This is a genomic window from Caballeronia grimmiae (assembly GCF_000698555.1).
In the GTDB taxonomy this organism is placed as follows: domain Bacteria; phylum Pseudomonadota; class Gammaproteobacteria; order Burkholderiales; family Burkholderiaceae; genus Caballeronia; species Caballeronia grimmiae.
Genome location: NZ_JFHE01000020.1, coordinates 1 through 57671, shown reverse-complemented (window position 1 = coordinate 57671; position 57671 = coordinate 1). Strand labels below are relative to the sequence as shown.

Here is a 57671-nt window from a genome sequence, read left to right as displayed (position 1 = left end):
AAGTCCTGACCGGGGCGCTTCAGATACGGTCCGGACGATCCGTAACCGGTGCATGAACAGTAGACGAGTCGCGGATTGACTTCGTGCACCTGCGCATAACCGAAGCCCATCTTGTCCAGCACGCCGGGACGATAGTTCTCGACGATCACATCGGCTTCGCGAATCAGACGCCACACGATCTCGCGCGCCGCTTCTTCGCGCAGATCGAGTGAGATGCTGCGCTGGTTGCGGTTGCCGAGCAGAAAGAAGACGCTTACGCCTTCGATAAACGCGTCCGCGCCGGTCCAGCTGCGTTCGAATGCACCGCCCGGAGGTTCGATCTTGATGACGTCCGCACCGACATCGGCGAGCATCTGAACGGCGGCGGGGCCTTGCAAAAAGTGGGTGAAACTCAGTACCTTGATGCCTTCCAGCATATCCATTCCCCCTCGGTTGCAGCGATCGTTCACGCCAGCAGCGTGCGCGCGATGATCATGCGTTGTATTTCCGATGTGCCTTCGACGATCTCCAGCACCTTCGCATCGCCGAACGCGCGGGCGACTGCGAACTCGGCCATCACGCCGTAGCCGCCATGAATCTGCACTGCCTGATGCGCGGCCTTCATCGCGTGTTCGCTCGCAAATAGCTTGGCTTGCGACGCCGCTGCGTCGAAGGGCGAGCCGGCATCCTTGAGCGCGGCGGCGTCGTAGAGCATGAGGCGCGCGGCATGGGCATCGGTCGCCATGTCGGCGATCTTGAACTGAAGGCCCTGAAACTCTGCGATCGCGCGCCCGAACGCGCGGCGCTCCTTCATGTATGCGATGGAACGATCCAGTGATCCCTGCAGAATCCCGAGCGCGAGCGCACCAATGAGAATGCGCCCCGTGCTGATCTGCGCGAGCGTCTGGCGCAGTCCCGCGCCGCGTTCGCCGAGCAGGTGGTCCGCAGGAATCGCGCATCGCTCGAAGAACAGTTCGTGCGTGATCGACGCGCGCCAGCCGATCTTGCGCAGCTTGCGGCCTTTGCTGAAGCCAGGTACGCCCTGCGGCACGATGAAGCTGGAGATCTCCTTGCGGCCGTCGGGTCGCGTGCCCGTCACCGCCGCGATCACCGTTGGCCCGCCGATTTCGGTGCCCGAGTTACTGATGAACGTCTTTGCGCCATCGATGATCCATCGGTCGCCATCGAAGGTCGCGCGTGTGCCGATGTTCGCGGCGTCCGATCCGGCGTCGGGCTCGGACAGTCCGATCGAGCCGATCTGCGAGCCATCCAGGATAGGCCGCAGGAAGCGCTCCTTCTGCTCGGTCGTGCCGTAGTTGCTGAGCAGGCTCGCCACCGTTGAATTGGCCATCAGCGCATTGGCGACGGCGCAATCCACGCGTGCAAGCTCTTCCAGCACGATCACGAAGGATAGCCAGTCGCCACCGCCGCCGCCGAACCGTTCGGAGTAGGGCAGACCAGTGAAGCCGAGCTCGCACGCCTGTCGCCAGAGCGTGTACGGAAAGGCTTCCTGTTCCCAGAGCGTCTCCGATTGCGGTGCGATTTCCTTTTCCGCGAAGCGTCGGACGGCTTCGCGGATCATCGTGTGCTGTTCGCCAAGCCAGTGCGGTTGATTGATCGAGTTCGTCATGGCGTGACCGGTGCAGGTTGAATTTGAGCAGCGTGCCGCGCGCCTCTTCGTTCGATGAATTGCCTGAGCCCGGCGCGCGCGCCTTCGCTCGCAAAATTCACGGTGTAATGCGCGGCTTCGAAATCGAGCCCTGCGGACAGGGGCAATTCATTTGCACGGTTCAACGCGCGCTTGGCCATCTCGACCGCGAAGGGATCGTATGAAGCGAGTGTTTTTGCAAGCGACTGGACGGCATCGAACAGGGCTTCGGGCGCAGCGAACTCATGAATGAAGCCGAACGGCTCGCATTCCTGCGCGGAGAAGCGCCGGCCGCTCAACACAAAGCGCTTTGCGCATGCAAGTCCCATCTTGGCGACGGCGAGTTGCGTGCCGCCCCAGCCGGGCATCGTGTTGAGCGTGATCTCCGGGAATGCGAAGCTCGCATTCGTCGACGCCAAGATGAAATCGCATGCGAGCGCCAGTTCGAAGCCGCCGCCGAGCGCATAGCCGTTGACCATCGCGATGGTCGGCTTCGCACACTCGTGCAGGCGCAGCAGCGCGCGCTGTCCGGCCACCATGTCGCGATAGGCAGCGACGCCATCCATCGAGACGAGCCGTTCGATATCGTTGCCGGCTGCGAACGCCTTCGGACCGCTGCCGGTGATCGCAATGACGCGCGTCGAATCGTCGGCAAGCGCGTCTTCGATGCCTTTGTCGAGCGAGGCCAGCATTTCGGGTGTGAATGCGTTGAGCTTGTCGGCGCGATTGAGCGTCAAAAGACGCAACGGGCCGTGCTGAGTGACGAGAACGGGAGGGGAAGATGTCTGCATAGCGTCACAGCACTTTCAGATAGGTGTTGCCCGACGCCACGACGACGCCATCCTGGCGTGTCACATCGGCGGTGAACACGCACACGTTGCGTTCTTCGTCCTTCTCCGCAAGCGTCAGACGCGCAGTCACGGTATCGCCGATGAACACCGGCGCATTGAACGTGATGTCGTAGCGATACGAGACCGCGCCCGGACTCGGCGCCTTCTGCGCCATATAGCCCATGACCGTGGACAGGAAGCCGACCGACAAGCAGCCTTGCGCAATGCGCTTCTCGAAGCGCGTGCCTTTCGCGTATTCCTCGTTGAGATGCACGGCGTAAAAGTCGCCGACGATGCCGGCGAAACCATAGATGTCGTATTCGGATACGGTCTTGGCGAAGTCGGCGGTGTCGCCGATTGCATAGCAATCCATATGAGGACGTTTGGCCATGTCGTGAATTGTCGTGGTGAGTTGAGTCGATACGGCGGGATGCGTTCTCACACCGGGCCGTCAGCGTGAAGTCACTTTAAAGAGAGGCCCCATTCAACGGGTAGGACGGTTCGCGCGATCTTTTGGACTTTTTTGCAGCGCGTCGCGGGACTCGCATTCGCGCCGTTAAAAAGTCCAAGAAATCCGAAGGGCGGTCCTAACGCACCTTTCACGCGATCACAAATACTGGCGTCAACCCGCTGGCCTGCAATTGGAAATGTCCAGACGAGCCATGCGCGGGCCGGTGTCCATATCGAGCAAGGAGACAATATGAGTTCGCTTTCCAAAGCGCAGAGCATGCTGCGCGTGGCGATGAGCGCGGCGCTCGCCGTGATGTCCATCAGTGCATCGTCCGGCGTGATGGCGCAAGACAAGGTCGTGATGAAGCTCGGCCACACGCTGGCTCCCGATAACCACTATCAACTCACCGCGCAGGTGTTCGCCAAGGAAGTGGCGGCGCGAACGCATGGCCATGTCGAGATTCAGCTCTTTCCGCAATCGCAGCTCGGCGGCGAAGTGCAGATGGCGCAGGCATTGCGAACGGGCACGCAGGAATTGATGATTTCGGCGCAGGCGCCCATCGACAATACGATCAAGCAGTGGCAGATCTTCGACATGCCGTATCTGTTCTCCAGCATGGACCAGGCGAACGGCGTGCTGCAAGGTCCGGTCGGCCGCAAGTATCTCGACATGATGAAGCCCGTCAACATGATCGGCCTCACGTGGCTCGCAGTGGGCGAACGCAACCTCTTCACGACCAAGCGCCCCGTGACATCCCTCGCGGACATGAAGGACCTCAAGGTGCGTGTGATGCAAAGCCCCGGCTACATCGCGGGCTACAAGGCGCTAGGCGCGAATCCGACGCCGCTCGCGTACAACCAGTTGTTTCTCGCGCTCTCGCAAGGTCTCGTGGATGGCGCGGACACGTCGCCGGAACAGTTCGTTCAGGACAAGTTTTCCGATGTCGCCAAGCATTTCTACGTGACGCACGTGAACTACCTGCCGGTCGTGCTGGCGATGAGCAAGGCGTCGTGGGACAAGCTCTCGCCTGCTGATCAGAAGGCGTTTCAGGAGTCCGCGAAGATTGCAGCGGACTACGACCTGAAGGAATACAAGCATGAGTACGACGCTGCCATCACCGCGATGAAATCGAAGGGCATTCAGGTGACGATGGTCGATACCGCGCCGTGGGAGCAAGCCACCAAGGCCGCGCGCGATGAACTGATCGCGAAGATTCCCGACGGCCCGGCGCTCTATCAGGAGATCAACGCGGCCAAGCAAGCGTCGGCGGTGGCATCCAAATGACGGATGCGAACGACGGCCGTGGTTCCCACCTGGCATCGGAGATGACACGCATGGAAAAGCTCGCGCGCGGCTTGATGTTGGTCGACGACATCGTGCTGAAGATCAATCTGTTCATCTGTAGTTGCCTGCTGCTCGGGGCGGTGATCGTGGCCGGTCTCGGCGTGGTCTTCCGCTTCGTGTTGCACGATTCTCTGTCGTGGTCCGATGAAGTCTCGGCCTATCTGTTCGTGTGGCTCACGTGCCTGGGCGCGGCAGCCGGCGTGAAGCTGCGCGCGCATCCGGAAGTGCGCGTGCTGGCTGATCGCGTGCCCGCTGCGTTCGCGCCGTTGCTCCAGGACTTCACCGACTGCGCGATTCTTGCGCTCGGCGCGGTGTTCGTGCTGTACGGCGCCGACATGCTTGCGCTGATGGGCACCGAGACGGCCGCATCGATTCCGATCTCGATGGTCTATCCGTATCTATCGATTCCCGTGTGCGGCGCGCTGCTCGCGTTTCACTCGCTGGTGCGCATCGTCGTATCGCATCTCGCACCGCAGGCACAGAGCAACGCCACGCTGGTCGAAGGCGTATCCGAACATCTCTAGGATAAATATCATGTGGGCAATCGCTTTTGGCGCAGGACTGCTCGGGTTGGGCGTGCCCGTTGCGATCTGCATCGGCATCGCAGCCACGCTCGCGCTGTCGCTGAACGGCACGCCGCTGCTGGTGATTCCTCAGCAGCTCTTCTCGAATCTGAACAACGTCGGCTTGCTCGCCATTCCGTTCTTCATGCTGACGGGCGCGATCATGGATTCGGGCGGCGTATCGAAGCGCATCATCGAGTTCTCGCAGGCGCTGGTCGGGTTCATGCGCGGCGGCATCGGTCAGGTGACGATCGTCGCGAGCATGTTCTTCGCGGACCTGTCCGGATCGGCCACGGCCGATACCGCGGCGATCGGCTCGGTGATGATTCCGGGCATGGTGAAGAAGGGATACAACCGCGCCTTCGCGGTGGCGCTGCAATCGGCGGCGGGGTCGCTCGGGCTGCTATCGCCCGTGTCGATGAGCATGCTCGTGTATGCGTACACGGCCAACGTTTCGGTCGGCACGATGTTCATCGCCGGCATCATTCCGATGCTGCTGGTGGTTGCATCGTTCATGATCGTCAACTACGTGACCGCGGTCAGGCACGACTACAGCGCAGTCGAGCCGTTCGACGGGCGCAAGCTGTGGACCACGTTTCGCGAGGCGTTCTGGGCGTTGCTCACGCCGATCATCATCCTGGGGGGCATTCTCGGCGGCATATTCACGCCGGTGGAAGCGGGCGTGGTTGCGGCGGTCTATGTGACGCTGGTGAGCGCGTTCATCTTCCGCACGCTGAAGCTCTCGCATTTCAAGGATATTCTGGTCCGCACTGCGGTGAACACGACGCGCGTGTCCTTCCTGCTTGGGCTCGCGTTCGTGCTCGGCCGTTATCTGATCGAAGCGCAGATTCCGCTTCACGTGGCGAACAGCTTCCTCGCCGTTACGACGAGCGCCATCGTGCTGCTGATCCTGATCAACCTGTTCTTGATCGTCGCGCACACCGTGCTCGAAACGATCTCCAGCATCGCCGTGGTCATTCCCGTGTTTCTGCCGCTGGTCGTGCAGATGCATATCGACCCGGTCGTGTTTGGCGTGATCGTGCTGATCAACTCGGCGATCGGCATCAACCTGCCGCCGATCGGCTTCTGTCTGTTCACGGCGGCGTCGATTGGCGGGGTATCGGTGGAGAAGGCGACACGCGCGATCATGCCATTCATCCTCGCGCTGGTGATCGACCTGCTGCTGATCATTTTCTTCCCGCATATTCCGCAGTTTCTGCCGCACTTGCTGGGGGCGAAGTGAGGGGTTGAGTTTCTGGAAACGCGCGGGCTGGGCAGTGACTCGCGCCTGGCTCGCGTGATTTCGGCTTATACGTGCGATGGCCGGGTGCGAGGCCCATCTCATACGCTTGCGACGGCTGAAGGTTCAGCCGTCGCTTTTTTTGTTCTTTAGCCCACGCGTGGACAACGGATGGGGCGATCACTCGCTCAGCAATTCCATTAAGTACCTCTCGCCGATATTCGGCGGCTTCCGGGTCTCGGCACAGTTCAGCCCCGGAGGCGTCGCCGGTGATTTATCGAACCGCAAGAAAGAATCCGTCGGACTGAGCTACGCGAACAATTCGTTCAGCGCCGCTGCGGTGTTCTCTCGCATCAACAACCCTGCGACCTCGATTTACGACGAAACCGCCAGCCCGGTTGCCGGAGGCACGTGCAACAACCCCAGCGGCTACGCTTCTGCGGGTGTCAATCACCGGTTCGGCCCGGCGCTCTTCGGCTTCACCTACACGAACACGCGCTTTCAGGACGTAGTACGGAGATCATCGATTCCGCTCTCGGGAACCGCGGCCTTCAACAATTAAGAGGCGCTCGCGACCTATAACGTCAGCCCGTCGCCGCTGCTCGGCGCGTCCTTTGACTAGACGAAGGCGGAAACGGCGAAGTATTTGCAATTGAACGTCGGCACGCAGTACAACCTGTCGAAGCGCACGCTTCTCTACGCAACGACGTCATGGGAACGCGCCCTGAGTACGGATTCCACCGGCAAGCCGACTGTCGCTGCGCTGTCATTCCTTACGCCATCGTCGACTGGGAATCAGGTAGCCGTCCGCGCCGGTATCCGGCACTCGTTCCAAGCCAGGTCCCCCACGAATCCATAGCCACACTGCGCCGCCCTGCGCGTCGCCTGAGAAAGCCGTCAGCGCAAATCCGCACTTGACGCTGGATTTTGGATACAGGATATTGTTGGCATAGGCCGCGTTCTTCGCGGCACCCTCAGGGAGTTCCGTATGTCTCCAATTGCAGCGCGGCTCGAGCGTCTCCCGTTCAGCCGCTTTCACTTCAAGCTACTCATCATGGGCGGCCTGGGGTTCATGTTCGAGGCCATCGACGCCGCGATCATTGCCTTCATTCTTCCTGTCGTCCGGACGAAGTGGCATCTGACGAGCTTCGAAACGGGCATCCTTGGAAGCAGCACTTATGTGGGCTTTCTTGTCGGTGCACTGTTCGCAGGCTTGCTTGGGGACCGATTCGGCCGACGCGTCGTGATGATGTGGGCCCTGACGTTCTTCTGCGTCATGACCTTCGCCAACGCCTTCGTCAACGACTGGCATACGTTCGCGGCGTTGCGGGCGATCGCGGGCATCGGCATGGGCGCGGAAGGCGCGATCATCGCTCCGTTCCTAGTCGAATTCGTGAGCAATCGCTATCGCGGCGCATTCACCGGCGCGCTGGCTGGCTTTTTCTCTTTCGGTTTCGTCGCAGCGGCCTTGATCGGCTACTTCGTGATTCCTCTCGGTCCGGAAGGATGGCGTTACGCCCTCGTCCTCGTGTCGCTGCCTGTCATCGTGCTTTTGTGGTGGCGTCGCTCGCTGCATGAATCGCCGCGTTGGCTCGAAATTCGCGGGCGGCACGCTGAAGCGGAAGCGGTCGTAGCGGACATCGAGCGGCAGGTCGAAAGCACGGGCGTCAAGCTCGCGCCGGTTGCGGCAGTCAGCGGCAATGTGGCTGCGACCTACGAACGCACGGGCTCGTTCTTCGGCAACCTAAAGCTGCTCTGGAAGCCGCCGATGGCGAAGACGACGCTGATGAGCTGGTGTCTGTGGTTGTCGGTCACGTTCTGCTCGTATGCGTTCTTCGTGTGGATTCCGGGCCTGCTCATGCAGCGCGGCATGACGATTACGAAGAGCTTCTCGGTGTCCATCCTTATTTATCTGGCGCAGATCCCGGGCTATTACTCGTCGGCTTATTTCTGCGAAAAGCTCGGACGCAAGGCAACCATCGTCACCTATATGGGACTCGCGTGCATCGCCGGTATCTGGCTCGCGAACGCCGGTAGCGATACATCGGTTGTCATGGCGTCCATCTTCATGTCGTTCGCGATGAATGGCGTCAATGCAGGCGAATACGCCTACACCCCGGAAGTTTTTCCGACGCACCTCCGTGCAACCGGCATGGGTACGGCGTCGGCATTCGGTCGAATCGGGGCAATCTGTTCGCCGATGCTCGTCGGGTACGTCTATCCGATCTGGGGCTTTGCAGGCGTGTTCGGCATGACGACCGCCATTCTTATGCTCGGGGCGCTTGCGGTCATCTTCCTCGGCGTCTCGACGAGCGGCAAGACGCTCGAAGAAATCACGGCTGAAGAGTACGGCGACGGTAGCTCCGGTGCGACTGCCGCCAATCTGAAAACGGCAAAGTAAGGGGAACGTATGAAGCCAGAGCAGGGATTGGTGGAACTGTCAGCGATCAAGCGCGTTGCTGGAGCACTGCAGACGGGTCGCTCAAATCAGGCGTTCTGGAGCGAACTCGAACGATCTCTGACTGAAGTATTCGGTCAAAGACTCTTCACGGTGCTGGCCTACGACGCTGATTCGAGTCGACTCTGCCGGCTGTATAGCAATCGGCTGGACATCAATCCAATAGGCGGCATCAAACGCGTGACTCAGAGCCGTTGGACGCAGCAGGTTCTTCAACGCGGCGAGATTTTGATTGGCTCGACGCGCGAGGACATCAAATCGGTGTTCTCGGAGTATGAGGTCTTGTGGTCCATCGGCTGCGAGAGCGTGCTGAACATTCCGGTGCGCAGGCGGGGCGTGACGGTAGGGACTCTCAATCTCCTCGATGCCGCCGGCAAGTACGACCATGCCGACCAGGAGCTCGCGCTGGTCTTTGGACAACTCGCAGCTTCGACGCTCGAAGAAGAAGCGGTCCGTCTGCGCGGCATGCCGGACCCCGAATTCATGGAGCAAGTGTGAGGGTAGGTGCTCTGCGTAGAAAAGTGGATTGACAGACGTGCTCGCCAAAACCGACATGAAGGGCGTGACGAGCGACCACTTCGCCTATGACCAGTACGGCGACCTGCGCGACGCAATCATTACCGTCTACAAGTGCGAGAACGCGCAATGGAAGCCCCAGACGGTGCTTGGCTCAAAGTAAGCATGGCAACGCCGGGCGGCGATTACGCTGCCTGGCCGGGCAATCTCAACTCACGAAATGACTCAGCAAGCTCAAAACTCACAGAAGGTTTCCGACGTGGTCGTAATCGGAAGCGGAATTGTCGGCCTATCCTGTGCATGGTCGGCGCTGCGCGATGGCGCGACCGTCACGCTAGTGGACCGCGACTTCGAAGGTGACCGCACGTCGCACGGGAACGCAGGCGGCATCGCGGTGACGGAATGCACGCCGATCGCAGTGAGCGGGATGTACGCGAAGGCTTTGAAGTGGCTCTTCGACCCCTTGGGCCCGTTGTCGCTCGACTGGAAGCACCTGCCGTCGGCGTTGCCGTGGTTCATGGCGTTTCAGCGTTGCGCGAACAAGGACCGCTTCCGGGCCATCTCGCTGGCGCTGGCGCAACTGAACAATCGCGTGTACGACGACATCGTGCCGATGTTCGAAGACATCGGAGCGATGGACAGCTTCTACCGTCGCGGTGCGATGACGGTCTATGAAACCGACGAGGCCTTCGCCGCGGATCAGCACGAGTGGGAATTCAAGCGTGAGCTGGGCGTGCGCTGGCATGCCATGTCGGAGGCAGAAATTCGCGAATGCGAACCGTCGCTTGCACCGGTGTTCCGGCACGGCGTGTTTCTCGAAGACTGGTCGCACATCGGTGATCCGAAGCGGCTCGTGACGCTGTTGCGTGACCGCGTTCGATCGCTCGGCGCCAGCTTCGTCACGGGCACGGTGAAGAACCTCGACGTGTCGGATTCGCTTGCCCCGGCCGCAGTCACGGAAGCGGGAGAGCGCATCAACGGACGTCGAATCGTAGTCGCAACGGGTGCGTGGTCCGCTGCACTGGCGGAGTCCATCGGCGACCGTGTCCTGCTGGACAGCGAGCGGGGCTATAACACGACGTTGCCCGCGCATGGGATTAGCCTGTCGCGTGAAGTCATTTTTGCGGAACGCAAGTTCGTCGCCACTCCGCTCGACATCGGCATCCGCATTGGCGGAGCTGCCGAGTTCGCGGGATTGAAAGCGCCGCCGAACTACAAGCGCAGCGATGCGCTGCTCGAACTCGGCAAGCGCTTCCTGCCCGGCATCAACGACGCAGGCGCGGTCAAGTGGATGGGTCATCGGCCAGCCACGCCCGATTCGCTTCCGGTGATCGGCCGTTCACCGCACGCGTCGTCAGTGATTTACGCGTTTGGTCACGGTCACCTTGGTCTTACGCAATCGGCAACCACGGGCGCGCTCGTCGCGGATCTGCTTGCCAACCGAACACCCGGAATCAACCTCGAGCCTTACTCGATTAGTCGCTTTCGACATTGACGGGGTCCCCGCGACCTCTATCTACCAGCGGGAATCCCGCACTACTTAATCAAGAGGTGTGTCATGGCAGTGAATTGGAAAGGCGTTTTCCCCGCAGTGACGACGAAGCTGAAAGACGATGGCTCGCTCGATCACGAAGCAATCAAGGCAGGTTTGAATCGCCTCGTTGAAAACGGCGTGAGCGGCGTCGTCATGATGGGCATGGTCGGCGAGAACGCGCAACTCACGCCCGAAGAAAAGCGAACCGTCCTGAGAATTGCCATCGAAACCATTAACGGTCGCGTGCCGGTGATCTCCGGTCTGGCGGAAACGAACACGGCAGCCGCAGTGCAGTACGCGAAAGACGCCGAAGCGCTCGGCGTGCAAGGCCTGATGGTGTTCCCGGGCCTCACGTACAAGTCGGAGAACCGTGAAACCATCGCGTTCTACAAGACCATCGCGAAGGCTTCGAAGCTTGAAATCATGCTGTACAACAACCCGCGCGGCTATGGCGTCGACCTAACGCCTGATGTCGTCGCCGAACTGCTCGAAGAGCCGACCATCACGGCCATCAAGGAAGAGTCGTACGACACGACGCGCGTGACCGACCTGCTCAGCCGCTTCGAAGGCCGCCTGAACGTGGTGTGCGGTGTGGATGACCTCGTGCTCGAGTCCGTTGCGCTCGGTGCCAAGTGCTGGGTGTCCGGCATGGCGAACGCGGTTCCGAAGGAATCGGTCGAGCTTATCGACCTGGCGGTGGCCGGAAACTACGAGCAAGCGCGCAAGCTGTATCGCGTATTGATTCACTTGTTCCATCTCGACACGCACGTCAAGCTGGTGCAGTACATCAAGCTGGCCGAGAACATTACCGCCGGTTATTCCGAGAACGTGAAGGCTCCGCGTCTGAAGCTCGAAGGTGATGAACGTCAGAAGGTCGTCGCTATCGTTGAAAAGACGATGGCCGATCTGCGCTCGCTTTCGAAGTAATCTTCAAGCCTGGCGATGTGCTTTGCATTGCCAGGCCACTATCGACAGATCCACGACGGAACCGAGTGATGAAATCGACCTTCTTCTGCATCGACGGACATACATGCGGGAATCCTGTGCGCGTCGTTGCGGGAGGCGCGCCGCAGCTCGAAGGGGCGAACATGATCGAACGGCGATCCCACTTCGAACGCGAGTTCGACTGGATTCGCACGTCCCTCATGTTCGAGCCTCGCGGTCACGATGTCATGTCGGGCAGCATTCTCTATCCGCCGACTCGCCCCGATTGCGACGTTGCGATTCTGTTCATCGAGGTGAGCGGGTGCTTGCCGATGTGCGGCCACGGCACGATCGGCACGGTGACATCGGCTATCGAGCATGGCCTCGTTCGCCCGAAAGAAGCCGGAGTGCTGAAGCTCGATACGCCAGCGGGCGTTGTCGTCGCAAGATACAAGATGGATGGTGAGCACGTCGACTCAGTGCAACTCATTAACGTTCCGTCGTTTCTTCACTCCACGAATTTGTCCGTGGAAGTGGATGGGTTGGGAGAGGTCAGGTTCGATGTCGCTTACGGCGGAAACTTCTACGCGATCATCGAACCGCAAAACAACTACGCTGTCCTTCATACGCTCAAGCCGTCGGACATACAGCGGTTAAGCCCGATTCTTCGTCAGAAGGCCAACGAGAAGTACGAGTTCGTTCACCCGGAAACCCCTGCAATCCGTGGCTTGAGCCATGTCATGTGGACCGGCGAGCCTACGGTCGCGAGCGCACACGCACGCAATGCCGTGTTCTACGGTGACAAGGCGATCGACCGTTCGCCGTGTGGGACGGGCACATCGGCGCGCATGGCTCATCTCGTCGGGAAGGGGAGACTCGCTATCGGCGAGCGCTTCGTGCACGAGAGCATCATCGGCACGCTATTCACGGGCGTTCCCGAGTCGGCGACAAAGGTCGGTACGTTCGACGCCATCGTCCCCAGTATCGAAGGCTGGGCGCGCGTAACGGGCCATAACACCATCTTCGTCGACGATCGCGATCCTTTGGCGAAGGGCTTCCTGCTCAAGTAGCGAAACGACGCGGCTTTGCCGCGCCTCCACTTTGGGGATATCACATGCTGGTCCTGAAGAACGCACGCGTACTCGACGTCAATCACGAAAACGATCACGCGCATTATTCGATCGTCGTTGACGGAGAACTCATCAAGGAAGTCACGCGCGAGCCTGTATCGATCGAAGGTGCGCAGGTCATCGATGTTGGCGGCAAGACCGTGATGCCCGGCATGATCGATTGCCACGCGCACGTCATTGCATCGGTCGCGCACCTTGGCAACAACGGCCGTTTGCCCAATACGTTTGCCGTGCTTCGCGCGGTCCCCATTCTCAGCGGCATGCTGAATCGCGGCTTCACGACGGTTCGCGATGCCGGTGGCGCCGACTACGCGCTCTCCCGCGCGATCGAAGAGGGCGTCATCGCCGGGCCACGGCTTTTCGTTGCAGGCAAGGCGCTATCGCAGACGGGCGGGCACGGAGATTTTCGGGAGCGCTTCGACAATTCGGATCCGGACCCCTGCGGATGCCATCGCAACCTCGGAGCGATTGGCCGCATCGTTGACGGCGTCGACGATGTTCGCAAGGCAGTGCGCGAAGAAATGCGGGCGGGCGCGCATCACATCAAGATCATGGCGTCGGGCGGCGTCGCATCGCCGACAGACCCGATCGGCAACCTCCAGTTCTCGGTCGATGAGGTGAAAGCAATCGTGGAGGAAGCCGCGTCGCACCAGACGTACGTGATGGCGCACGCCTACACGGGCAAAGCCATCTCTCGCGTGGTCAAGCTCGGGGTTCGCACTATCGAGCACGGCAATCTGATCGACGATGAAGCCGCCGACATCATGGCTGAACACGGCGCATTCGCGGTCCCGACGCTCGTTACTTATGACGCAATGAGCAAGGTCGGCGCGAAAGCGGGCGTCGCCGAGAGCGCCTTGGTCAAGAACGAGAACGTCCGACTGCAAGGCTTGAAGGCGCTGGAGTTATTGAAGCGGCACGGCGTCAGGATGGGACTCGGCACCGACCTGCTGGGCGACATGCATCAATATCAAAACGACGAACTCACCATTCGCGCGGAGATTCTTGGTGCGTTCGAGACGATTTGTCAGGCCACCGCCATCGGCGCTGAAATTGTCGGCCAGCCGGGCAAACTCGGCGTAGTGAGCGCTGGTGCTTACGCGGACTTGCTTGTAATCGACGGTGATCCTTTGAAGGACATTAGCGTCCTGACGGGTCAAGGCGAACGGATGTCCGGCGTGATGAAAAACGGAACGTGGGTTCGCCAAACACTGCTGTGAAAACATGGCGCTGGATCTTGTATACCGCATGCAGCACCGTGGTACGATGTTTTCTGTATACAACATTAGAACCACCATCATGCCCCCGGTTGTCACCAAACGTCGAAGCAAAGAAGCGCCCGTCGTAAGCGACGTTCTTTCAGAGGCGAGCACGCGGAAGATCGTCAGACCCACGACAGTCGAACTGGTGACCACTGCAGTGCGGCAACGCATTCTGAGCGGCGAATACGCGCCCGGGGAAGTACTGCGGCAGGAGGCACTTGCCGACGAACTCGGAGTCAGCCGTGTGCCTATTCGCGAAGCGATTACGCGACTGACTGCGGAAGGGTTGTTGACCAGCGTTCCGCATAAAGGCGCTTATGTAGCGGAACTGTCGGTCGGCGAGGTGAAGGAAACCTTCGACATCCGGCTTCGACTCGAACCGTGGATCTTCGCTGAAGCGATACCGCGAATCACCGATGCCGAGATCGGCAAAGCAGAGCGTCTCGTCAAAGAGATGGATAAAGCGGACTCGGGCGTTTGGGGGCAGCTTAACTGGCGTCTCCACGAAACGCTTTACGTGCCCGCTCAGAAAGAAATAACGCTCCAGATGCTTCGCGTGCTCCACGACCGCAGTGACCGCTATTTTCGGTTTCAAGCGGTACAGGTGCCTGTTCGGGAACAGTCGCATGACGAGCACATGGCTTTGATCAAGGCATGCAAGGCTCGCGATACGAAGCTCGGCGCCAAGCTCCTCGAAGAGCACGTCAAGACCGCATCGAAGCAGATCATGGCTGTGGTCGAATCGGTGATGTCCCGGTGATGCCGCTGCCGTTGCGATAGCTGTACATGGCCCGCTCACTGGATAAAATGAGCAGGCCGTTACTGATGTGACATTTTCTTCTCATTCGCCGCCGCCTTAAATATCTCCTCAGTAAGGCGCTTTTCGATGCGCGGCGGAATCACGACCACGCGTGCCACGTCTGCGAAGATCAGCGATTTCGCCCGTTGAAGGCAGCCGCACGGCCTCTCATTCAGCCTGCTGCACAGGCGCGCAATCGGACTCGCAAGCACAGCGATAATTCGACTGCCCCCATTTGAACAACCGCGACGTCTTCCCGATGCCCGGATTGAACGAGTTAGTCGGATCGAGTTCCTCGTAGAACTGTTTGAGCGACGCCTTCGCCTCGTACAAGTGCCCCACGTTGTGCTCGGCAGGATACTCCGCGCCGCGTGCAGCCAGCAGCGCAAGAATGTCGTCCTTGATGCGATCGCAATCGACGCCTTTCTTGACCAGATATTCCTGATGCAGCACATGGCAGAAGAAATGGCCGCAGTACATCGAAAACTCGATGTCCTTCGAAATCTCCTGCGGGAGCCGTTCGAACCAGTCGGTGGCGTTGCGCGGCAGGGCAATATCGAGCGCGACGATATCCTCGACGGTCCGGGGATGAACCGCGCGATACCGCACCATCGCGCCGCCGACGGTGAAGCGGTTGAGAAACGCCGCTTCGCCTTCCTTCGCCGTGCATTCGAAATAGTCGCCCTGTTGCGTGGGAAACCGCGCTTGCAGATAGCTTCGCGCTTCCTGCACGCCGTCGTTACCCATCTTGAGCAACAGATGATGCTCGAACCTGTCGCGGTACTCGATGAGCCGTCGCGGCAGATGTTCGGGCAAGAGCCGGCTTACTGCCTGTAACAGCCGATCGCTGATCGCGTTGCCGAGTCCGGCCTTCTCGGTAAAGCCATCGAAGCGGCTTTTTGCTGCGAACGCACGCGGCACCTTGTCGGTGCCGAAGGTGCGGATGTACACGTACATGTCCTTGCCGTAGCGGCGGCTGATATCGAACGCGCCGCGGTGCATGTACTCACCCGCGATAGGCAGGCTCCTGAAGCCGCCCAGAATGTCGCGGCGAATCGTTTCGAGCTCGGCTGGATCGTTGCTGCCGATGTAGAACACTTGCGTCCGTTCGTCGGCGGGGAAGGTATCGAGACGCAGCGCGAAGACCGCGAGATGTCCGGCCGACCCCGATGCTTCGTAAAGACGGCGCGGGTCCGCGTTGAACCGCGCGGGCGTCGATGCCGCGATGTCGCGCACATGCGTGCCGTACTCGTGATCGGACGCAAGCAGTCCGTTGGCTTCAGGGATGTTGTCCGGCAATTCGCCTGCATCGAGACGAGCGAGAATGGCTTCGGCGGAGGCGCCCAGATCGATTCCCAGATGATTGACGAGCTTCAGTTCGCCGTCGGCGGTGATGCGCGCATGTATCGAAAGCTGAGTGAACGCAGGGCCGCGGCGAATCAGCGAGCCACCCGAGTTGTTGCACACGCCACCCGTCACCGATGCGCCGATGCAACTCGAACCGATCACCGAATGCGGCTCGCGTTTGAGCGGCTTGAGGCGCTTTTCCAACTGGTCCAGCGTCACGCCCGGCTGACAGATCACCTGCTCGCCATTGCGAATGAGATCGAGCCGGCGCAAGCGCATGGTATTGATGACGATGACAGGGCGATCATAGCCCTCGGCCGCAGGCGTCGATCCACCGGTCAGTCCGGTATTCGCCGCCTGACAGATGACGATGACGTTTGCACGATGACACGCCTGCAATGCCCGCCACATTTCGACGAGCGTGCCAGGCTGAATGGCGGCGAGCACCGGTCCGCCGCCGTATCGATAGCCCTGGCGGAAGCGGCGCGTTTCAGTCGCGCCCGTAAAGACATAGGCGCTGCCAACGATGTCGCCAAGCGACTGGATCAGTTCATTCATGGTTCGACGCTTCTTTCCTAGAGAACGCTGCCAGCGAAGTCTTTCGCGTTAGCGCAATGCATCCGCACGCGCCTCGTCAGTCTGGCTCGCGCGGATATACGAGTCTTCGGTGCTTCGAATATGCGCGCGCAATGCGGTGCAGGCCTTGCGCACGTTGCCGTCGCGAATCAGTTGCATGATTTCCGAATGCGTGTCGTGGCACGAGTCCACGCGTTTGTCGTCGACGGCGAGCCGGGCACGCAACGCCTGAATCTTGTCGGCGACGAGTTGATACGCGGACTGCAGATACGTGTTGCCCGAGCACGCGAGAATCGCGCCATGAAAATGCGCGTCCTGCTGACGACGGCGCATGTCATCGTCCACGCCTTCTTCGCGGCGCATTTTTAGCGCCGCAGTGAGTTGCTTGGCGAGTTGCCCGGCATCGCGACGCATGGCCAGTTCGAGCGCCGACAATTCGATGATTTCACGAAAGCGGCAGATTTCGCGCACCTGGTCCACGGTCGGCTTGAACACCAGCGTGCCGGACTGCGGCCACACTTCCACGAGTCCTTCGAGCTTGAGTTGCAGAAGCGCCTCGCGCACCGGCGTCTTGCTGAACCCGAATTCGAGCGCAAGCGCGCTTTCCGACAGTTGGCTGCCGAAGGCCAGTTCGCCGTCGACGATCGCATTGCGAATCATGTCCTTTGCAATCGCCGTCAGTGACTTCGGACGCTCTGCAAGTTTCTCGATCTTCATGGTTATGGGGCTTCGACGATCCCTCGTATGAACAAAGGCGCGCAGTAGCGATGCGCCTTTGGTTTGCGCGAAATAGTAGCACGGGGCGGTCGTTGCCTCGAAGGTTGATATCTAAGATATCAGTTGACCGAGTGAGTGGGGTCCATGTCGCAAATCATGACGCTCGGGCGCTCTTCGCCGTCCCTCGTTCCACACACGATAACTGACCGCCTTACCGATCCTGCGCCAAAGTCTGATCGCATTGGAAACGCACTCAATTACGCGCGTAGCAACCTCAGCCGGCCGCTCACTGTCGAAGAGCTCGCGAGTGCTGCATATCTCAGACCCGTGGCAGTCTTAGTCGGGTGTTTGTGATGGAGACGGGACAGTCACCCGGAAAGGCAACTAAAAGGGCTGCGGCCCGAAGCGGCGCGTTTAACGATCGGAAAGAGCCCGCATTCGCTTAAAGATGATTGCAAACGATACGGGCTTTCGCGATCGTCGGCATATGCGCGAAGCGTTCATGCGCGGGTTGGCCGGCCACCGCAGGAGGTGCGGTGAGAAGCCCGCGCCGGCGATCGAAACGGCGCCTGGATGGTATTGCTTGCAGGCTCCCGTTCGCCGGTAACGGCTCGGGCTTCGCGCCACGCATAAAGTTTATGGAATCGCCTTTCGCTCGCGGAATTCGTCGAAGAGACGCAGGAACATGTCCGTGCTATCGACGACATCGTGAAACCCGGCCTGCCGGATCTTCGTCGTGCTGGACACCACATCCCAGTCGCAGCGAAAAATGAAGTCACCAAAGCCCCACGCCGCGACGTGCTCGTACGGAATATCGACGAGTCCGTGCTGCTTCACGATACGCTCCCACAGCGGCCCCTTGTCCGCCATGTACTCGCGCAGGTTGATGGTCTGTGGTTCGGCGAGCGGCATGTCGAAGTGATCGGCGATGGCGGGCCAGAGCTGGTCCCAACGGAACACGTCGCCGTTCGTCAGGTTGTAGCTCTCGCCGCCCGGCGCTTCGGTCGCGGCCCAGACGGAACCTCGCGCCAACTGCGCCGCGTCGGTGACTTGCGCGAGCTTGCCATAGCAGGTCGCGGTTCCGGGAAAACGCAGCGGCAGGCCGAGCTCCTTGCTGATCGCTGCATACACGGCGATGACCATCGACAGGTTCATCGGATTGCCGAGCGCGAAGCCGCACACCACGTCCGGCCGAAGCACGACGGCATCCCAGTGTTTGCCCGCCGCTTCGTGCGCGAGCCAGTCTTCCATGTCGTAATAAAAGTTCGGCGGCATGTGGCGGGCATCGTCTTCTCGCGCTGGCGTTTTGAAACGCCCGAGATGTGCGCCGTAGTACTTCGCGCCCTCATAAAGCACTACACGCCCGAGCGCCGGCGAATGCTCCGCCACCACGCTCACCAGGTTGCGCAGCATGCCGAGGTTTGCGTCGATGAGCGCTTGCGGCGTCGGCTTCTCCTGATATGCGGCGTGAAAGATGTGCGTTATGCCGTCCAGACCGGCGAGCTTCGCGCGCACGTCGTCGGGATCGAGCAGATCGACCGCGATGTGCTCGCCCGGCTGTGCATCGTCCGGCGTGCGTCGTGACAGGCCGATGACATCCCATTCCGGCCGCGACGCGAGATGATTCACGAGTTGACGCCCGATCACGCCGACGCCGCCCGCCACGAGAGCCTTGTACTGTTTCATGCATGTCCCCGGTGATGAAGTGGTTGCTATCCGGGGAGCAATCGGCGCACCATCTCCTGCGGCGCGCTGTATCGGTGTCCTGCACGGCGACTGCTTTCTCCGCGCATCATGCGAGACAACGTCATCATCTGATTCGCGTTGCTTGTATGAATCGCCGGTCTTTATCGTGGCGGCAACCCGCCGCAACGCAAGCCCCTTTGACAGGAGACGATCATGTGCCGCTGGCTCGCTTATTCCGGCAAACCGCTTCAGCTCGAGACGGTGCTTTACAACGCGAAGCACTCGCTAATCGACCAGAGCCTGCATTCGACACTCGGCCAGACGACCACCAACGGTGATGGGTTCGGGATTGGGTGGTACGGACAACCTACCGACATTCCCTTTCGCTATCGTTGCATTCAACCGGCGTGGAGCGACCGGAACTTGCGCGAAGCCGCACGCGCTATCCATGCGCCGATGTTCGTCGCGCACGTGCGCTCGGCGACCGGCACGCCGTCGCAGGAAACGAACTGTCATCCATTTCGCTACGGCCGGTGGCTGTTCGTACACAACGGCCTGGTGCGCAACTATCCGGTGGTGCGTCGCGATCTGATGGTCGCGATCGCTCCGGAACTGTTCCCGTCGATCGAGGGTTCGACCGATTCAGAAGTACTGTTCCTGCTCGCGCTCACGTTCGGTCTCGCGTTGGCGCCTGTTAGTGCGCTCAAACGAATGGTGGCGTTCGTCGAGGAAACCGCCCGCCATCATGGCGTTGCTGAACCGCTGAACATGACGGTTTGCGCGACCGACGGCGAGCAAATCGTCGCGGTACGATATTCGAGCGAAAGGCGGTCACGCTCGCTGTTTCACAACACGTCGTTCCGTCATTTGCATGAGTTGTATCCCGACGATCCTCGCATCGCGATGGCCGGAGAGGACGCTTTTCTGGTCGTGTCCGAGCCGCTCGCCGATTTGCCGGGTTGGTGGCAAGAGATTCCGGAGAGCACAGTGGTGGTCGCGCAAGGCGGCGATGTCGAGCAGTTTCCGTTCGAGCCTCAAGCGGCGTGAGTCACTTGATTCGTAATTTTGCGGCGTGAACGTTTCGGTACCGCGCGTCTCGTCCGACGCGTAGAGGTATCCGGCATCCGGCGCATAAGGCATATCACCCGGAGAGACGCCACCCTCGTAAGGGACAGCCGCCTTTTGCTGCCAATGTGCAGGCCGCGGAAGATGTTAAACGCCAGGAAGGTGCCGAAACGCTATCGCTCATCGAAGGCGATTTAAGTCTAGCGACGGTTCGTCTGCAATCTCAGGCGGAAGGCACGGATAGCGACGTGAGCCAGCGACCTGATTCCGGACACACAATGCCCGGGGCGCCGTTGAACCAGACTTGCTCATCCTCGACTTGCAGCGACGCCGAGCCGGCGATATCGAATACCACTTTCAACGCGTCAGCCACACCGGCGTTTTCGATCGGCAGCTCCCAGGTCAGGAATATCTGAGTGAAACTCTGGTCCGGCGAGACAGCTTCAGCGATAAAACGGTCGCTGCTGCGATGAATAACGCCATGCGGCTGACAGGTATCGAAGATCACGGCTGTTCCGTGCTTAAGGGGAATGCGTCGACCCGTATTGGGGAAATGCAAGTCCATTCCCTTGTCTTCGCCAAGAAAGAGATTGCAGAAGGCCGCAGCGCCATATTGCTCGGCATCATGGTGATATCTCGCGCCGCGACAGGCCATGAGCGCCATGTCGCTATCGGCGAGGACGTCGGGCAGTCCAAGGGCGCAGAGCCAGTCGGACATGGCCTGCACGCAGCGCTTGTACTCCGGCCAGCGCACTTGCGTTCGCGCCAATGGCATGACCTCGACATCCCCGGGTTCGAGAGCGAGCCGCGTCGATGTTTCCCTTTGCCAGTCTGCGAGGACGGGCGCGCCCGGCACAGGCACATCGAGCGTGGCGGTTAGAACAATGTCGCTGACGCTTCGACTGCGCATGACGTCGCCGCTCCGGAAGAAGGATGTCAAGCTCCTCGCATGTGATGCTGCCGAAGTCGAGTTCATTGAGCCATTGTACCGATCGCCGCAGTGCTGCCGCTTTCCGCGGCGGCGCGCTCAAGCATAGCGTTCGTAACGAATCTGTAGCATGCGCGCCGGCGTTTTCATCCTTGCAACGCTCGGGCCCAATGCATCGGCCATTCAGAAGCGCGGAACATGCATTGCTTGAATCGGGTACGTCGTCGCGTGACGCTGTACGCCCATATCCTCATGCGCCTCGTGCCCGTGCTCTGCCCGGGCAGGGCAGTTGCACCCTCTTTCAATTCCACGAAACAGGACCCGACAATGCCCCACATGTGCGATGTATGCGGCGCGCGTCCGGCGACCGTGCGGCTTGCGGTGCTGCGCGATGGCCGCCGGCACGTCCTCGATGTATGCGACTTCCACTATGCGCAACTGACGCGGCACCAGCGTGCGCTCTCGCCGTTCGAGGCGTTGTTCATGGGCGGCATGCCGGAACAACCGGCCGCGACCGTGCCGGATGCGCCGGCAGAACGCGCGACGGGCGCGGAAGGCGTCGGCCTGGAACGCTATCTGAGCGACGGCGCGAAGGAGATGTTGATGCGCGCGGCCGAGCGCGCCGCGCAATTCGGCCGCCCGGAAGTCGACACGGAGCATCTGCTTTACGAACTGGCCGACAACGCCGTCATCGAAACCATGCTCAAGGGCATGGGCATCGATGCGGCCGAGTTGCGCCGGGTAATCGATACAACCGCGCAGCGCCGCGAGGGCGCAACGCCGCCCCCCAATGGCACGATCCGCGTCTCGCCGCGTCTGAAAAGCGCGCTCGATCGCGCGTTTATCGCGTCGCGGCAACTTCGGCATAGCTATGTCGCGCCCGAGCATTTGCTGATCGGTCTCGCCGAAGTGCCCGACAGCTTCGCGGGGCTGCTGCTGCGCAAGATGAGCGTCGATGTGGAGGCGCTGCGCCGCGAGACCGCGCAGACGGTCGGCGCGGGCGGGCCGCCGCCCGGCGATGGACCGCCTTCGCGCACGCCGCATCTCGACAAGTTCGCCCGCGATCTGACCGCGCTCGCGCGCGAGGGCAATCTCGATCCGGTGATCGGCCGCGCGACCGAAATTGAAACGATGGTTGAAGTGCTCGCGCGCCGGCGCAAGAACAACCCGGTCCTGATCGGCGAGCCCGGCGTCGGCAAGACGGCGGTGGTCGAAGGACTCGCGCAGCGCATGATCGGCGGCGACGTGCCCGAATCGCTGCGCGACAAGCGCCTCATCGAACTGAACGTGAATTCGCTCGTCGCGGGCGCGAAGTATCGCGGTGAATTCGAGGAGCGCGTGAAGCAGATCGTCGACGAAATCACCGCGAACCGCGAGACGCTGCTGCTCTTCGTCGATGAAGTGCACACGATCGTCGGCGCCGGCCAGGGTGGCGGCGAAGGCGGCCTCGATATCGCGAACGTCTTCAAGCCGGCGATGGCGCGCGGCGAACTCAACTTGATCGGTGCGACGACACTCTCGGAGTACCAGAAGCACATCGAGAAGGACGCTGCGCTCGAGCGTCGCTTTCAGCCCGTGCTCGTTTCGGAGCCGAGCGTCGCACAGACGATCAACATTCTGCGCGGCCTGCGCGACAGGCTCGAAGCGCATCACAAGGTGACGATTCAGGACGATGCGATCGTCGGCGCGGCGGAGTTGTCGGACCGCTATATCACCGGGCGCTTTCTGCCTGACAAGGCGATCGATCTCGTCGATCAGGCAGCGGCTCGCGTCAATCTTTCGGCGACGTCGCGGCCCGCTGCGATTCTCGAACTCGAATCGGAACTCGCGCAATTGCGACGCGAGCAGGACTACGCCGCATCGCGCAAGCAGTTCGATCGCGCGCATGCGCTCGATGCGGAAATCGCCGACAAGGAAAAGCAGCTCGCCGAAGGCACTGACGACTGGAAAAAGCGCATCGGCACGAATACGTCGAACGTGACGGTGGCGCACATTGCGGAGATCGTCGCGACATTGACGGGCATCCCCGTCACGCAACTGACCGAACAGGAGCGCGAGCGCCTGCTCAACATGGAAGCGCGTTTGCATGAACGCGTAATCGGCCAGGAAGAGGCGGTGAGCGCCGTCAGCGATGCCGTGCGTCGGGCGCGCACCGGGCTGCAAGGGCGCAATCGGCCGATTGCCGTGTTCCTGTTTCTCGGGCCGACGGGCGTTGGCAAGACCGAGCTTGCGAAGGCGCTCGCGGGCGTCGTGTTCGGCGATGAAGATGCGATGTTGCGCGTCGATATGAGCGAATACATGGAGCGTCATGCGGTCGCGCGCCTGATCGGTTCGCCGCCGGGTTACGTCGGCTACGAGGAAGGCGGACAGTTGACCGAGCGCGTACGCCGTCGTCCCTATAGCGTGATTCTGCTCGACGAGATCGAGAAGGCGCACCCCGATGTCTATAACGTGCTGTTGCAAGTGTTCGACGATGGCCGCCTCACCGATGGCAAGGGCCGTGTCGTCGATTTCAGCAATACGCTGATCATCGCGACGAGCAATCTCGGGTCGGATTTGATCGCCGGACAACGGCGCGCGACGCTCGGCTTTACGAGCACGGATGCCGACGCCGACGCATCGGTGCAAAGCGGCGTAATGAGCGTGCTGCGCCAGCATTTCAGGCCGGAGTTTCTCAACCGCATCGACGACATCATCCTGTTCAAAGCTCTTGGGCGGGACGAGATCGGGCAAATCGTGCGACTGCAGCTCGAACAGGTAAAGCGCATGGCGCACAGTCAGGACATTGCGCTCGAATTCGATGAATCCGTGATCAGCCATCTGGCCGAGGTGGGGTATCGCCCGGAATTCGGCGCGCGCGAGTTGCGGCGGCAGATTCGCCAGTTGATCGAAAATGAGTTGGCGAAGGAGTTGCTCAAGGGCGATATCACGGAGGGCGCGCGCGTGCTTTGCCGGTACGACCCGGATAGCGGGCGCATTGTGTTCGATGCGGAGCGATCGAATGCGGGGGATCTCGGAACGCCGCCGACGCCTTGATGCGCTAACGCCTGAGCGGTGTGCGGACGCGGTGTCGTTCGCCGGTTGGCGCTCCAATTGCGCCGACGGTCGAGACGAGCGGGAGAATAAGCTGAAGGTCGTTGCGGTGCGCATCGAACCCGCCATCGGACAGCGATTGCGGAGTCAGGGGAGGCCGCGGGGCGAAAGCCGTCTTTCTTCTTGCAGCAGATGATTAGGGACGGCATCGAAGCGGATGAAGCAAATCTGACTGTTGTCGACCGCTGACCCGGATGCGCAATGGCGGCTTGTCCTCGTCGGTGCCGACGATGGCTGTCGACGGTGCAGATGCGCCGGGCGTGGCGGCGGCCCGGGTGCCGATCTCGCGCACGGCGCGGCGACCCGATAGCAAGCAAGCGCCGGTCGTCGCTTTTCAGCACCATGCCGGCTCATGTCGGCATGATGAAGTCAGGGAGAACGAACTGACCAAGCTCCTCGATCACCTCATCTGCGGGGCGTTGGCCATATTTCAGATTGATGATGACATGGTTCACGCCGACCTCCTGCAAGGTGTGCAGCAGCGCAATCAAGGCAGATCGCCCCAGTTGGAAGCCCAGGTGGATCGGCCGTGGCGGTGTCTGCGGGTTACCTGTCAGGTCGATGTATAGCGACTGGGTGAAGGGTTTGAACACTTCACCGCATTCGGCACGGACCGTCGTGCGCCAGCCCTCGACAATCATTTGCTGAACCTTCGGTGCACGCGGATAGCTGATCCAGCCATGACTGCTCCGGGCGATCCACTCCAGCGTCTGGCGGCTATGGCCCGTGATGAAGAAAGGAATCTCCGCCGTGGTCGGCTTCGGGATCAGATCTGCTCCCTCAAGTCTGCCGCCGGGCCAGGTCAAAGGCACGAAACTGCTGCGCTGAACGTCGCGAAAGACCCTGAGGTATTCGCGGAACAGGTTGCCACGTTGCTCCGGGTCAACGCCGAATGCTGGAAACTCTACTGGACGGTCACCGGAAGCCACGCCGAGTAACAGGCGGCCGCCACTGAGCTGATCGACACTGGTTGCGGCCTTGGCGGTGTGTAGCGGATTGCGGATTGGCAGGATGACCGCCGCGGTACCCAGCGCAATCGAGCGAGTGTGTGCCGCCATAAAACCCAGGTAGACCCAGGAATCGAAGACCTGGCCCGAATCACCGAAGCTGGGGTCACGTAACGGCACGTCGCGAAACCAGAGGGCAGAAAAGCCCAGCTCTTCGGCGCGCTGGGCGAGGCTCACCTGGTTGCGCATACTCGGCGTATCGCCGGTAAAGGCTTCGAGGGGGAAGAAAAGACCCAGGCTCAGGCGGCCTTCGCGGTACGTGCGCTGGAAGCCAGGTTGTTGCTGATAGGGAATGGAACTCGGCGTAAACATGCTCTCTCCCACGGACGGCGAAAAGTCCGTCCGGACTTTTCAGCTTGTTCGTCGCGGGCTCCCACACCGGTCAGGCCGACACTCTGATCGATTCGTCGATCGCTATTTTTGACCACAACCTTTCGAGCGACGGGAGCAAGTCTATGGGCAGGGGGCCGGCGTTTCTTTCTGGTTTCTGTCGGAACGTGTCGGAATCCTGCATCATCGCGACCTTTTCTTATTTCAGGCTCGGTAGAAGGGATGGTCTTTGGGGAGCATTGCACGATGTCGCTCACGACGCTGTCCGGCCGACGCCTCGCGTACGGTCGCAAGCAGATTGAATGGCGTGCTATCGAGATCGAGCGGTGGACAGTGGCACGACTGTCCGCTATTCCACGCTGATCATCAGCGGTTCTTTGCCGGCCGAACAGAACCGCTACGTTTCGTGCCGCAATGCCAACAGACCTTGCATTCCGTTGCGACGATTCGCTCGGCCTCTGAAGCGATGAATCACCGCTTACTTACGCCACGAAGCCATGGCCTGAAACACGCCATCGCGGCGTATCAGCGCGTGAAACAGCGCAGCCGCTAAATGAACGACGATCAGCGCAAAAAAGCATAGCGCGAGAAACCGATGCGCGTTCCACAACAGCGAATGCAGGCTGTTACTGTGCGGCAGCAACGACGGCAGATGCACGCCAAACACGACCACCGGAAAATCCGCCGCGGACAACATGCCGTACCCGATGAGCGGCAACGCGATCATCAACGCATAGAACGCGTAGTGAGACAGATGCGCGGCGAGCTTCATCGGCTCGGGCATGTCGGCGGGCAGGGGCGGCGCGCCACGCACGATCCGCACGGCGAGACGAATCAGCCCGAGTATCAGGATGACGATGCCGAGCGGCTTATGGATCGAAACGAGCGTCAGATAGTCTGGCTTCACAGTCGACACCATGCCCACCCCGATGAACAGCATCGCCAGGATGCAGACGGCCATGATCCAGTGCAGCGCGCGTTGCAGCGGGGAAAAGCGCGCGTGAATCGCACGCGCGGCGGTTCGGATCGTCGTACTCATTGCTGCGCTCCTTCGCCGGTGTGCGGATAGTGCTTGTCCTCGGCCGTCCTGCGATTGAACGACACCGAATACGCCGCCGAGCGCGCCGCCGGGAATGGATCGTCGGAGACGTGCATGCCTGCGGGCAGCACGGTCGGATCGAAGTTGAGGTCGCGACATGGACCGTCCGGTTCGGCTTCGATTTGTTTCACCACCAGCGTGCCCGCGTTCACGGTGCGGCGGTCTTCGGGCCACGCCTTGCTCGGGTCCGCAGTCGGGTCGCCCGGATTCGCCACGGTGACGAGCATCGTCCAGCGTTGCGGAGCGGCTTGTACTCTCTTCGCGATGTCCGCTGCGAGGAAGTTGTCGCCGAGCGCCTTCAACTGATCGCCGGTCAGGTTCTCGGGCTGCGCGAGCGGGACGAAGGACCATCGCACGACCTGATCCTTGCCCGATGCATTCGTGAAGACGAAGCTGTTCAGTCCGTTGTAACGGTCTTCCGCATACGATGCCGTGAACGGCGCGCTGCCCGCCCACTTGCCGAACGCGCCGATTTCCGGGTGCGCGGCCGCGAATCGTTTCATCGCGTCAGGATCGCGCTTGTCGGCGAGCGCGCGCTGCAGATCGTAGAAGGCTTGAGGCGTCGAGACGGGAAAGAAGGGCGCGTCGATCATGGCGGCACGCCATTCGCTGCCGTCGGGCGTTTGCACGCGCAGGCTGAGGCCGCGGACACGCGCCATGGCGTCGCTCGCTTTCGGATCGGGCGTGCCGAGATTGAAGCGTCCCGTAACCGGATAAGAATCCGCCGCAAACAGTTGCGCTCTGGAGAGATCGGCAGCGGCGCCAGTGGAATCGAAACTGCCGGTAAAACAGATACCCTTTGCATGATTGCGTCGAAAGCCCGGGGCGGGGCCGCTCGCCGGCGCAAGCGCGTTCACCATCTTCGCGGGTGTGAGCCGTCCCGGCGACAGCCAACCGGCGGTGTACGCAAAAGCGCCAACCAGCACGATCAGCACCGCTGCAATCGTCGCCAGCGACGCAAGATGGGATGCAGGTTTGCTCGACTTGTCGACCATCGGACTCTCTCTCGATAGGCGTTGGACCGACAGGTAATCTAGCAGCACGCAAAAAAACGTGCAGGAAAGGCGGCCTCGTTGTCGAAAGGCATGTCTCCTTTCGCCGCTTCGCGCGCCTCCACCGCCTCGACGCCGTCCCGCATTTGCCGGGCTCGCGGGCGGGCGGCGCGCCGGAATTGCCGGGCTCTTTCGCGCTCTTGTCGTACTAGATTCGACTTGCGCCGAGTGTCGATGTTGCTTTGGCGCGTCGAACGCTGCACGCGTGGGTTTGCTCAATCGGGGCCATACGGCGTGGCATACAGTGGGCCTGCTTGGCTCCGCCATCCACACGTCCAATCAAGGTCTTTAACAGAGGCAGTATTCAGTAACTGCGCTGAGTCCTTCGGCGAATACTGATGCAGCGGTCATTCGGAAGAAAATGCGAGTTTTCCGCGCGAATTTCAAACTCCGCGTCGGCGTTGGTGGTGGAGCAAGGCGTCTCGCTTCGTTTGAAGTCGGCTGTGTCCGGCCGCGTCGAAGGGGGCCGAGGACGTAGGGCAAGGAACCGAACAGTGTCGGGCGGCGCGGTGCTTGCCGCGCGCGCAGGCCCATCATTGATAGACGATCTGCGCTGCGAGATCATGCTTTATCGACGTGGCCATTTTGCGGAGGGCGGGGCACTGATCCGGCTGCAAATACGGCGCCTTCGACGTTAGATCGAGCGTCCGCGTGACGGTGATCGTCTTGTCTTCGAGAGCATAAGACGATGTGTACGTGCCGAACGGCGAAGTGATGGTGGCAGGTTTCGGAAGGCTCAACACCTTCATCGTGACGGGCAACTCTATTTTCGTGACTTCCGTTATGTGTCCGGCGTTGAACAGGAACGGCGTTCTGCGTTTGCCGGACCCTAGCCCGTCGAAGGCGCTTGAAATCGTGTTGAGGCCGCCCAAACCTCTCGGGACGCGCATGGCGCCGGGACCCGGCAGCGGCGTGTAGTCGGGCAGGTCGAACACGCTGGAAAAAGAGAACGCATGACGCAGGTCGTTGATGTTGCCGTGCATGTAGCGACCGGTGCCGTCCGATCCGCTGGCTGTCAGATACGCCTCTGCGAACACCGGTTCGGAACCGGAGGGCAGCCGCGCGAAGATGGAACGCGCAATCCAGTCGTACTCGCCGCGTGTTTCCACCTCGCTACTACCCCGGATGTTGCCGAGCCTGTCGAGTTTGATCCGCGTTGTCGTTATCACCTTGTCGGCGTCCGGATCGGCAACGGGAAGCGTGACGAGGCGGGGCTGCTCGTCGCCGACGCCAATCAGCAAGGCCCGCTTCCCTTCCTCGTTGAACGGAAGCGTGCCGAATCGGGCTACGCCCGCGGTCGAGTCAAGGTAGACGTCGAACTCGGGAACGTAGGTGATGGCATGATTGAACACGGCTAGCGGACTCGCGACTGACGGCAGCCAGTAGCGACTGTCCGCATTCACGAGCACCGTTCCGCTCGATATGCCCTTCGCGGCCAGCAAAGCCTGAAGCAGCGTCGTGTGGTCCTTGCAGTCGCCATAGCGAGCGCGCAGAACGTCCTGGGCGGTATGCGGAACGACCCCGCCGAAACCCAGGAACACGGCGACGTAGCGAACATTGCGACCGACCCATTGATACAGTGCGTCGGCCTGATCGCGCCGGTCCACGATTCCTTTCGTGACTTCATCGGCCAGGGCCTGAATGTCGGGCGTGACGGCCGCCTGCGTCCGGGCACGCGCGCGGTATGCCTGAGCGAGCGCTTCGTAGCTCGCAAACGTAGTGACCGATAGCCGTGGACTGCGATCGTCGATGCTCGGCGCGTTGGGCTCGCCGGGTAGCGCAGGCGCATCCTTCATGGACCAGTGCCACGTTTGCTGTCCATCGGCGTTCGCCGCGACGAGCCCGCCCGGCATATCGACGACATCCGCATAGAGCTTCATCGACGCCGGCGCATTGATCGTGACGCTCGCACTCTTGATGGCCTTGTTGTTCGAAAACGTGTCATTGACCGAAAACTGGCCTGGAAATAGCGGCGTGACCTGCGTCTCGCCTGTGCGCATCGTAACGGTCGCGCCTGGCTCGACGCCGGGAAAGACGATCGTCTTGACGAGGTTGTCGTCAAAAGTCGGCGCGTAGGCGCTCAATGGACTTTGACGGGTGAAGATCGCACTGGGCGGAACGTCGATCCGCATGCCGTCGCGCGTGGTCGTGTAAGCCTCGATCACCTCGAACTTTTGCAATTCGTTGCTGTATCGATACGAAATCTGACCGTATGCCCGGACGCCACCTTCCGTTTCAATGCGAATGGACCGTGTTTGATCGTATGTCGACGAGCCGTCGTGATTCACGGTGTAGACGTTGTCGTCGGAGAGCACGGTGACAGGCGGGGCGTAATCGGCAGAAAAAGCGACAGTTGCGTGCGCGACCATTGCAGCCACAGCGAGGTGCGCTGCAACCAGACCGCCTAGTCGATTCAGTCGACTGTCTCGCGCAATCAGCATGTAATTTCCTCTCTGAGGTTTTTTTCTTCCTCTCGCGAGGAGCCGGAAAATGATCTGACAAGGGTTAAGCTAAGCAGCGCTTACTGTCCGGCTGAACACGTTCGATGTGCGCTGGTGATTGGCTGTTCAGTGTCGGGTTACAGCTCTTGCACGAGGTGGGCACCCGACGCGATCATCGCAGTCCGCCGTCGGGCGCTAACCGGCCAGAGCGGACTCCGTTAGAACTTATAAGCGACCGACATGGTTCCGTTCAGATCCAGCCGACGTTCTGTTACCGGGCTCCCTGCGGCGGACCCTTCCAGGCGGCCAGCAATCACCGCGGCACTAGCCGACCAATTCGACGAGATGACATAGGTTGCGGCCATGTTCAGATGCACGTCTCGCAGCCCCGAGCCAGCGGCGTATTGCGGCAGTCCGGACGCCGCACTCTGCGACGGCGTAATGGCGAAAAATGTCCGGGCATACTGGCCGCTCGCCCAGGTGACGCCCGGGCCCACAGAAAGCATCAGTCTGCCGAGCGGCGCGGATATGAAAAGATCGGCCATTGCAGTCAGGCCTTGGCCGGTGCCCGCAATGTCCTGATAGACGGCAGTCGCACCAGTGAAAGCCCACCAGGTATAGTCGGCGAAAAGCCGGAGCTTCGGCCCGTAATGGATATCGGAGAGCCCTTTCAGTCTCGCGTCGTCGGACGACGTTCGCGATTGAAAGTCGAAGCTGATCGAGGCACCGGCGTGGTAGTTCTCGGCTCTCAGGACGTTGACGCCGAACACGTCGGGTCCCTGCGAGAAGACGCGGTCGTGCCACGATACGTCCTGGACCGGCAGCGGAAAGACCTTGAGCCGCGAGGACCCGGGGAAAGCGGGAAACACGTAGACGCCCGGTCCCGCCGATATCTTCCATGCGTCGGTTTTGCCCATGTCCTCGTTTGCATACGCGGCGTTGCTCGCACTGCAAAGCGCCATGTAAACAACGCCTGCCAATACGACACTTCGTCTTGTGCTTCGAGTCATCCTGCTCATCGTGCCGCTCTGCTGGTCGAAGCGGGCTGCCGTAGCCGCCGGGCGAGCGCTCGCGATACCACTTGCTTCGAACCCGCGTCTCCATCGGCCCCGCAAGCACTGTCCCGCAAAAAGAGCGCACATTCTCGAGCGACGACTTCGCGCTCGTTATCGGACGTGATCATGTGATACGAGTCGTCGAGCCATATCGTCCGTTGCAACGATGCGCCTATGTTTTCCTGCACATAACGCGCGTTATGCGGGCTGGACGTCTCGTCGTCGACGGCGTGAATGATGAGGCAGTCGTTCGCGATGTATTTCAGGTCTCTTCGGACGGACGCGGCGAGGCGCGTCGCCTCATGCAGTGCGGGCAGCGATATTGTCGCGGGGCCGACTTCACTGAGCTCGCCTTTTCGCATCGCCCGCGCGATTTTTGCGCGCAGCGCGCTGTTGCGCAGACCGAACGGCTCCTGTTCGCGATACCGGTAGCGGTGGCGCATCGGCGTCTTGTGCGCCCAGGCGAGCAGGAAGCGATACCACGGGATCGCCCATCCGTCGTAATCGAGTGTGATCGACAGCAGGAGCAAGGCGCGGGTCGATGGGCGCTCGCGCGCGACGGCGGCGGAGAGTGCAGCGCCCATCGACAGTCCGCACACGGAGACGTGCCGGTGCCGCTTTGCGAGCACGTCAAAGGCGTCGACAGCGGCACTTACCCACTGCTCCATCGGCGCATGGCCGTGGCCTGCCGAGTAGCCGGGCAACTCCGGCGCGTGCGTCGCGAAGCCATCGGCGCTCAGGCAGCGCGTGAGATAACGCAGTTCCAGCGGCGAGCTGGACAGGCCGTGCAGCAAAAGGACGGCATGGTCCTCGTTGCGGTTCTTCAGGTCTTGTCGGTGCATGGTGGTCACGCCGCGCGAAGGATCAGAAAATCGCCGGTGGGCGTAGCGAAGCGTTCGCAGACGCATTCGACGGGCTGCCAATTGCGCTCGGCGGACTGGAAGCGGATGTTGTGCGAGCCCGGCAGCAGCGCGTCGCTGACGCGAGCAAGGTCCTCGTCGTGAGCCTCCCGATGCTTCACGCCGTAAGTGATGCTGGCGCTCCTTGTATCGGCCTTGCGCGATGAGGTCCCAGACACTGTGTCGAGTGTCTTGATCAGAATGAGCGAACGATTGTGTTCGGAAATGTGTTTCATCATGCGCCCCATCTCCTCAGTCGCGCGGCGGTTGATTAGCCGCTCGTTCTCGTGCCGAAGGAGCATTTCATAGCGTGACTGAGCGACTCCGGCAAGCAGCTGTGAACGATATTGCGTACGCTTCAACCGCTCGATCAGCGCGATCAACACAATTGTGATGAGCGGGTATGACACGAGCAGTGTGATGTCGGCGCGATCGATCTCTTCGATACGGCCGTATGGGGGAACGAAGAGAAAGTCGGCAAGTCCCAGCCCGATCAGCATCACGCACGCGGCGGGGGCGAGTCCGCAGTAGTACTCGACAAGCACGGCGGCGATCAAAAACGCCGTGCCCGGCATGATGGGGCCGAGCAACGGGTGCAGCAAGGTGCGTACGAGGGCGGCGATGATGAGCGCCGCGGCGGCGATGAGCCATCGGCGGCGACCGCGCGGGGCCCATCGTTGAGAGTTGCGGATGTACATGTGCTTTTCTACGACGACATATGACTTGACTACGACGTATAAGCGTCCTGACTTGAATTAGATCGATGTGGACGTTGGCTTTATCGAGGCGAGTACGATGGGCAGCAAGTCGATGAGATCCGATGCGACGCCGTGATGTCACCCATCTTAACCATGAGCCGCATTTTCAATCGATCGAAAAGACGGTAGTTCGCAAGGCTAACCGGCGATTTCGCTGGGCCAGCATGTGTGGGGAGGCGTCCAGCGCATACGTAGAAGCACCGCCTCACGATCGACGACGAACCGGTCGCTTACGCTTATCGGATCGTCGCCGCCGACACCTTGTCCAGTCGCCGATGAGCCTTACTGCGCTGCCGCGGTACTTGCGGCAACCGGCGGCGTACCCACGCGATAGCACGAGGGAATGGACTTCGAATCCGGACGCTGGTAAATCAGCTTATAGCCGTTAGCCCCACTGGCCCATGACGCCTTCGATGCGAAGGTCAGCACAGGACCGGCGCTGTTGCTCGAACTCGCTGTCTGCGTGATGACGAGCGGTGCGAGCACCGGGTCGGCCTGGACCTTGTCCGCATCGATGATACGGCGCACGTGCGAGAGGCTTGCCGCGTACCAGTCGGCTTTCATCGTCGCATTCTGGATGACGAAAGGGCGATAGGCCGGTCCGGCATAGTGACTGTCGATGATCATCCACGGATCCTTGTCCGTCGATTCGCCCAGCTCGGACAATGGCATGCTCTTGCCGTCCAGCGTCGACAGGTACGACCCGATGTCGACGCCCAGACGCGATCCGACCTTGCCCAGCGTACTGAGATCGAAGTGCGCCGGATCGCTCGCCTTGAGTTCGTTGTAGTGCTTGCCCGTCCACGTGATGACGTGCGAGACATCGTAGCCGTCCGCCGTCGTGACTGCGCCGACGTTGGCCGAGACCTTCGCCTTCTGTGTGACGTACAGCAGGTCGCCCGGCTTGAGATAACCGACCATGCTGGCGATGTTGCCCTGGTTGATGTCCAGCAACACGCCAGGCTCCCTCTTCCCCGAACTCACGAGCGGATCGTCCCCGGTAGAGCAAGCCTGCGAACCAATTCCCGTTTCGAGGTTGTTTGTATCCTGCGTCAGACCGGCGAAGTTGTACACCCATGAGGTGAAGTTGGAACAATCGACGCCTTGCCACTGAATCTCGTCGCTCGTAGTCAAACGCCGAAGGCTCTGCGATCCGTCGGCGCGACGGTTCGCGGTGCACGTCATCTTGGACGTGCTGCCACCGGAAGTGCCGCTAGGAGAGAAGTTGCGGAATTTTGCGGGCGACTTCGGCGGCAACCAGCCGGGAATGTGATGGTGGCAATAGTTCAAGCCCTGATCGACCCAGTAGTTCTCCACGGCCATGACCAGCTCGCGCTGGAACGCGCCGGTATCGCTGCCGCAGGCTGCCGCCGTGACCGGGCCGTAACTGGCAGCGAACGGACCCCACGTGCCGCCGTTGGCGAAGGTTTTCCAGTTCGCCACGGTGACGCCGTTTCCGAGCTGTGCCTGCACCTCGTTGTTTCGATTGGCGAACAGCGTGCCGAGCTCGCTCAGCAACTTGTCGCGATCCGTGCACGCCGCGCCGCTGATGGACACCGAGGCCGCATGACCGGGGAGCACGTTCTTGAGCGCCGACACATTCTTGATGCCGGACTTGTTGCGGCTGCCGCCGACGTAGGCGGCCGCGGCCGTCGTGATCGCGCAGTTACCGCTGACTGGTGCGTCGAGCGTGCCGTCCGCATTGATGTTGCCCGCGCCCGCATTGCATTGGGCGAGGTTGTCGCCGTTGCCGGCTTGCGCAACGATATTCTGCCTGCTCTCGCCGATTGAGAGACCGAGCGACGTGCGGCTCTGGGACTCCGCGCCGAGCGCAAGCGCCATTTTCGCGCCGTCGGATACTTCCGGCGTGGCGCCGGTCGAAACGAACGTCGGGATGGTCTCGCTCACGTCGATATCGCCCGCGAAGGCATTCACACGCGACATCGCTGAGGCGATGTTGTCGGCGGTAAGGCCGCCGGCGGCGCGTGCGTCGGCGACGACAGCGTTCGAGTAGGCGGAAACGACCATCTGCGAGGGCGCGGTCAAATACACCGCGTCGAGTTCCCCATTCAGCGTGGTCGTGGCGCCGGTTGCCTCTTCCTCGTACGAACCGCCTGTGACCCGGACGAACACCGGATAGTGCAGTGTCGATTTAAGCACGAAGGAACCGTCGGACTTGGTGGTCGCAGTCGTGACCGGCTTGTCGGACACGGTGCCGTCTGCCGCGAGTTCATGAACTTCGACTGTCGCGTTACTGAGCGGACCCATGTAGACGCTGCCGGAAGCCGACGGTCCAGAGTTGCCGCCGCACCCTGCAAGAGCGGAGCAGAAGACGGCGAGCGCTGCGGTACTGATAAGGGTTGGCTTCACGAATTTCAGAGTGATCAAACTTGCGTTAATCGAATGGCGGTGCGCTGATGGCGCGCTCGCCAATTTTTAGTTTTCTTGATGAGCGATCGCACCGCCGACGCACTTTGTCAGTTTTGATACCACTAGTGCATTGACGGCTTACGGACCATCAACGTCATGGTCGCGCGAGCCGATTCGATGCGCGACATCGCTTGCGCTCGTGGAAGTTATTCCAGTAAAAGCGTTAGGGAAAGACTGCATCGGAGAACGCGTAATACGCATTGCCGGACCCGCTCGACCCGTCCGTCAATCTCACGAAGACTTTACGTCCGATAAAAAAGGGCATGCCCCAGACAAAGGCGCGCGAGTCCTTCCTGGCGATGATGGCAACGTTTCTGAACGCGCCCTTGCCGCTGCGGACCAGACTGGCCGAATCGCCGACGCGGAAGTTCGCGGTCGCATCCGTGGTTTGGCCCTTCAGCGTTGCCGAGAACTTTGCTTCGGGCGTTGCGCACCAGTGGGAGCCGCACTCGCGCGCGTCGGCCGGCGATGTGGCGAAATAATATTGTTCGGTGCCTGTATCGAAGTAACTCGCGGAGTACGACTGGCCGTTCCAGACCGTGGTAAAGGTTCCATCCGGCGCGAGATCGACCACGTTGGTCACGTCGAGCGCATTGTTCGATCGCGTGCCGATACCGAGCGTAAGTGTTCCCCGCGTCGCGATCGCGCCTGACTCGGGCACCGGCTGCACGTCGAGCACGTAGCCATTGTTGTCGGAGGGAAGTGCCGCGATCGGATGAACAACACGGAAATTCGCGGCCACGGGCCTCGCAACCGGCGCGCACCCATCCGCGGTGCACTCGTAGTACCGGGGCGTCTTGAGCGAAATGAAGCATGGATCCCTGCAGTCGTTCAGGGATACCGCAGCGATGCCGAGCGTTCCGTTCGACGTCGGCTTGCCGCCCTTCAAACAAGAGTCGGGGCGTTGATGATCCGCGTACGACACGCTCGCTTCATCGACGATCTGAATCGGAATACTCGATGCCTGAATGGCAGCCAAGCGGACATCGGCGCGAGTGACGATGCCCCACGCCGCCGAAGACACGAAGCGATAGCATTCGGCCAGCGCATTCGCGCCGGGCCCTGGCATCGCCGCGAAGCGTTCGGGATGCTTGAGCGCGGAACGCTGCAATCGCAAGCCGACAGATCCCGTGTCCACCATGACGTTATGGACCGTTTCGCACTCGGACGTGCCAGGTACGCAGACAGTGACGCTGATCAAAGCCCGGTTGATGTCGTAGTTCGGCGTCTGCACTCTGACGGGTAATACGTTCTTCGCACCGGTCGTCGCCGGGTCCGATGCACCGGCAGCAGACGTCCCCACCGTCGAGGAGAAGACGTTGGCCGACGCAGCGGCTTGAATCGACGGCGTATTGGAGTTTCCTCCGCACGACACGAGAAAAGGAAGCGCGATAAAAATGAGAGTGCCGATGAAACGCCGCATGTCCGCTTATGTGAAGAATGGTCGCTGTGCCCGGAGGACGGACGGTGACATCTGTTCCAGTGCCGCGCATAAGGTTCGAGGAACGTGCGCGGCTTCGATGCTTTGCAATGTCATCCAAAGCCTTTCCGAGATAACGGCAGCGCCTTCGTTAGCTTGAACATCTTGTAAGGTGCGGAGCCTTGCCCCGTCGCTTCACGGCACACCGGCACTCAGCCATGGAGAGGACGTTTTCTCCTGACGCCAAGACGTGCTCGCACAAGGACGATATGTTCCCGCAAGATGTAAAGCGCATCGGCATAGGCAAGCGGAAGCCGTATGCTGTCCAGCGACTGTTCGACGGAAGCCAGTTCCGCAAGCAGCGGGCGACGGTCGTCGCCAGCGGCCAGTGCGAGCGCCTTGCGCTCGACCGCCAGCAGACGGCCATAGAACCGGTAGATGCGTGATCGGACCCGCCAGCGATATAGCGCGGGAATCAGCCGCAGCGCCGGAACGATCAGCACCATGAGCGGCACGAGCAACAGGAGCGCCCGATCCGTCGCACTCGCGAGCCAGAAGGGCAGCGTGCGGTAGAGGTAGCTCTTTCCGGAACGGTAGTAACGAGTCGCCTCCTCGCTGATCGGAAAATCACGCGCGATCGGATTGGGAAACTGTCCTGCCCGCTGCATGATCGTCGATTTTCCATGGACTTCCTGTGCCGCCTCGATGAGCAGGTCGGACAGCGCGGGATGCAGGCCCTTGCGCGCCACTAGCTCGACAGTCGGCGCGATGAGGTGCACCGTCTGCGGCGGAATGCGCCGGCCGAGATCGAGTATGCCGGGCGGCAGGTCGATCTCGTCGAGATAAGAAAAGCGCCGCGTATACGCGGGCGCATCGGCGAAATCCATGAGGGAGATGCCTGGAACCCTATAGAGACGCAGCATGAGCGCGCGCGTGGCCGAGTCTCCGCTCAGGATGACGGCATCAGCCTCGCCATCGACGAGCTGAGTGGCCGCTTCGAGCCCGTCGGTCGATAGCAGCATCGTGTCTGCGCCGGGCGTCACGCCGTTCGCCGCCAGCAGTTTGAGCGACAGCTCGCGCGTGCCGCTGCCTTCCCGGCCGATGGCGATTCGCTTGCCGCTCAGTTGCGACAAGGACGTCAAGACGTTGCCGCGATAGAACACCAGCAACGGCACATAAGTCACGCTGCCGAGCGACATCAGTTCGGCCGCTTGCTGGTCTCTGGCGACGCCACTCTGAACCAGCGCGACGTCGACTTGTTGCCCCGGATCGAGCAGACGCTCGAGGTTCTGCCGCGAACCATCGGAGGGCACGACGTTGAGCGTGATGCCATAGCGCGCGAGAACTTTGGCGTATTGCCTGCCCATCCAGTACAGCGAGCTGCCGGGCTGACCGGTACTGATGGTGATGCTGCGCGGAACCGCCGGTCTCAACAACCAGCAGCCGAGCATCGTCGTAACGACCACCGACAGGATGCCAAGCGCGATCCTGCCCGGAAGGCCGCGTGCCATCTTCCTCACGGAGCGCCATAGGTAAAGAGCACGCATCACTTTTTGTGGCGGTCAGGCTTCGGACAAGCTGATGATCCGGATTCGGTGAGGATGAGGGCAGTCATGGCGTCAGGAGCGATTCTGGGTGGCTGTCACAACGACAGCGTTTCGCTCATCTCTGAGGCGGCCATCGGATATGACAACTTCATCGGAGCTTAAGGCACTGGTCGGCCCGGCGATGCGCCGAACAGCAGTGCAAAACTGCCGTTGATTGCGCGTTATCTTCGGCTGCGCCGCATTGCCGCTGCCTGCAACGCCGTCAGAGTGGCGACGTTTAGTTCAGTGAACGACAGTCGAGCGTTGTATTAGCTCAATCAGCCACTTCTGCCTGCCGTTCGAACGCCGAGACGAGTGCTTTCCCGAACTCCTCAAGTTTTCCGCTCGCATTCCGTAATGCAGACACGTCTTCGGGTGCGAATGGCGCGTCGGCCGCCACGGCTGTGTTCGGAATTCAGTTTATAAATCTGGCAGATATGAAGAAGGCTGTATTTGCAGACGCCGTCGGTGGTGTCATCCTCACCGTGTTCGTCACCGCCGTGCTCGTGATGCTGCACGCGCAGGTCGGCGGTAACCATGGCATCGTCAACTTTCTTGGCAGCGCTGAACTGCCGATCGTCGCGTCGGTGCTGATGCTCGATTCGTTGCGTGAGGCGATCGGCTCCATCTACGAAGGCGAGCATCGGCAGAACATCTTCGTCGCGGGCATCGTGATCTTCGTCGTTGCATTGCTGCTTGCGTCGAAGGGCGTGGACATCGAAGTTGCCCGGCACCACGCGCTGGAAGACGCGGTGCTCAATGCGGGTGTCATCGCAAAGATGACGGCCGCGGAGCATCAGGCGTGGCTGCGCGGCGCGGAGCAGACCTTGCCGCTGCCCGTGTGGGTCGTTCCTGCCAATCTGCTCGTCTGGGTCGCCGCGATCGCCATTTCGATCTGGAACCGGGCATTGGCGATCAACGAGAAAGCGCGGTCGATATCGCGCGAAAACGTCGCGGCATTCGTGCGTCTGCTCGACGAGAGCCGTCGCGGAGATGCTGTTGTCACCGCATTGCTCGAAGACGAGCGTCAGGCCCGCGCGGAACTCGACACGCCACTGGCGGGCAGGGACGGCCGCGCGGCGATACTGCGCCACGCGCGCGCCCTCGACGCGCTGCAACTTTGCCTGCGCGGCAGCATGGCTTCGTACGATGCGCTGGCGTCCGACGAAGCGGGTGAAACTGGCCGCGTCCATTCCCTTGCAAGGTCCGTCAAATGATCCAGCTTCTTCTGCTCCTGCTCGGGGCTCAATTCTCCCAGCGACATCTACCCAAGCTGCTGGCCTTTGGCGTGGCATGGTTTGCGATCGGCGTGTTCGTGGTTTTCGATGCGTTCGACGGCGCACTGTGGTTCCCGTTGCAGGCGTTCGGGTTGCTCCTGCTGCTCGAAGGTATCTCCACGATCGGTATGACGCGCAGCGGGCTTTCGTTGCAGACGAGCTTCCGTTACTCCAAAGGCGTGATTGGCGCGCTGATCGGCGTGCTGGTCATCGTCCGCCATAGCTACACGGATTTCGCGCTGGCCATGCTGTTCGGCGTCGGATTCGCGCTGGAAGGTTGCCTGTTGATCGCGGCGGCGTATATCGTCCGCTATCGTCACTGGCGCACGACTGCCGCGCTCGGGGCATTGAGCATCGTACTGGCGATCATCTTCTTTCAGCCGTATCCGACGCATTATCGCGGCACCGTTCCGTATTGCATCGGCATGTGGTTCGTGGTGGGCGGCGGTCGCATGGTCTGGCTCTATCTGCGTCTTCGCACGTCGGCCGCGGGGCAGAGCATGGCATCGCACGCCGGCGAACCGTCGCTCACGCCGATGGTTGTCCACGTCTGGACGCCGGTCGGCTCCGCGCGCGACAAGGCTATTCGACGCCCGGTGATCGATCGTTATATTGCCGCGGTGGATTCGAAGGGCGTGATTTCGACAGGCCACGCCGCGCTCGAAGCGGGCAACCTGTATTTGAGCCTGTATCCTGCGGTCGAAATCGACCGCGCACCCGAAGAGTTCGCGCGCCTGCTTCGCGCAGATGCGTCGAACGACGTGGCGGGCCGCTACCTGCCGAGCTATCCCGAGGAAGCAGCGAGCTGGTGCGAATCAACGGTAAAGATCACCTTTCGCCGTTACGACGCGAGGCGCCTCGAAACATTTACAGATCAGTTCAAGACCAAGGGGATCTATAACCTCACGAGCCGCAACTGTTCGAGCACGGTCGCCGAAGCGCTGGAAGCCGCGCTCGAAGGCACGGAATATCGGAAAGGCGGATGGGCCGACGTGCTGCGTCTGGTCGTCATGCCGGAATTGTGGATCGCGGCGCAGATCCGTCACCGCGCGCACACGATGGCGTGGACGCCCGGCCTCGTGCTCGACTACGCGCGGGCGCTGCGCGTGGTCACGCATCCGCCGGCAATCGGATGGCTGGCACTGGCTGCGCTGACGATGCGTCATGCGCGCCGAGCGCGTCGGGCCTGAGGCGCGTCAAATGGAGAAGTTCACGCATGTGCGGATCGTCATGGGCATGATCGTCAGCCTGGGTCTGACGCACATGCTGAAAGGGCTTTCTTCGACGATTCAGCATCCGACGCGCACGAACGTCTACGCGATTCACCTTGCGTGGGTCGCGTCGCTCATTCTCAACATCCTGCAGTTCTGGTGGTGGGAATTTTCCTTGCGCGAAATTCCGGTTTGGACCTTCGGCATCTATCTCTATCTGATTCTGTATGCGTTCATCATCTATCTGATGTGCGCGATGCTGTTTCCCGATTCGATTCGTGAGTATCAGGACTATCGCGAGTATTTTCTGTCGCGGCGCAGATGGTTCTTTGGGCTGCTATTGACGGAATGCGTGATCGATATCGGTGATTCGCTCATCAAAGGTGAAATACACGTCGCGAGTCTGGGCGACGTGTACTGGATCAGAACCGCTTTAGTGGCGATAGGCTGTCTGTTCGCCATTCGCACCCGCAATCAGGTTTATCACGCGAGCTTCGTCTCGATGAATCTCGTTACACAAGTCTTGCTGGTGGCGAATATGTCTTGGGCCAGCGCGTGAAAGAAGAGGCGCAGTGGGTTTCGGAATACGCCCGCACCGCGTCCGCCGTGTATCACGGCGATGAAGTGCACATTCGCAACATCCGGAATTTCTCGTATCGCACCCGCGACGATTCCATCCCCTCTTATTACGACGCTCGATATAGCCTCGGCAGTGTGCGGAGCGTCGATCTGGTGGTCTCGCGCTGGACCCACGAGTCGATTGCGCATGTGTTCGTGAGCTTCGGTTTCGACGATGGCCGCTATCTCGCGATCTCAATCGAAACGCGTCGCAAGCAGGGACAGCGTTACTCGACCTGGAAGGGGTTGTTCCGGAATTACAGGCTGATCTACGTGGTCGCCGACGAGCGCGATCTCATTGGCGTGCGAACCGACGTGCGTCGCGAACGCGTGACGCTTTATCGAGCAGACGTGCCGGTAGAAACCGTGCGTGCGCTGTTCGCGGATTATCTGCGCCGCGTGAACGAGTTGAACGGGCGTCCCGAGCACTATCACACGCTCGTCAACAACTGCACCACGAACATCCTTCGACACGCCCGCACCGTCGCGCCGCATTTGCGCTATAGCTGGAAAGTGTTGTTGAGTGGACACGCCGACGAATACAGCTACGCCCTCGGTTTGCTCGATCGTTCCATGACGTTCGATGAACTCAAGGCACGCTGCCTGATCGAGCGGCACGAACATTCCGTTGTGGATGCGGATTTTTCAGCGGCGATCCGGCGCGCACGCTGAGCATTCGAGTAGAAGATAGTGCAGGGGATCGTCGTCGCACTGACCGACGCCGCATTCGAGCACGGTCGATACCGGAGCGACGGCGACGAGAAGCGTAAAGATGGTGAGCGTCGCTTTTTCCACTCGGTTTTAGCAGGAACGACCGCACTCGGCACACTACTTTGGTCAAGCGCCGTACCGCTAATCAGGGCAGTCGCTGATTCGGGTAATTGCACCATGCGCACTGGCATCTTAAGTGCGCAAGTCGGACGCCGATCTTCGTGGAGCAACGCAGATATACAAACGCGAAGATCGCGCGCGCTACCTTTTTGCGTCACAGATGCGGTTCGTATAAAAACGAAGCGAAGGTGCTTAAGTACGCTTCCTTGAAGCTTTCGGAGGTGCGCCCGATGAGGCTCTCACGATCAACTCGGCGTCCAGTTTGACGCTCCGGGCGGTGCCCGCTTCGGCAAGCTCGGCAAGAATGATGTTCGCCGCATTCGCTCCGATTTCGGCGCTCGGAACACGGACGGTAGTAATCGGTATGGGCAGCTCGGACATGAGCTCAAAATCATCGAATCCAACGAGACTGAGATCGTCCGGAATCTTGTAGCCCTGATGCATCGCCTCAAGCATGGCACCCATGGCAAAGGAACCGTTGCCGCAAATGACCACAGTCGGCGGTTGCGGCGTAGTCATCACTTTCGAAAAGAGCTGTCGTCCGACGCGCGCGCCCCACACGCCGTCGACCATGTGAGCGGCAGATATTCCCAGCCCATGCTCGGCAAGCGCATCGCGAACCCCTTCACGCCGCGCCTGTGCGCGATCGTTGGTATCGGTGTGCTGCGACAGCATTGCGAACCGACGGTGCCCCAGACCCACTAGATAAGTCGTAAAGTCGAAGAATGCCTGGTGGTTATCTACACCCACGCATAGCGCGTCACTGTTCTCTCTATAAACGAATGTGTTGACGAACGGAACCTGACGCTGCCGAAGCAGGGGTTGCAGATCCTGGTGATGAGCTTCGCCCACCAATACGACAGCGTCGACGCCGCGTTCGAGCATGGTCCTGACTTGCCGGTATTCGCGATCGAGGTCGTACTCGGAGCAGCCCAGCAGAAGTGTGTATCCAGCTTGTTCGAGCGATTCCTGTAGGGCCTGTATTGCTGATGCGAAATGCTCATTCGCCAGTGTAGGGAAAACTGCCCCGATCGTTCCGGTCCGCTGGGTTGCAAGTGCGCGCGCCGCGGCGTGCGGCACCCAGCCAAGATGATCGATCGCGACCATGATACGGGAGCGCAACTCGTCCGAGACGACCGTCGGATTGTTCATCACTCTGGAAACGGTCGCCGATGACACGCCGGCAAAGCGAGCGACGTCGCGCAAGGTCACGCCCGAGCTGCGCGACCGCTTTCCGGCGACGTGCCGTTCGGCCGCTTGTACCGATACTGATTTGCTCTTCGCCATGCGTGGGGATGTCGGGCTCGCGGGCCGGGTTCGCGTGAGTTGCCGATTGTATCAACGCCATATCTCATCACTGCGCCCTTGCGCGAATCGGCGGGCGGTGCGACCACGTCACCACACTGCGTCGAAACGCAGCATCTCTTCCCGACGGAATAGAAGGCCTGCTCACAGCGCATGGACACGCCACTAAAAAACTATCCAGTGCCCGCGCGGGTTAGACCCAGAACTCGGGAAACTCCCTACATAGCTTACGGCCAAGATTGAATAGAGTTCAATCAACGAACGACGTAGCATCTGAAGGGTTATCGAGCGCCGGACGCTGATCCGAACGGTCTGCCCGGGCTACTCAAGCAAAGCGTACAACCGTGCTGCACTTCACTCGCGGGAGGAATACTCATGTCATTGAAGTTATCGTCGCGGCAGGTCGATGGCCTGCAGAGCGGAAACGGAGGGCAACCGGGAGCGGCCGAACGCCCCAAAGCACGTTCGTCCGCCGGGCTGCGCAAACTCAAGCGGCTCGGCTGGAATCTGCTTCCACCGTTGACCTTCGTGGCCATCATCGCAATCTGGGCGGCGGCGGTGCGCGTCTTCGACATTCCCGCGTATGTCATGCCCGGTCCCGGGCTGGTCTTCTCACGGCTCGTCGAAGAATATCCGCAGCTCTGGAGCAACTCGATCGTCACAGTGACGGAAATTGTCTGGGGCTTCGGACTGACGATCGTGACTGCAATCCCGGTAGGGCTCGTCATCGCTCTGTCGCCGCTTGCAAAACAGGTCGTTTATCCGCCGCTCATGTTTCTGCAGCTCGTGCCGAAGATCGCAGTGGCGCCGCTGTTCCTGGTCTGGCTTGGCTTCGGCATCGAGTCGAAGGTGCTGCTCACCGTGCTGATGACCTTCTTCCCCTTGCTGCTGGCCAGCGTCAGCGGCTTTCAGATCCTGGACAATCGTCTGCTCTATCTGACGCAATCCATGGGCGCAAGCTCGTGGCAAACCTTCCGCTATCTGCGTCTTCCCTCAGCGCTTCCAGTCATCTTCTCCGGCATCAAGACGTCCGCCACCATCGCGGCCACGGCTGCGATCGTCGCCGAGTTCGTCGGAGCGAACAAGGGGTTGGGCTATGTGCTGCTCCGGGGGACCAGCACGATGGACATCGGCCTGACCTTCGCGGTGATTGCCGTGCTGACCTTCATCGGCATTGCCATCAACTACATCGTCGAATTCGCCGAATGGGCGATGACACCCTGGCAGCGCGATAAAAACTAACGTCGAGAACGAAAGAGCGATTGGCCCTGAGTCGCCGTGGCCGACACCAACACCTTTGGAGACTAAGAAGATGCTTCGTTTTATCAGCCGTACGCTCGCCGCAAGCGCCGTGTCGTCAGCGTTGGTTTTCGGAGTGAGCGTCACCGCCGTCGCAGCGACGCCTGTCACATTCCAGCTGAATTGGGTAGCAGGGGGCTCAAATGCGGGGTTTGCCGCGGCGCTCACCGAGGGTTACTACAAGGATGCGGGCCTTGACGTCACGTTGATCGAAGGCAATGGATCGGGCAATACAGCTCAACTCGTGGCCGCGAATCGCGTGCAGTTGGCCTACGCCGATGCCGTCGCGGTGAGTCAGCTCATCGCGAAGGGCGCGCCGATGAAGGTCATCTCGACAGTCTATCAATCCAACCCCAACGAAGTCTCGGCTCTGAAGAAGACCAATATCAACTCGATCAGCGACCTCAAAGGCAAGAAGGTGGGCGTTCCGTCCGGTTCGTCCCAGACGACGATGCTTCCGCTTTTCCTGAAAGCGAACGGGCTGAAGGAATCGGAAGTCAACCTGATCAACATGCCGTTGACGTCGATGGTCCCGACCTTGTTGCAGGGACAAGTCGACGCGATTCTCGGATCGATCGATTCGTATCAGATCCAGCTGGAAGCGCAAGGCGCACAGCTGACCAATTTTCGCTTCGCGGACTACGGCGTGCCGACCGTCAGCACCTCGATCTTCGCGAACGATACCTATCTCAAGGACAACAGCGACGTGGTCAAGAAGTTCGTTGCCGCGAGCCTGAAAGGCTGGAGCTTCGCGCTCGATAACCCGGCCAAGGCGATCAAGGATCTGAAGGCGGTCTTCCCGAATCTGTCGGAGAAAACGGCGACGGCGGAGCTTGCGGCCATCACGCCGCTCTTCTGCAGCGGCGGCGCGAAGTACGTAGGTAAAGCGGAAGACGCCCAATGGGTCAAGACGCAGGATCTGTTGTCGCAGGTCGGTCTGTTGCCGGCGGGTCGCGACCCGAAGTCGTACTACACGAACGACTTCCTTCCGCCAACGTCGTCCATGCGTGCGTGCAAGTGACTAAAGGATCGTCATGACTGAACAGCGAAACATGGGACTGCGTTACTCGGACCTCGAAGTCGGATTGAAATTTCGCAGCCCCGGACGAACGATCACCGATGCGGACCTGGTTGGATTCGCAGGCCTTACAGGCGACTTCTCCGAACTTCATACGAGCGATGTGTACGCGAAAGCCAGCCAGTTCGGCCGCCGCGTCGCGCACGGCATGCTCGGGCTTGCCTATGCGCACGGCCTGATGTGGGCGCGCACGGGCGAGTTGCGCGAGACCGCGATCGCGTTTCTCGGGATCGACGAATGGAAGTTTCTCAGCCCCATCTTTGTTGGCGATACGATCTTCGTCAACTACGAGATCAGTGAGCTTCGCGAAAGCAAGTCGAGGCCGACGCAAGCCATCGCGACCTTCGATGTCTCGGTCGTGGATCAGGACGACCGGGTCGTTCAGAAAGGCAAAAAAGCCTTGCTGGTGTCCAAGGTTCCCCTTTCTGCTGTCGCAGCAAGTGGTTCGGCCGCCGCGAGCGGCGAGGAGCGGAAGTCATGAGTACTCAGGTTGCCGGGCAGCGGGACGCTGCGACGAAGTCAGGCGTGCCGATCAGTATCCGACGCGTAGCCAAGACCTTCGGCCAAGACAGCGACAAGCCGTTTCTGGCGCTCAAGGAAGTCAATATCGACATCCAGCCGGGCGAGTTTGTCTCCATCGTCGGTGCTTCCGGATGCGGCAAGAGCACCTTGATGCTGATGATCGCGGGTCTGCTCAAGCAGAGTCAGGGCGACATTCTGGTCAACGGCAATCCGGTGACCAAGCCGATCACCGATGTCGGGATCGCGTTTCAAGATCACTTGCTGCTCGAGTTCAGAACGGCGCTCGAGAACGTGATGCTGCAGGCCGACATTCGCGGGCTCCCGAAGAAAAAGATCGAGGCACGTGCAAAGGATCTGTTCGAGCAATTGCGTCTGACGCACGCGATGCAGAAGTATCCGCGGCAGTTGTCGGGCGGTATGCGCCAGCGCGTCTCGCTCGTCAGGACGCTGGTTCACGATCCGTCCGTCATTCTGATGGATGAACCGTTCGGCGCACTGGATGCATTGACCCGGCTTCAGGTCCGGATGGACCTTGAGGCGCTGTGGCTGCGTCGCCGCCCGACCGTCGTCTTCATCACGCACAGCGTGGAAGAAGCGGTCGGATTGTCGGACCGCATATTCGTGATGAGCCCGAACCCCGGTGAGGTGGTCGACGAGATCACGGTCGATCTGCCGCGTCCGCGCCCCATCGTGCTCGGCGACGCGCCGGAATTTGCGGCCTACGTCGACCGTATCTACGGGCATTTCGAACGCATGGGCGTGCTGCATGGTATCGAGGTGCCTAAGGCCACGTCGGCCGCATCGTAACTCTGGCAAACGACAGGACGACATGAGCACAGCAACGGAACACGTCAGCCGTTTGGTCACGACCGCGGTGGACGGTTTTATCGCCACAGTGGGAATCAGTCACGGGCCGCTGAATCTGGTCACGACCGATTTGTTGCGCGAGTTGAACGAGGCCTTGTCAGCAGTGTCCACGATGGGCGATATCCGTTGCGTGATTCTGCATGGAAGTCAGTCGCGCGCTTTTTGCGCGGGCAGCGACATCAAGGAATTCGCGCGCATTCGCGAGCAGGCCACCGAGAAGAAGATCCTTTTCGAAGACATGGTGCTCCGTCAACTGGCGCGCCTGCCGATGCCGACCATCGCGGCTATCGACGGCGCGGCGCTCGGCGGTGGTCTCGAACTCGCCCTGGCTTGCGATCTGCGCGTGGCGCGACACGGCGTGGTGATGGGCCTGACCGAATCGCGTTTGGGCGGGCTCGCCGGTAGCGGTTCGCTGAGACTCACTCGTCTTGTAGGCCCGGCGCGCGCGAAGCTCATGTTGTTCACCGGCGAGACCATTGATTGCGCGCAGGCGCTGTCGTGGGGTCTGGTCGATCGCGTGACAGATGACGGAACCGCGCTGGATGCTGCGCTCGAACTTGCGGGAATCATCGCCGCTCGAGGGCCGGTGTCGAACCGCCTTGCCAAGGAACTCGTCGATGCCGCGCAGGATCTCCCGCTCGATGCGGGCCTGTCGATGTCGACCGTGGCGCTCCAGAAGATTTTCGACAGCCGAGACCTGCATGAAGGTGTGGACGCGTTCTTCTCGAAGCGCCCACCGTCGTTCACGGGCCATTGAGGCGAAACAAAGATCATGAGTGAGATGAACTTAAAGATCGGCACTACTGAAAACGCGCAAACCGCTGACACAGCCTTGCTCGGGGATGGCGCGGTTCTCGTCTGGAACGATGTGGCCTCCGAAGGCCGCGAGCAGTTTTATCAATGGCACGACAAGGAGCACATTCCAGAAAGGCTTTCGATTCCGGGTTTCCGGCGCGGACGCCGGTACGTCCGCCCGGGTCACTCCCCCGAATGGCTGACGATGTACGAGGCGGTCGATCTGAACGTGGTGGTGTCGCCGGCCTATCTCCAACGCCTGAACGCGCCGACGCCCGCAACGGTCGATACGCTGCGCTACTTCCGCAACACATCGAGAGCGGTATGCCGAATCGTGCACTCGGTCGGGTCGAGTAGCGGGGGCCACGTGCTGGCATTGCGCCTGGACGTGCCCGCCGCCGAGGCCGATGCGATGAAGACGCATCTGTGCACGGACGTGTTTCCTCGTGCTGTCGCGCTGACCAGCGTCGTCGCCTGCCATCTCTATATGGCGGATCAATCCGGCAGCCATATTGACACGGCCGAGTCGAGCACGCGTGAGTTCGACGTGCCCGCGTGGGTCGTACTCGTCGAAGCGACCACGCCGCAAGCGGCCGAAAGCGCCCGTGATCTGCTCGACACACGCAAGCTCGAATCGCTCGGCGTAAAAGTGCGCCCCGACGGCACGACGTATGCGATGGAAATCTGCCGGCTCGCACATGCGCCGGCGGAACTTTGAACGCTGGACCACTCAAGAGAGACTGCGAATGAAACTCGTAAGACACGGTCAAGCCGGTCAGGAGCGCCCGGGCATCATCGACGCGCAAGGACAGATTCGCGACCTCGGCGACCATTGCAAGGACTTCGATCCCGCGTTCTTCGCGGGCGACGGCCTTCGGCAATTGAAGACGATCGACCTGCAGAGCCTTCCGCTCGTCGGCGCCGATACGCGTCTTGGACCGTGCGTCGCGCGACCGGGGACGTTTCTGGCCATCGGCTTGAATTACGTTCAGCATGCCATCGAGACGAACGCGCCGATTCCGACCGACCCCATCATCTTCAGCAAGGCGCCGTCCTGCGTGTCCGGTCCGAACGATCCGGTGCTCCTTCCGAAAGGCTCGACGAAGACCGACTGGGAAGTGGAGCTTGCCTTCGTCGTTGGGAAGCGCGCGCACTATGTCGAAGAGTCCGAGGCGCTCGATTACATCGCGGGCTATTTCATCTGCAACGACGTCTCGGAGCGCGAGTTCCAGCTCGAACGAAGCGGCCAGTGGCAGAAAGGAAAGATGTTTCCGACCTTCGGGCCCATCGGTCCGTGGCTGGTCACATCCGATGAAATCGCCGACGTGCAGAACCTCGGGCTCTGGCTCGAACTGAATGGCAAGCGCATCCAGAACTCGTCGACGAGCGACATGATCTTTTCGATCGCGAAGATTCTTTCCGACACGAGTCAGTACGTGGCGCTGGAACCGGGCGACATCATCACCACCGGTACGCCTCCGGGTGTGGGCCTCGGCATGAAGCCGGAGGCTTATCTCAAGCCGGGCGACGTGATGCGGCTCGGCGTCGAAGGGCTAGGCGTGCAGGAGCAGCGCGTCGTGCGCTGGGGCGAACAGTGATCGGCCTGGCGGCTTCGCGGGACGTCGCCGGGCACGTCGAGTGACCACGAAAGACTGAGCGGATCATGGAAAGAATAAGTGCAGACGAAGCGGCGAAGCTGGTCGAGGACGGGGACGCGATCCTCATCGGCGGATCGGGCGGAGGCCATGCCGTGCCAGAGGCGTTGCTTGCGGCCGTGGAGCGGCGCTTTCTCGCAGAGAACAAGCCACAGGGACTGACGTCAGTCAGCGTAGTGGGCGTGGGCGATCGAGCCGCGTTGGGCGCGAGCCATCTGGCGCACGAAGGCCTGTTGCGTCGTGCAATCACGAGCGCGTTGGTCGACTCGCCCGGACTCGTGCGTCTCGCAGCCGAAGACAAGATCGAGGCCTATACCTTACCCCAGGGCGTGCTTTCGCAGTTGATGCGCGATATGGCCGCAGGCCGTCCGGGCCTCCTGACGAAGACGGGGTTGCACACATTCGTCGACCCGCGCCAGCAAGGTGCCCGTCAGAGTCCGCGTACGCCGGAGGGCTTTGTCGAAGTCGTCCACCTCGCGGGTGAGGAGTGGCTCTTTTTCAAGCCAGTGCCGGTCAACGTCGCGTTCCTTCGCGGGACGACCGCCGACGAAGACGGCAACGTCACGATGGAAGAGGAAGCGGTCCTTGGTGAAATGCTCGCCATGGCGCAGGCGACTCGCCGTGCCGGAGGTATCGTCGTGGTCCAGGTCAAGCGGATGGCCAGGCGCGGGACCCTGCCGGCCAAGCAGGTGAAGATCCCCGGCATTCTCGTGGATTTCGTCGTCGTGGATACGGAACAGCGGCAGACCTACGCGACGTACTACGATCCGAGTTACTCCGGCGAACTGCGCATTCCGGTGGAGGGCATCAAGCCTTTGCCGTTCGGCCCCCGCAAGGTCATTGTCAGACGCGCGGCGATGGAGCTTTTTCCCGGTGCAATCTGCAATCTCGGCGCGGGCATTTCCACGGGCCTTTCGACGGTAGCCGCCGAAGAAGGTTTGCTCGACGCGGTTTATCTGACCAACGAGCAGGGGATCATCGGCGGCGCACCAATCACCGGACGAGATTCCGGCGGCGGCCAGAATTTCGCCGCCATGATCGAGCAGCCCGCGCAGTTCGATTTCTACGATGGCGGCGGACTGGACGTCGCGTTCCTTTCGTTCGCCGAGGTCGACGCGCAGGGCAACGTCAACGTCTCCCGCTTCGGCGACAAGATCATAGGTGTGGGCGGCTTCATCAATATCAGCTCGAATGCGCGATGCATGGTCTTCAGCGGCACGTTGACGGCGGGAGAGCTCGACGTGGGCTGGGAGCAGGGACTCACGATCATCAGGCAAGAGGGGCGGCATCAGAAATTCGTGCCGAAGCTCGAGCAGATCTGCTACAGCGCGTCGATGGCGCGCGCAAAGGGGCAGACTGCCTTTTTCGTCACCGAACGTGCGGTGTTCACGATCGGCGAACAGGGGCTCGAGCTGATCGAGATTGCACCCGGCATCGATGTGGAACGTGACGTGATTGCGCACATGGGATTCAGGCCCGCGGTGTCGAAGGCCCTCAAGGAAATGGATGCACGAATCTTCAATCCCTCGCTCATGGGGCTTGGCGCGGACGTGCATGGCAAGGCGCGGCGCTACCGGTCGCAGCGTGTGGCGAAGTGGCATAATTCCCGCGATGGAGGCGTCCAGCGATGAGCACGCCTGCTATCACGGGGAAGACCCGGTTGTTCTGCATCGTTGGCGATCCGATCGTTCAAGTGCGGTCGCCGCAGGTGTACACGGAACAGTTCGCGGCCGCCGGCATCGATGCCGTTCTGGTCCCGATGCAAGTGTCCGCCGACCGATGCGCTGAAATCATCCCGGCGTTGATGGCCCTGGGCAACCTCGATGGCTTGCTCGTCACGGCGCCCCTGAAAGCGCGCGTGGCGGCATTCGCGGACCGCTTCGGACCCACAGCCTCCTGCATTGGCGCCGTCAATGCGTTGAGGCGTGAGGCCGACGGTTCCTGGACGGGCGACATGTTCGACGGCGAAGGCTTCGTTCGCGGTCTTCTTGCGAAGGGCGCGCGTGTTCGCGGCCGGCGCGTGCTGCAGTTCGGCGCGGGCGGGGCGGGGAGCGCTATCGCATGTGCGCTCGCCAACGCCGGTGTGCGATCGATTCGTATCGTCAATCCGGACCCACGGCAGACGCAATCGCTCATTGCGTCGTTGGCGAAGGTGTTTCCCGAGTGCGATGTGCAGGCCGCAAGCGACGATCGTAGCGATATCGACATGATCGTGAATGCGTCGCCGGTTGGCATGCGTCCGGACGACGGCCTGCCGGGCGATCTGGGCGCGCTAACCTCGGACACGTTGATCGGCGATGTCGTCTTGTCCTCGACGCCCACGGCCATCGTCCAAGCCGCGCTCGATCATGGCTGCCAGTGGGCGGACGGCCGTGACATGCACGCCGGCCAGATCGGCGCGATCATGAATTTCTTCGTCGCACGCACATAGTATTTTCTCGACCGGTAATCCTTATGGCTCATATTCCCGCAGAGCGCTGCCTCGACATCATCGAACTGCTGGCGGACGGTGCCGTTGCGATGCCGCTCGGTGAAATCGCAACGCGACTGGATCTGCCGAAAAGTGGCGCGCATCGTTTGCTCGCAACGCTGGTCGACCTCGGATGGGCCGAACAGGACGCGGAGACCGGTTTCTATCGACTCTCGATGCGGCTGGCGATCCTGGGGCAGCGATTTTTCGTTGCCACGGGAATCCCGGATATCTGCCAGCCGCTGGTCGATCGTCTCGCGAGCCAGTCCCGCGAGTTTGTGCGGCTGGCGGTGGTCGACGGCTCTTCGTTGACGTGGGTCGCGCACGCTCAGGGCGCGACGGGCGGGCTGCTTTACCAGCCCACGCTGGGAAGCAACGCGGTTCCGCTGCACGCGACGGCGACCGGCAAGGCATGGCTCGCTACTTTGGCCACTGAACAGGCGGCGGAGAACGTGTTGCGTGTGGGATTCGGCGATTCGGAGAAGTACGGCCCGAACGTCATTCGTTCACTGGACGCGCTCCTGCAAGAGATCGAGGCGACCAGGAATCGCGGATACGGAATCGCGGTGAACGAAGGCGAGCCGGGCGTGAGTGCGTTAGCGGCGGCCATTCGCCCACCGGACGGCGGCGCCGCGCTCGGCGTCGTCAGCGTGGCGGGACCGAGCGCGCGCATGACGGAAAGCCGCATCGCCGAGATGGCGCCTTTGGTCATGCAGGCCGCGACCGAACTGGCATCCTTCTGGCCGCTGCGTACTCGTTCCAGCAAGTTCTTTAGCGCGGGCAGCATGATCGCTGCGTGAGGTAACGGTCGCGCACGCGTCTCAGCCAGAAAGCTGCCGATCCGGTCAAGGAGGTGGCTCGCGTCCATGCCGCGAGGCGCGGCGACGTCGAGCATCGTGAGTCGCTCGATTCTGGCGGGATGACTTTCGAGGTTTAGGGCACCGCGTTCGAGCAGCAGACGGGCCAGTTGCATGCCGAGAAAGCCTGCGCCGCCGGTGATCGATACCTTCATGATGAGGATCTTTTCGAAGGTACCGCTTCAGGTGATGACCCGAACAAGTCAGACGCGATGGATATGAAGCCCGCCATCGATATGAATGGCCTCTCCCGTGCTGAATGGAAGACAGCCCGTTGCCAATGACACGACGGCCTTCGCGAGCTCTTCCTCGCGCCCCCACCGCGCGATTGGCGAGAAGCCCTGGTCGATCTTCCTGTCGTAGTCGTTCCTTGCAACCTCTGTCATTTTCGTTTGGAAAATGCCGGGGCGAACTTCGTACACGGGAATTTCGAACTCCGCGAGCCTCGCGGCGAACAGCTTCGTCAAGGTCGTGATCGCAGCTTTCGATATGCAGTACTCGGCCCGATTGGTCGCGACCAGAAAAGCATTTGCCGATGAAATGTTGATGATCGAGCGGAACCACTCGCGCGACGCATTGCCGCGAACGAAACGGCGCGCCACTTTCTGCGACAAGAAGAAGGTTCCGCGAAGATTCACATCGATAAGTCTGTCGAAGCTCGCCGGCGTCACGTCCAGGAGATCGCCTCGTGTTTCCACGCTTATTCCGGCGTTATTGACGAGGCACTCAACAGCGCCCAAGGACGTCTGCACCTGATCCAGCAATGCATCGTGACGGTCGATGTCCGCGATATCGGCTTCAAAGAAGGCCACTCGCCCGCCTGCGGACCGGATTACCTGAAGCGTTTCGTTTGCATCGTCATCGTGGACGAGATCCGCAATCGCGATATCGAATCCGGCTGCGCTTAAAGCCTTCGACATGGCCGCGCCGAGACCGCGTCTTCCGCCGGTCACGAGCGCCACGCGTGACGGTTTATCCTCTAATCGGTCAGTGGTGCTGATCACGTGAATTAACTATTTGATGAATCGCTCGACGACGGCTTTGGCCACAGCGTGAAAGCCGTCGAACCTGTCAGCCGCGTGTGCGCGACCATTCGGCAACCCGCTCCGAGCGATAGCGCCGCTCCTTGCGCGACATGTCCTCGGCGAGACCCATCGGGCCAATCCCGAAGAGCCGGACGTCCATCTCGCGCACATCGGAAGCGACGGGCGTCCTGAATGCCATTTGCCCGAAGACGTCGCGCTCGATATCGATGCCCGGCGCGATCTCTATCAGTTCGAGCCCCGCCGCCCCAGTCCGGAACACGGCCCGCTCCGTCACGAACAACGCTGAGTTTCCGCGCTGTCTCGCGAATGCGGCGCTATAAGAGATTTGTTCGAGCGCGCTGACGAACTTGCGATGCTGCCCTTCGCGAACGACAGTCGCGCGGCCATGCGTCCATTGCACGTCCAGTCCGCCCGCCGTGAACGTGCCGCTGAAAATCACGCGCCGGGCGTTCTGACTGATATTGACGAAGCCTCCGACCCCGACGATCTTGTTGCCAAAGCGGCTGATATTGACGTTGCCTTGCGCGTCGACTTCCGCGAAAGAAAGAAAGGCGAGATCGAGGCCGCCGCCATCGTAGAAATCGAACTGCGATGTCTGCTCGATCATGGCGGCGAAATTCTGCGCGCCGCCCGAGTCACGGCCCGTGACCGGCGCGCCTCCGATCAATCCCTGTTCATTCGTGAGCACGACGGCATCGAGGATTCCTTCTTCTGCCACGACAGTCGATAAACCCGTCGATATGCCCGCTCCGAGATTGCAGATGGCGGACGGATACAACTCCATCGCGGCCCGTCTCACGATGACTTTGCGCGGGCCGAACGCAATGGGCTTGATCTCGGCAACGGGCACGCGCAATTCGCCCGAATAGCTCGGATCGTAATAGGTGGCGTAGGTCTGGCGCTGTTCCGGTTCGACCACGACGAAGTCAACCAGAATGCCCGGAATCTTCACTTGCTTCGGCGGCAACGTGCCGCTGCGCGCCATGCGTTTCACCTGCACGACGACGACGCCGCCTGCACGGCGAGTCGCCTGTGCCATGGCGAGCATTTCGCCCAGCACGGCCTCCTGCTCCATCGTGATGTTGCCGTCCTCGTCCGCTGTCGTGCCACGGAGAAACGCAACGTCGATGGGAAGCGGCTTGAATCGAAGCCACTCTTCGCCGTCGAGGTGGATGAGTTCGACGAGTTGTTCTTCCGTTCTCGGGCTTTGCCGCCCGCCTCGCTGACGAGGATCGATGAAAGTATGCAGCCCCGTCTTCGTAATCAGTCCCGGTCGTCCGCCGGCCATTTCGCGCATGAGTTGCGAGAGGACGCCTTGCGGCAGCGTGTAGGCCTCGATCAGATCGCTTGCAGCCATCTTCAGCAGGCCGGGCGAGTCGATGAGCGCGCCGGATATGGCGCGCCGGATAAGCCCGACCTGCGCGAGATGATCGGCGCCCAGCGAGATGCGGTCTCCGATTCCGACCACGCTGATCGATGTGAGATCGCGCGGCTGATGTTCGTGACGGAACCGCCGCCCGACCGCTGCTAGCAATGCCTCGGGTACGGCATGCCCGGCGCCCGATCCGCTGATCAACAGGGTGTCGCCCGTCCGCACCAGGCTCGCGGCTTCGTCGGAGGTGATTCGTTGCATGGCGTTCTCGGCTTCCGGCTGAGGGCAGGGGATGCCTGTCGAGGGGAAATGTAACCGGTCTCATTATCGACTCCCCGCTGTGAGCGCTCCATCAGGGTAACCTCGTAGTTGTGCCTTTTGCAGCCGTACGAGATCAGTAGAACAGTGAGGTTTGTGCTGCTGTACCCGCTTCCAAATTGACAGGACTGCGCACTGCGCGCAAATGCTTTACGGAACGGGTTTCCCACGCGCAGCTTCGAGGATTGCGTACCAGTCTTCGCGATTCAACCTCACGCCGAGACCATCCAGCGCCTGTTGCAACGACTCGACGCGCCGGCTACCCACGAGCACATAAGGCGCGCATGGAAGCGTGAAGATCCACGCATAGGCGATCGATATCCAGGAGGGCGCGTTGTATTTCTCCGCCAGCGTGGTCAGTTCCTGGCGAAGCCGGACGGCGAGTTCGTCGGTCTCGGAGAAAAGACGTCCGCCTCCGAGCGCGGACCAGATCATCGGTGACACTGCCGCCGCTGACAGCGCGGTGAAAACATCATCGTCGAGTGCCTGAAGTTCGAAAGGGGAGAACTCGATCTGATTGGTTGCGAGCGCGATTTTGGCGCGGAGAGAATCGAACTGTCGCGGCGTGAAATTCGACACGCCGAACGCGCGAATTTTGCCTTGCTGAATGAGGCTTTCGGCCGCATCGGCGATCTCGTCGTTGTTCGCCAGATGGTCCGGGCGATGAATGAGAAACAGATCGAGATAATCCGTCTTCAGACGCTGCAAGGAGCGCTCGACCGCCGCTTGCAGATAGACGCGGCTCGTATCGTAGTGCTTGACCCCGACAGCGCCTGCCGATGAACCACGCGGCCTGATTCCCGCCTTGCTGACGATCTGCATTTTCCCGCGCAATGACGGCGTCTGTGCGAGCGCATCGCCGAACAGCGCTTCGACCTCGCCGCCGCCGTAGATGTCGGCGTGATCGAACGTCGTGACGCCCAACGCCATGCTTTCCTGCACGTACCGATTGAGCGCCGCGGCGGACATGTTCCACTCGCGAACGCGCCACATGCCGGCTACCACCTTCGAGCATCCGATCGCGCCTAATGTGTCCCGGCTGCGCGTTTCGGCAAGCGCGCTCGTCTCGTCTTTCATTCGAACTCCTTGCGTATGCGGTTTCATAAGGCTTAAATAGGACTGACACAACGCGGCTTGGAAAAACTCCCCAAGCGCGAATGCTTCGTGTCGCGCATAGATATGATACCGGTTACATGCGACTGCCGTCGTAATCAAAACCAGGTAGAGGGCATGCTTTCTGAGTGGTCCGATCTTCCGACTCCAACCGGCCGTGGGATCGAGACATCACGGCGTCGCAATGGCGAGCGGACGTGGCCGCGTGGGAAGTTTGATCTTGCGCTTCGCCCCGGAGACGAAAGGTCTGGACCTGTCGCAGATCGACCGTGAAGCGTGAAGACGACGCAGGAAGCTGAAAGCCGCGCTGTTTTCCGCGGCATCGAGGACCTTACCTTTTCATCGATACGAGGAAGCGTGACCGCCAATCGAACGTGATCGTGATGGACCGAGTAGCGGACGCCTCGTTACGGGCAGGGGCCGCTGGTTCTGGCATCCTCATCATGATCGGAGCAACGGCATTATTCGCCGCGTGCGATACAACCGTGAATCAATCAGCGCGACTGTCTCGCTCCTGATCCTGCTCTCTTGCGATACGTCTGCCTGGCGGTCGTGCTCGGACTCGGGCAAGCTCGCCATGACGGTCGGACGCTGTTTTGTACGAAGAACATCAAGCTGCAGATGATGAGGTCGGCACTATTGCTTACCAACACGGCGTGTACGTTCTCTGGTCCTCGCGATTTGCCGCTTCTGGTGGCAACCTCTCTCGCCATGCTCGCGCCGCTCTGCTGGGCTTCGACCAAGGGACGGTTTGAACGGACGAATGCATGGTAGTCTGAGCGATGCGGGTCTCGGGCCTGCTTGCTATCGTGGAGGAGCCCATGGACGAAGCCGGGACTGATGTCATCGGCACTTGTAAACTGATACACG

The 57671-nt window shown here is 61.0% G+C and carries 50 protein-coding genes and 1 pseudogene (1 of these 51 running past the window's edge); 29 read left to right on the top strand and 22 right to left on the bottom strand.

Annotated features, from left to right (window positions below):
* The 4 genes in view from BG57_RS19525 to BG57_RS19510 are tightly spaced (at most 23 nt apart) and all read right to left on the bottom strand, a layout consistent with a single transcriptional unit that may run on beyond the window.
* Window positions 1–422 carry the start of a CaiB/BaiF CoA transferase family protein gene (locus BG57_RS19525; protein ID WP_229753990.1) on the bottom strand. 778 nt of this gene lie to the left of the window's left edge, so the window shows 422 of its 1200 coding nt (coding positions 1–422); it begins with the start codon at window positions 420–422; the stop codon falls past the left edge of the window.
* Window positions 423–445: 23 nt separating this feature from the next.
* On the bottom strand, window positions 446–1609 hold the full coding sequence (locus BG57_RS19520) for an acyl-CoA dehydrogenase family protein (protein ID WP_035967298.1): 1164 nt from the start codon (window positions 1607–1609) through the stop codon (window positions 446–448).
* Window positions 1606–2418 (bottom strand): enoyl-CoA hydratase/isomerase family protein, encoded by an 813-nt coding sequence (locus BG57_RS19515; RefSeq protein ID WP_075583171.1) that lies wholly within the window; start codon window positions 2416–2418, stop codon window positions 1606–1608. Before BG57_RS19515 ends, BG57_RS19520 begins: the two co-directional genes overlap by 4 nt.
* A gap of 4 nt (window positions 2419–2422) precedes the next feature.
* A complete protein-coding gene (locus tag BG57_RS19510) occupies window positions 2423–2848 on the bottom strand; it encodes a MaoC family dehydratase (protein ID WP_035967296.1) in 426 nt (141 codons plus the stop codon).
* A gap of 309 nt (window positions 2849–3157) precedes the next feature.
* Between BG57_RS19510 and BG57_RS19505 the strand changes: the two genes are divergently transcribed.
* The 12 genes from BG57_RS19505 (at window position 3158) to BG57_RS19455 (ending at window position 14639) form a co-directional block, all read left to right on the top strand.
* The gene (locus tag BG57_RS19505; RefSeq protein WP_035967295.1) at window positions 3158–4192 is read left to right on the top strand and encodes a TRAP transporter substrate-binding protein; all 1035 of its coding nucleotides are present in this window, start codon (window positions 3158–3160) and stop codon (window positions 4190–4192) included.
* A gap of 50 nt (window positions 4193–4242) precedes the next feature.
* Window positions 4243–4776 carry a TRAP transporter small permease gene (locus BG57_RS19500; RefSeq protein ID WP_035967368.1) on the top strand — a complete coding sequence of 178 codons (534 nt, stop codon included), beginning with the start codon at window positions 4243–4245 and terminating at the stop codon, window positions 4774–4776.
* Between the two features lie 10 nt (window positions 4777–4786).
* A complete protein-coding gene (locus BG57_RS19495; RefSeq protein WP_035967293.1) occupies window positions 4787–6058 on the top strand; it encodes a TRAP transporter large permease in 1272 nt (423 codons plus the stop codon).
* 157 nt (window positions 6059–6215) lie between these two features.
* Window positions 6216–6617, top strand: a complete 402-nt coding sequence (locus BG57_RS33850) for a porin (protein ID WP_229753989.1) — start codon at window positions 6216–6218, stop codon at window positions 6615–6617.
* Between the two features lie 426 nt (window positions 6618–7043).
* Complete coding sequence (locus BG57_RS19485) at window positions 7044–8456, top strand: MFS transporter (RefSeq protein WP_035967291.1); 1413 nt, start codon at window positions 7044–7046, stop codon at window positions 8454–8456.
* A gap of 9 nt (window positions 8457–8465) precedes the next feature.
* Window positions 8466–9011, top strand: a complete 546-nt coding sequence (locus tag BG57_RS19480; protein ID WP_035967290.1) for a GAF domain-containing protein — start codon at window positions 8466–8468, stop codon at window positions 9009–9011.
* Between the two features lie 37 nt (window positions 9012–9048).
* Window positions 9049–9192: a hypothetical protein gene (locus BG57_RS32650; protein WP_371875860.1), complete on the top strand. Its 144-nt coding sequence runs from the start codon at window positions 9049–9051 to the stop codon at window positions 9190–9192.
* Window positions 9193–9288: 96 nt separating this feature from the next.
* Window positions 9289–10524, top strand: coding sequence for an NAD(P)/FAD-dependent oxidoreductase (locus BG57_RS19475; RefSeq protein ID WP_308743659.1), 1236 nt, complete (start codon window positions 9289–9291; stop codon window positions 10522–10524).
* A gap of 63 nt (window positions 10525–10587) precedes the next feature.
* The gene (locus BG57_RS19470; RefSeq protein WP_035967287.1) at window positions 10588–11490 is read left to right on the top strand and encodes a dihydrodipicolinate synthase family protein; all 903 of its coding nucleotides are present in this window, start codon (window positions 10588–10590) and stop codon (window positions 11488–11490) included.
* A gap of 68 nt (window positions 11491–11558) precedes the next feature.
* The gene (locus BG57_RS19465; RefSeq protein WP_081850942.1) at window positions 11559–12557 is read left to right on the top strand and encodes a 4-hydroxyproline epimerase; all 999 of its coding nucleotides are present in this window, start codon (window positions 11559–11561) and stop codon (window positions 12555–12557) included.
* Between the two features lie 44 nt (window positions 12558–12601).
* Window positions 12602–13837 (top strand): metal-dependent hydrolase family protein, encoded by a 1236-nt coding sequence (locus BG57_RS19460; protein WP_035967284.1) that lies wholly within the window; start codon window positions 12602–12604, stop codon window positions 13835–13837.
* Window positions 13838–13916: 79 nt separating this feature from the next.
* Entirely contained in the window at window positions 13917–14639 is a 723-nt protein-coding gene (locus BG57_RS19455) for a GntR family transcriptional regulator (protein WP_035967366.1), read from the top strand.
* A 207-nt stretch (window positions 14640–14846) separates the two neighbouring features.
* Here the strand turns inward: BG57_RS19455 and dld are convergent, their stop codons facing one another.
* Window positions 14847–16583: a D-lactate dehydrogenase gene (dld, locus tag BG57_RS19450; protein WP_052005897.1), complete on the bottom strand. Its 1737-nt coding sequence runs from the start codon at window positions 16581–16583 to the stop codon at window positions 14847–14849.
* Window positions 16584–16631: 48 nt separating this feature from the next.
* Window positions 16632–17318: a GntR family transcriptional regulator gene (locus BG57_RS19445; protein ID WP_035967282.1), complete on the bottom strand. Its 687-nt coding sequence runs from the start codon at window positions 17316–17318 to the stop codon at window positions 16632–16634.
* 210 nt (window positions 17319–17528) lie between these two features.
* On the opposite strand from BG57_RS19445, the pseudogene BG57_RS33845 reads away from it, so the two are divergent.
* Window positions 17529–17858, top strand: a pseudogene (locus tag BG57_RS33845) (helix-turn-helix domain-containing protein); the annotation flags it as partial.
* A gap of 96 nt (window positions 17859–17954) precedes the next feature.
* On the opposite strand, the gene BG57_RS19440 reads toward BG57_RS33845, so the two are convergent.
* Window positions 17955–19004 (bottom strand): SDR family oxidoreductase, encoded by a 1050-nt coding sequence (locus BG57_RS19440; RefSeq protein ID WP_035967281.1) that lies wholly within the window; start codon window positions 19002–19004, stop codon window positions 17955–17957.
* Window positions 19005–19217: 213 nt separating this feature from the next.
* Here BG57_RS19440 and BG57_RS19435 point away from each other — a divergent pair, with 213 nt between their 5' ends.
* The gene (locus tag BG57_RS19435) at window positions 19218–20051 is read left to right on the top strand and encodes a class II glutamine amidotransferase (protein ID WP_035967279.1); all 834 of its coding nucleotides are present in this window, start codon (window positions 19218–19220) and stop codon (window positions 20049–20051) included.
* 241 nt (window positions 20052–20292) lie between these two features.
* Here the strand turns inward: BG57_RS19435 and BG57_RS19430 are convergent, their stop codons facing one another.
* The gene (locus BG57_RS19430; protein WP_035967364.1) at window positions 20293–20979 is read right to left on the bottom strand and encodes a hypothetical protein; all 687 of its coding nucleotides are present in this window, start codon (window positions 20977–20979) and stop codon (window positions 20293–20295) included.
* Between the two features lie 345 nt (window positions 20980–21324).
* Here BG57_RS19430 and BG57_RS19425 point away from each other — a divergent pair, with 345 nt between their 5' ends.
* Complete coding sequence (locus BG57_RS19425) at window positions 21325–24033, top strand: ATP-dependent Clp protease ATP-binding subunit (protein ID WP_035967277.1); 2709 nt, start codon at window positions 21325–21327, stop codon at window positions 24031–24033.
* Between the two features lie 407 nt (window positions 24034–24440).
* Here BG57_RS19425 and BG57_RS19420 read toward each other — a convergent pair whose 3' ends face one another.
* The 10 genes from BG57_RS19420 to BG57_RS19375 all read right to left on the bottom strand — a co-directional run bounded on the left by BG57_RS19420 (window position 24441) and on the right by BG57_RS19375 (window position 38092).
* Window positions 24441–25409 (bottom strand): LLM class oxidoreductase, encoded by a 969-nt coding sequence (locus BG57_RS19420; RefSeq protein WP_035967275.1) that lies wholly within the window; start codon window positions 25407–25409, stop codon window positions 24441–24443.
* A gap of 496 nt (window positions 25410–25905) precedes the next feature.
* Window positions 25906–26466 (bottom strand): cytochrome b, encoded by a 561-nt coding sequence (locus BG57_RS19415; RefSeq protein WP_035967274.1) that lies wholly within the window; start codon window positions 26464–26466, stop codon window positions 25906–25908.
* Entirely contained in the window at window positions 26463–27521 is a 1059-nt protein-coding gene (locus BG57_RS19410) for a catalase family peroxidase (RefSeq protein WP_035967273.1), read from the bottom strand. The genes BG57_RS19415 and BG57_RS19410 overlap by 4 nt, the downstream gene beginning before the upstream one ends.
* Window positions 27522–28111: 590 nt before the next feature.
* On the bottom strand, window positions 28112–30019 hold the full coding sequence (locus BG57_RS19405; RefSeq protein ID WP_075583170.1) for a DUF3857 domain-containing protein: 1908 nt from the start codon (window positions 30017–30019) through the stop codon (window positions 28112–28114).
* A gap of 218 nt (window positions 30020–30237) precedes the next feature.
* Window positions 30238–30936: a MipA/OmpV family protein gene (locus BG57_RS19400; RefSeq protein WP_229753988.1), complete on the bottom strand. Its 699-nt coding sequence runs from the start codon at window positions 30934–30936 to the stop codon at window positions 30238–30240.
* Window positions 30937–31034: 98 nt separating this feature from the next.
* On the bottom strand, window positions 31035–31916 hold the full coding sequence (locus tag BG57_RS19395; protein ID WP_035967272.1) for an alpha/beta hydrolase: 882 nt from the start codon (window positions 31914–31916) through the stop codon (window positions 31035–31037).
* Window positions 31917–31921: 5 nt separating this feature from the next.
* Window positions 31922–32671, bottom strand: coding sequence for a DUF4118 domain-containing protein (locus BG57_RS19390; protein WP_035967271.1), 750 nt, complete (start codon window positions 32669–32671; stop codon window positions 31922–31924).
* Window positions 32672–33013: 342 nt separating this feature from the next.
* Entirely contained in the window at window positions 33014–34999 is a 1986-nt protein-coding gene (locus tag BG57_RS19385) for a lipoprotein (protein WP_035967270.1), read from the bottom strand.
* 325 nt (window positions 35000–35324) lie between these two features.
* Complete coding sequence (locus BG57_RS19380; RefSeq protein WP_035967269.1) at window positions 35325–36584, bottom strand: DUF3443 family protein; 1260 nt, start codon at window positions 36582–36584, stop codon at window positions 35325–35327.
* Window positions 36585–36793: 209 nt separating this feature from the next.
* The gene (locus tag BG57_RS19375) at window positions 36794–38092 is read right to left on the bottom strand and encodes a TAXI family TRAP transporter solute-binding subunit (protein ID WP_229753987.1); all 1299 of its coding nucleotides are present in this window, start codon (window positions 38090–38092) and stop codon (window positions 36794–36796) included.
* A gap of 512 nt (window positions 38093–38604) precedes the next feature.
* Here BG57_RS19375 and BG57_RS19370 point away from each other — a divergent pair.
* From BG57_RS19370 to BG57_RS19355, 4 genes are read left to right on the top strand one after another with little or no spacing between them, the layout of a single operon-like run.
* A complete protein-coding gene (locus BG57_RS19370) occupies window positions 38605–39384 on the top strand; it encodes a hypothetical protein (RefSeq protein WP_035967266.1) in 780 nt (259 codons plus the stop codon).
* Window positions 39381–40634 carry an HdeD family acid-resistance protein gene (locus BG57_RS19365; protein WP_035967264.1) on the top strand — a complete coding sequence of 418 codons (1254 nt, stop codon included), beginning with the start codon at window positions 39381–39383 and terminating at the stop codon, window positions 40632–40634. The genes BG57_RS19370 and BG57_RS19365 overlap by 4 nt, the downstream gene beginning before the upstream one ends.
* Window positions 40635–40644: 10 nt before the next feature.
* Complete coding sequence (locus tag BG57_RS33840) at window positions 40645–41214, top strand: hypothetical protein (protein WP_035967359.1); 570 nt, start codon at window positions 40645–40647, stop codon at window positions 41212–41214.
* Entirely contained in the window at window positions 41199–41945 is a 747-nt protein-coding gene (locus BG57_RS19355; protein WP_035967263.1) for an Lnb N-terminal periplasmic domain-containing protein, read from the top strand. Before BG57_RS33840 ends, BG57_RS19355 begins: the two co-directional genes overlap by 16 nt.
* A gap of 351 nt (window positions 41946–42296) precedes the next feature.
* On the opposite strand, the gene BG57_RS19350 is transcribed toward BG57_RS19355, so the two are convergent.
* Entirely contained in the window at window positions 42297–43391 is a 1095-nt protein-coding gene (locus BG57_RS19350; RefSeq protein ID WP_035967261.1) for a LacI family DNA-binding transcriptional regulator, read from the bottom strand.
* Window positions 43392–43784: 393 nt separating this feature from the next.
* Between BG57_RS19350 and BG57_RS19345 the strand changes: the two genes are divergently transcribed.
* The 10 genes from BG57_RS19345 (at window position 43785) to BG57_RS19300 (ending at window position 52895) form a co-directional block, all read left to right on the top strand.
* Window positions 43785–44651, top strand: a complete 867-nt coding sequence (locus BG57_RS19345) for an ABC transporter permease (RefSeq protein ID WP_052005894.1) — start codon at window positions 43785–43787, stop codon at window positions 44649–44651.
* Between the two features lie 70 nt (window positions 44652–44721).
* On the top strand, window positions 44722–45729 hold the full coding sequence (locus BG57_RS19340; RefSeq protein ID WP_035967260.1) for an ABC transporter substrate-binding protein: 1008 nt from the start codon (window positions 44722–44724) through the stop codon (window positions 45727–45729).
* A gap of 13 nt (window positions 45730–45742) precedes the next feature.
* On the top strand, window positions 45743–46267 hold the full coding sequence (locus BG57_RS19335; RefSeq protein WP_229753986.1) for a MaoC/PaaZ C-terminal domain-containing protein: 525 nt from the start codon (window positions 45743–45745) through the stop codon (window positions 46265–46267).
* The gene (locus BG57_RS19330) at window positions 46264–47115 is read left to right on the top strand and encodes an ABC transporter ATP-binding protein (protein WP_052005893.1); all 852 of its coding nucleotides are present in this window, start codon (window positions 46264–46266) and stop codon (window positions 47113–47115) included. The genes BG57_RS19335 and BG57_RS19330 overlap by 4 nt, the downstream gene beginning before the upstream one ends.
* A gap of 22 nt (window positions 47116–47137) precedes the next feature.
* Window positions 47138–47932 carry an enoyl-CoA hydratase/isomerase family protein gene (locus BG57_RS19325; protein WP_035967257.1) on the top strand — a complete coding sequence of 265 codons (795 nt, stop codon included), beginning with the start codon at window positions 47138–47140 and terminating at the stop codon, window positions 47930–47932.
* Window positions 47933–47947: 15 nt separating this feature from the next.
* Window positions 47948–48688, top strand: coding sequence for a hypothetical protein (locus BG57_RS19320; protein WP_075583169.1), 741 nt, complete (start codon window positions 47948–47950; stop codon window positions 48686–48688).
* A gap of 28 nt (window positions 48689–48716) precedes the next feature.
* On the top strand, window positions 48717–49568 hold the full coding sequence (locus BG57_RS19315) for a fumarylacetoacetate hydrolase family protein (RefSeq protein ID WP_035967255.1): 852 nt from the start codon (window positions 48717–48719) through the stop codon (window positions 49566–49568).
* Window positions 49569–49633: 65 nt separating this feature from the next.
* Window positions 49634–51256 carry an acyl CoA:acetate/3-ketoacid CoA transferase gene (locus BG57_RS19310; protein WP_035967254.1) on the top strand — a complete coding sequence of 541 codons (1623 nt, stop codon included), beginning with the start codon at window positions 49634–49636 and terminating at the stop codon, window positions 51254–51256.
* Entirely contained in the window at window positions 51253–52056 is an 804-nt protein-coding gene (locus tag BG57_RS19305; RefSeq protein ID WP_035967253.1) for a shikimate dehydrogenase family protein, read from the top strand. The genes BG57_RS19310 and BG57_RS19305 overlap by 4 nt, the downstream gene beginning before the upstream one ends.
* Window positions 52057–52079: 23 nt before the next feature.
* Window positions 52080–52895 (top strand): IclR family transcriptional regulator, encoded by an 816-nt coding sequence (locus BG57_RS19300; RefSeq protein ID WP_035967251.1) that lies wholly within the window; start codon window positions 52080–52082, stop codon window positions 52893–52895.
* A gap of 260 nt (window positions 52896–53155) precedes the next feature.
* Here the strand turns inward: BG57_RS19300 and BG57_RS19295 are convergent, their stop codons facing one another.
* From BG57_RS19295 to BG57_RS19285, 3 genes are all read right to left on the bottom strand, one after another.
* Window positions 53156–53914, bottom strand: a complete 759-nt coding sequence (locus tag BG57_RS19295; RefSeq protein ID WP_035967250.1) for a 3-ketoacyl-ACP reductase — start codon at window positions 53912–53914, stop codon at window positions 53156–53158.
* A 109-nt stretch (window positions 53915–54023) separates the two neighbouring features.
* The gene (locus BG57_RS19290) at window positions 54024–55631 is read right to left on the bottom strand and encodes an acyl CoA:acetate/3-ketoacid CoA transferase (RefSeq protein ID WP_035967248.1); all 1608 of its coding nucleotides are present in this window, start codon (window positions 55629–55631) and stop codon (window positions 54024–54026) included.
* 207 nt (window positions 55632–55838) lie between these two features.
* Window positions 55839–56765, bottom strand: coding sequence for an aldo/keto reductase (locus tag BG57_RS19285; RefSeq protein WP_052005891.1), 927 nt, complete (start codon window positions 56763–56765; stop codon window positions 55839–55841).
* Window positions 56766–57671: the final 906 nt, after the last annotated feature.

What these genes read in the sequence shown, in the direction of transcription:
- BG57_RS19290 (WP_035967248.1), bottom strand. Translation starts at nt 55,631, where the DNA reads ATGCAACGAATCACCTCCGACGAAGCCGCGAGCCTGGTGCGGACGGGC.
- BG57_RS19395 (WP_035967272.1), bottom strand. Translation starts at nt 31,916, where the DNA reads ATGCACCGACAAGACCTGAAGAACCGCAACGAGGACCATGCCGTCCTT.
- BG57_RS19515 (WP_075583171.1), bottom strand. Translation starts at nt 2,418, where the DNA reads ATGCAGACATCTTCCCCTCCCGTTCTCGTCACTCAGCACGGCCCGTTG.
- BG57_RS19370 (WP_035967266.1), top strand. Translation starts at nt 38,605, where the DNA reads ATGAAGAAGGCTGTATTTGCAGACGCCGTCGGTGGTGTCATCCTCACC.
- BG57_RS19330 (WP_052005893.1), top strand. Translation starts at nt 46,264, where the DNA reads ATGAGTACTCAGGTTGCCGGGCAGCGGGACGCTGCGACGAAGTCAGGC.
- BG57_RS19445 (WP_035967282.1), bottom strand. Translation starts at nt 17,318, where the DNA reads ATGAAGATCGAGAAACTTGCAGAGCGTCCGAAGTCACTGACGGCGATT.
- BG57_RS19300 (WP_035967251.1), top strand. Translation starts at nt 52,080, where the DNA reads ATGGCTCATATTCCCGCAGAGCGCTGCCTCGACATCATCGAACTGCTG.
- BG57_RS19425 (WP_035967277.1), top strand. Translation starts at nt 21,325, where the DNA reads ATGCCCCACATGTGCGATGTATGCGGCGCGCGTCCGGCGACCGTGCGG.
- BG57_RS19310 (WP_035967254.1), top strand. Translation starts at nt 49,634, where the DNA reads ATGGAAAGAATAAGTGCAGACGAAGCGGCGAAGCTGGTCGAGGACGGG.
- BG57_RS19465 (WP_081850942.1), top strand. Translation starts at nt 11,559, where the DNA reads ATGAAATCGACCTTCTTCTGCATCGACGGACATACATGCGGGAATCCT.
- BG57_RS19345 (WP_052005894.1), top strand. Translation starts at nt 43,785, where the DNA reads ATGTCATTGAAGTTATCGTCGCGGCAGGTCGATGGCCTGCAGAGCGGA.
- BG57_RS19495 (WP_035967293.1), top strand. Translation starts at nt 4,787, where the DNA reads ATGTGGGCAATCGCTTTTGGCGCAGGACTGCTCGGGTTGGGCGTGCCC.
- BG57_RS19385 (WP_035967270.1), bottom strand. Translation starts at nt 34,999, where the DNA reads ATGGGTCCGCTCAGTAACGCGACAGTCGAAGTTCATGAACTCGCGGCA.
- BG57_RS19480 (WP_035967290.1), top strand. Translation starts at nt 8,466, where the DNA reads ATGAAGCCAGAGCAGGGATTGGTGGAACTGTCAGCGATCAAGCGCGTT.
- BG57_RS19365 (WP_035967264.1), top strand. Translation starts at nt 39,381, where the DNA reads ATGATCCAGCTTCTTCTGCTCCTGCTCGGGGCTCAATTCTCCCAGCGA.
- BG57_RS19420 (WP_035967275.1), bottom strand. Translation starts at nt 25,409, where the DNA reads ATGTTTACGCCGAGTTCCATTCCCTATCAGCAACAACCTGGCTTCCAG.
- BG57_RS19500 (WP_035967368.1), top strand. Translation starts at nt 4,243, where the DNA reads ATGGAAAAGCTCGCGCGCGGCTTGATGTTGGTCGACGACATCGTGCTG.
- BG57_RS19505 (WP_035967295.1), top strand. Translation starts at nt 3,158, where the DNA reads ATGAGTTCGCTTTCCAAAGCGCAGAGCATGCTGCGCGTGGCGATGAGC.
- BG57_RS19430 (WP_035967364.1), bottom strand. Translation starts at nt 20,979, where the DNA reads ATGCGCAGTCGAAGCGTCAGCGACATTGTTCTAACCGCCACGCTCGAT.
- BG57_RS19400 (WP_229753988.1), bottom strand. Translation starts at nt 30,936, where the DNA reads ATGGGCAAAACCGACGCATGGAAGATATCGGCGGGACCGGGCGTCTAC.
- dld (WP_052005897.1), bottom strand. Translation starts at nt 16,583, where the DNA reads ATGAATGAACTGATCCAGTCGCTTGGCGACATCGTTGGCAGCGCCTAT.
- BG57_RS19285 (WP_052005891.1), bottom strand. Translation starts at nt 56,765, where the DNA reads ATGAAAGACGAGACGAGCGCGCTTGCCGAAACGCGCAGCCGGGACACA.
- BG57_RS19415 (WP_035967274.1), bottom strand. Translation starts at nt 26,466, where the DNA reads ATGAGTACGACGATCCGAACCGCCGCGCGTGCGATTCACGCGCGCTTT.
- BG57_RS19335 (WP_229753986.1), top strand. Translation starts at nt 45,743, where the DNA reads ATGACTGAACAGCGAAACATGGGACTGCGTTACTCGGACCTCGAAGTC.
- BG57_RS33840 (WP_035967359.1), top strand. Translation starts at nt 40,645, where the DNA reads ATGGAGAAGTTCACGCATGTGCGGATCGTCATGGGCATGATCGTCAGC.
- BG57_RS19410 (WP_035967273.1), bottom strand. Translation starts at nt 27,521, where the DNA reads ATGGTCGACAAGTCGAGCAAACCTGCATCCCATCTTGCGTCGCTGGCG.
- BG57_RS19320 (WP_075583169.1), top strand. Translation starts at nt 47,948, where the DNA reads ATGAGTGAGATGAACTTAAAGATCGGCACTACTGAAAACGCGCAAACC.
- BG57_RS19435 (WP_035967279.1), top strand. Translation starts at nt 19,218, where the DNA reads ATGTGCCGCTGGCTCGCTTATTCCGGCAAACCGCTTCAGCTCGAGACG.
- BG57_RS19405 (WP_075583170.1), bottom strand. Translation starts at nt 30,019, where the DNA reads ATGCTGATTGCGCGAGACAGTCGACTGAATCGACTAGGCGGTCTGGTT.
- BG57_RS19460 (WP_035967284.1), top strand. Translation starts at nt 12,602, where the DNA reads ATGCTGGTCCTGAAGAACGCACGCGTACTCGACGTCAATCACGAAAAC.
- BG57_RS19325 (WP_035967257.1), top strand. Translation starts at nt 47,138, where the DNA reads ATGAGCACAGCAACGGAACACGTCAGCCGTTTGGTCACGACCGCGGTG.
- BG57_RS19470 (WP_035967287.1), top strand. Translation starts at nt 10,588, where the DNA reads ATGGCAGTGAATTGGAAAGGCGTTTTCCCCGCAGTGACGACGAAGCTG.
- BG57_RS19440 (WP_035967281.1), bottom strand. Translation starts at nt 19,004, where the DNA reads ATGAAACAGTACAAGGCTCTCGTGGCGGGCGGCGTCGGCGTGATCGGG.
- BG57_RS19390 (WP_035967271.1), bottom strand. Translation starts at nt 32,671, where the DNA reads ATGTACATCCGCAACTCTCAACGATGGGCCCCGCGCGGTCGCCGCCGA.
- BG57_RS19380 (WP_035967269.1), bottom strand. Translation starts at nt 36,584, where the DNA reads ATGCGGCGTTTCATCGGCACTCTCATTTTTATCGCGCTTCCTTTTCTC.
- BG57_RS19455 (WP_035967366.1), top strand. Translation starts at nt 13,917, where the DNA reads ATGCCCCCGGTTGTCACCAAACGTCGAAGCAAAGAAGCGCCCGTCGTA.
- BG57_RS19485 (WP_035967291.1), top strand. Translation starts at nt 7,044, where the DNA reads ATGTCTCCAATTGCAGCGCGGCTCGAGCGTCTCCCGTTCAGCCGCTTT.
- BG57_RS19510 (WP_035967296.1), bottom strand. Translation starts at nt 2,848, where the DNA reads ATGGCCAAACGTCCTCATATGGATTGCTATGCAATCGGCGACACCGCC.
- BG57_RS19350 (WP_035967261.1), bottom strand. Translation starts at nt 43,391, where the DNA reads ATGGCGAAGAGCAAATCAGTATCGGTACAAGCGGCCGAACGGCACGTC.
- BG57_RS19520 (WP_035967298.1), bottom strand. Translation starts at nt 1,609, where the DNA reads ATGACGAACTCGATCAATCAACCGCACTGGCTTGGCGAACAGCACACG.
- BG57_RS19340 (WP_035967260.1), top strand. Translation starts at nt 44,722, where the DNA reads ATGCTTCGTTTTATCAGCCGTACGCTCGCCGCAAGCGCCGTGTCGTCA.
- BG57_RS19375 (WP_229753987.1), bottom strand. Translation starts at nt 38,092, where the DNA reads ATGGCACGCGGCCTTCCGGGCAGGATCGCGCTTGGCATCCTGTCGGTG.
- BG57_RS19315 (WP_035967255.1), top strand. Translation starts at nt 48,717, where the DNA reads ATGAAACTCGTAAGACACGGTCAAGCCGGTCAGGAGCGCCCGGGCATC.
- BG57_RS19305 (WP_035967253.1), top strand. Translation starts at nt 51,253, where the DNA reads ATGAGCACGCCTGCTATCACGGGGAAGACCCGGTTGTTCTGCATCGTT.